The organism is Paenibacillus puerhi (assembly GCF_009846885.1).
In the GTDB taxonomy this organism is placed as follows: domain Bacteria; phylum Bacillota; class Bacilli; order Paenibacillales; family NBRC-103111; genus Paenibacillus_G; species Paenibacillus_G puerhi.
Map to the genome: position 1 here is coordinate 1 of NZ_WUWM01000003.1, position 57,671 is coordinate 57,671.

Sequence of the window (57,671 nt, forward strand, 5' to 3'; positions counted from 1 at the left end):
TTCGGTTAACGTCCGGCCTTCTAAATGCAAACGGATAGCCAGATACCTTTCGTACATGCGAGTGCTATTTGTTTCTTTCATGGCTACTGCCAGCTTTTCAATTTCTTGTTCATGTGTCATTCTGATCCCCGCCTTTTCGGTCCTTTGATATCTTTTACCCGATTTGTGCGGCTCTCAATTTTATGAGTTCAATCTATATAATGCATGTTTCACTCGGTGTTATCCAGATAATTCTTAGGGTTTCACGCGGGGGTTGTGGGCATGATGAGGGCAAAAAAATGTGTCGGACCCAAAGAGTATTTTCTCGGCGATATTGGTGCAGAAAAGGAACCCATTTAACCTTGTTGATCTTGAACAAGTAAAGCGTGATTTCTATCGAGGAGCGCTGAGCAAGTCTGACTTTTAGAAAATTGTTATGTTGGCGGGACTGGGGAAAATCGTTTTGCATTATTCGAATGACACATGCACATCAGGTGTCCACAGCATTAGTCCCTCCGGGAAATCATCCTGGAGGGACTTTCACTATCTCGGGTAATCCACCTTCATGACATCCAAAAACGGTACCTTAACAACATCACCGTACCTATGCGACACATGAACCATTCGAGTCCTTGCATCTAATTCGGATATCCGCCCACGGACGGGATCAGCCCCCCATATCGTAAGCTCGACTTCCGACTCCTCCTGCTTAGCTTCGACGAGTTGGTTGCCCAATTCCTCCAGTTCAAACTCATCCCTCGTCGGCCGCTTCAATCCGTACTTCTTCCCCGGCTTCGGGACTCCCCCTTCTGCTTGCATCGCCATCCTACATCACTCCTCTGATTAGTCAGTCCAGTATCGGTGTCCCTCTGACTTCTGCAACGCGCCGTGTTCACATGGTCGAATAACCCTAACCTTACCGCCACTCAGCTCTACGTATCCCTGCTTGATCAATCCTATGGTCGCGACGCGCACCTGCCCCTGTATCCGTCCGGAGAGTCGGCAGAGCAGGCCGATCTCAGGTACGCACCAGGCCGTGCCATAGAGGCTGTGCATGATCCTCAGCAGCTTGCGCTCACTATCCGACAGCATGGCTCACTGGCTGCAACGCAAGGATGCTATCGAGCTTAAACACCCGTGGCGCTTTACGCTGCAGGCAATACCCTTTGACGACTCCGGCGCCGACATCGCGGACCTCAATACACCGCTGAGTGATTCGGCCATTGCGCCCGAGATAGATGATTTCGACGACTTGACCCACATACTTCTGCATGTCGTTCGCCTCCAGACAGAACATTTGTTCTTATTATATACGAACACTTGTTTTTATTTCAACAAAAAAAAGAGCAGTTTGGAAATGAACTGTGACTTTATTAGTGGACAGTTTAAAGAAAGCGACTTATCACAATGTCGGCCTTATACAGAAGCGTTCCCTCTTGGATAATGGCCACTTTCTTTGGCTTGATCAATTTGAATAACATGTGTATTCATCCTCCATTACATTAAGTTGACGATTTTTTGAACGCAAAAAAACCGCCGAAGGTGGACATCTACTAGAAGACAGACTTCTTCTAGGACATAGATCCAACCCATAGGGCGGTTAACTCATCAACAAGGTAAAGATTAGTAATATGTAAAGTATATCATGCACGTAAATATGCGCATACTCTTTAAGTGTAGAAAGGAGGATCTCCGTATTGGAATCCGTTTCCTTTATGGCTTACCCTTTCGCGGCGGCGCTGCCTTGACTGCACTAGCCGTCCACGAACACCCAGCCGCCCATCCGCACCAGCATGGGCCGCCGGGGTCACCGGGTGTGGGTCCGCTGTCGCCGTGCCTGTTATCCTTTCAGGTCTCGCTCCACGAGATCAGCGCTTCCGCGCATCGCTGATTCGGAAGCGCCTTCACCTTCTCGGCAACCCGCCCGCGCCCTCCGAGTAGTCAGGATCCAGCCGACCAACTGGACCCCGCCCAGCTGCGAGGCGCGAGAGGCACCGGAGCCACGTGCGACTGGCACGCCAGGTGACCCTCGGCCACGTAGGCGACCTTCTTCACGGGCGCGACGTCCGCTCACTGCCATTCCTCGTGAATGGTGACGCCGACGAGCTGGACGGCCTCCCCGCCCTGCGTCCTGTCCAGCGACCCTATTCGGACCTGATGCCCATCCGCCGGATACTCCGATGCGTACCACCCGGTCACTCGTCTCGCTTCGCCCCAGGCGCTGGTCTGCAAAAACACCAACGCGCCGGGTGAGATGTTGCGTGCGTCCTCGCCGCCGATTGTGTTCGGCAGGCGACCTCAGGGGCCAGCTCGGGGCAAAACCCAAGGGTGAAGTGATCTAACAAATCGACAAAAGATTGTCAACGGTTCGTAGAGAATCATTGTGCTGCCAGTTGAAGAAATAGACAATCGGGTTTGTAGAGAGAATCTAGATCGCTGCATGTGGCAGAGTTATGAAATGTGAATTTGATACATGGAAATTAAAGCGAGGATCGATACTAAGGAAGTATGAAATAGAAGGTTCCAGGGTCAGGAAAACGACCGAAAAAAGGTGGGGTCGAAGCGGGATACGGAGAAGTCTGAGCATGCGGAACGTCGCCTACCCGTGGCGCCGCGTAAGCGTGCTAACACGTATATTCCTAGGACGTGTATCTGGCGCGACTAGTATGAACCTAAGCAGCGTTGGTTAAGGCGTGTCGCGGCAATTCGAATCTACATTACTTTGCTGCAGATGCAAACAAGATAATAACCTACATCGTGCAAATAGGAGTGATAAGCGGGTACTTTGGGGGGGGATCTCCAATCTCTCAAACATCAGCTCTTTGGATTGGCCAGGCTGCCTGCACACAGCACCTTCTGGATATTACGGACTCGCGGCTCGCGATAGATAGACGGAGTTCTACTTCCGCAGGTACTGGATCTGAAACAGCTTTCTCAGCATATCCAGGCAATACCGATCATCCTGAGAGTCGAAACCGGATATCGCCTATGGAATTAGCTACTGAAATAATGAAGCTCCTTCACGGCATTGGACTGATTGACCTGCTGATAGAACTCATTCTTCATCCGTAGATACCGGAAGAAGACATGCAGAAATTCACTCAGCTTCTGAGTACCGCCGCTCTCTGTCAGTCTGGACGATCGCGGAGGTACTAGATGCGGTCTACTCGGCGCTTATACTACTTCTTTGGATCGTTAGAAAAGAGGACTTTTCCAGTTTTATCTTTCCCTTGAATAATAATAGGGTTATTAAGTTGGAACGTAGTGGTGTAAAAAATTCGATTACCATTATAATCAAGATATTTTATTTCTTCTGAAGGAAGGTCATTTATTGTGATTGTGCTTATCTCATTTGAATGATTTCTCCCTATCAACACTCTATAGCTATCTTTTTTTTCGGCCATTTGCCACTCAATAGGCTTATCCGTGAAATCTAATTTTTGAAAAACCATGACGTACTCAACTTTATTACCTATTAAAATAAAAAAATTTACATTTTGGGATGAGTCAGTAGCCAAAACAATTTTGATATTACCTTCTGTTTTATTCACCACTGAATCCTTGATTAGTTCTCGTGTAGCTGCTTCCTGAATGACTTCAAATTCAGATTTTTTTAAGAAAAATACGCTTAGCCCACCAATAAGAAGTATTAGAATGAGGATGGTTATCAGAAACTTTTTGTTAATTTGCTCCACATCCTTTCGTACTTGAATAGAACAACCCTACTAGTTTAGATAATAATGAAAAAATTAGGGGTCGTCACCCCTAATTTTATTTATGTTAAAATTGATGAGTATATGTTCCACCAAGACTCCCATTTTTCTGAACCGATACTATATTGATATCCAAAAGAATACGGACCAAAAGATATGCCGTTTATATCTGTGCTATTCCAAGTATGAGCCGTGTCAGCTTTAAAAGTGATGATCGAACCTTTTGAAGGAGTTCCGTCTGTAAACGCAAAATACATCCATCCAAATCTTCTATGGGAGTTATATGTTTTTTCTCCAAAAGCTCCATAGTAGATGGAGTCGCGTCATTTCCAACCATATCCTCTTGGACCTGATCCACCTTGTTAAGAAGACCAATTGATCGATTCATTCATGTTATTTTTAACCTGATAGAGGAAGAGCACGCGGGATCGCCTCCAGGCGCGCCGCCGGGCCGGGCGCGTGTACGGCGTGCTCGGGACGGTGGACGTCGCCGAGCTTACCGAGATCGATCGGGTATGCCCGGACCTGGCCGCGTACCAGGCGATGCTCGGGGAGGTGGCCCGATGACCGGGGTCGTGATCGTCGCTCTCATGGCGCTGCTTGTCAGGGCGGCGGGTCTGGGGGTACGGGATCAGCGCGTGGCGCGGACCCGGAAGGCCCAACTTGCCGAAGCTGCTGAACATTAGGATTGCCTTGCAATTGCCGTATCTCTTGCGCTGAAAACTTTATTCTCGAATTGTTCATAATATTTAACCCCACAGTCGTCGTTTTTCTGATTAAAACACAAATGACCCGTAAGCGGGTCACTTTTTTCGAAGTGTCCATCTTACGGGTCACAGTTCAGAAATATCCCTGCTGCTTTTTTGGTTACTATTTATGGTGGATTGGACAGAAAGATAATTTCATTTAGAATTAATAGCCACTTCAGCAATGAGATCCCTTCCACTATTTTTGACGCTTCCGACTGATTGAGAAACGGGGTATTTGATCATCTTCTCCGCCGGATACGGTCTTAATAGCGTCTGAAGGCAATCTGTATCTTTCTCAGAAGATAACCAGACGGCCACTTCCTCCGTATCAAGAATAACCGGCATACGATCATGAACATCTGCCACCAACTCATTAGGAGTTGTTGTAATGATCGTGCAGGACTGTAGCTGTTCGCCTGTTGGGCTCGCCCACTCATCCCATAGCCCAGCGAATCCGTATAGCCCTTTATTTTTTAATTGGAATCGATAAGGTTGTTTATCCTTCCCAATCTTCATCCATTCATAAAAACCATCGGCTGGGATAATCGTCCTTTTCCTGGAGACGAGGTTCCGAAAGGATGGCTTCTCTAAAAGGGTCTCGGCGCGGGCATTGATCATTTTATAGCCAATTTTTATATCCTTGGCCCAATATGGAACGAGCCCCCAGTGGAATCCCTTGAGTATTCGCTTGCCATTATGCTCAACTATCCCTGCTATTCGATGGCTTGGGGCAACGTTGTAGTTCTCACTATACTCATAGGCCAATTCATCGATCCCAAACATGTCCATGATTTCTGCAATGTCTGCTGCTAATGTATAACGACCGCACATGTTTTGCACCTCCATGATAAAAGTCTACTATAATAAGGATTCGTTGAGGAAAAGCTCAATTCCACTATATCACACGCCCGCTGTGAGCTGTATACGCAAACGAATACATAACTTAGGAGGATATTGGATAATGTATCATCACTCCTCCAGCGTTTGATATAGATGCGGAAAGGCCCGTCGGCAAGCAGATTTTGGGACATCCATCTAAATATTCCGCGTAACTACGCCCTTTTTTGCCCTCTTAATTTGTTTAGCAAACAAATTAAGTTTTCGTGTCCTTTTGCTGCAAACATGTTATGATGAGTACACCAGAAGAACCCAGGACAAGGAGCAAGCATGAAAATTACCGGCGATCATCAACTAATCAAAAAGATAAACAAGTACATCGTGCTCGACACGATCAAGCGGCACTTCCCGCTCTCCCGCGCCGATATCTCGGCCCGCACCGGGCTGAACAAGGCGACCGTATCCGCTCTGGTGAACGAGCTGATCGAGAGCAGCTTCGCCTCGGAGACGGGACTCGGCGAATCCAGCGGCGGCCGGAAGCCGATGATGCTGCTTTTCAACGAGCGGGCCGGCTTCGCCATTGGCGTCGATCTCGGAGTGAACTATATCTTGGCGGTGCTCACGGATCTGAGCGGCACTGTCGTGAAGAAAAGAAGAGTCGACATCGCCGAAACAGGGGCCGATGCGCTGACTGACAAGCTGAAGAAGACGATTCGCAAGCTAATCAGCCAGGTCCCCTCCTCTCCTTACGGCGTTATCGGCATAGGCGTGGGCGTACCTGGGCTTGTCGACGATCAGGGCAGCGTACTGTCCGCCCCCAACCTCGGCTGGACTGACGTCCCGCTGCAGTCGATGCTCGCAGAGGAATTCGGCGTGGACGTCGTGATTGACAACGAAGCGAACGCGGGCGCGCTTGGCGAGAAGGAGTTCGGCGCGGGCCGACATGCGGCCAATCTGCTGTACATCAGCGCGGGCATCGGGATCGGCGCGGGGATCATCCTCCATGACCAGCTGTACCGCGGCGTCTCCGGCTTCTCCGGCGAAGTCGGCCATATGGCGCTTGCCCAGGATGGCCCGCTCTGCGGCTGCGGCAACCGCGGCTGCTGGGAGACCTTCGCCTCGGAGAAGGCGCTGCTGCACAATGCTCGGACCGCCATAGAGGCAGGCAGACCGGCCGCTATGCAAGCCGGATTGAGGGATACTGCCTCCGAAGCCGATGAGGCCGATGAAGCCATGAAGGGAATCCGCCCTTCTGCTGCAGCCTCCAGCCGTTCGGTTACCGAAGAAGCCGCTGTTAGTCTAGAGTCGCTGCTGCGGCAGGCACAGCGAGGAGACCCGGAGGCGCAGCGTCTGTTCACGGAGACAGGACGCTGGCTTGGCACCGGAATCGCCAATCTAGTGAACGTCTTTAATCCGGAGCTGATTATTATCGGCAACAGGATGTCCCTGGCCACCGACTGGATCAAGGAAGCGGTTCACGAGACGCTGGATTCGCGCAGCCTGGCCTTCCATCGCAGCCGCACGTCCGTGGCCTACTCCCAGCTCGGCCAGTCTTCCTCCGCGCTCGGCGCCGCATCTATGGCCATCCAGCGCTTCTTCTCTTCGATGAAAGCAACCTGGGAGTAAGCGTCCCGCATAGGATACGCGCCCCCGACAAGCGTTTAGAAACACAACAAGATGGCCGGTTCCGGAAGCGTGATGCTTCCTGAACCGGCCATCTTGTTTATCAACCCCGCAAGGAGCCTAAAGCTTCGAATCGGCAGCCAATGGCTCCGGTGTCTCGCATTCGCTCTCCAGCTCAACATGCCGGCCTTCGGCCGAGGCTTCATGAAAGCCATGCATCGCGTCAAGCACGTGGTAGGCGAGCGCGCCGCTTGCCCGGTGCGGTCTGCCCTCCAGAATAGCGGAGGCCATATCGGCCACGCCGATCCCTCGGCTGTTGACGGCGTAGCCGTGGGTGAGAGGAACCTCGGTCCATTCGTTAGTGCCCGCCGGACGAAGATAGACCGGACCTCCGAATGTATTCGGATCGGGTACGCGAAGGGAGCCTGCGCTTCCATATATCTCAATATTCGGCAGATTCGTACCGGCCATGATGTCGAAGCTGGTGACGAGCGTGGCGATCGGCCCGCCCGCAAAGTCCATCACGCCCGCCACATGCGTGGGCGTCTTCACGTCGATCACCGTACCGGCTTTCGGCTTGCTGCTCACGGTCCGCTGAGGGAAGGTAATGCGTGCAGAGCCGGTGACCCTGCGGATCGGACCCAGCAGCGCTACGAGTGCCGTCAAGTAATACGGTCCCATATCGAACAAAGGGCCTCCGCCCGGCTCATAATAAAATTGCGGGTCCGGATGCCAATGCTCATGCCCGCGGGACATCATGAAGCCTGTGGCGGCAATCGGCGTTCCGATGGCGCCTTCGTCGATCAGCCGGCGGCATGTCTGAATCCCGCCCCCGAGGAAGGTATCGGGCGCGCTGCCCACACGCAGCCCCTTGCGCTCCGCCAGCTCCACGATGCGGCGTCCGTCTTCTCTGGTTACGGCAAGCGGCTTCTCTACATACACATGCTTGCCGGCTTCCAGCGCCTGCAGGCAGACGGTTGCATGTACCGCCGGGATCGTCAGGTTGATCACAATTTCGATCTCGGGATCGGCGAGCAGCCCTTCCACCGTCAGCGCCCGTATGCCGTACTCCTGGGCTTTGGCCTCCGCCCGCGTCAGGTCGATATCCGCGCACGCCACAACCTCATAGCTTTCAAACAAACTGCCGTTCTTCAAATAAATCCCGCTAATATTTCCGCAGCCGATAATACCGGCCTTGATCCTTCGGGTACTCATATCCAGGTTCTCCTCCTCGAAGTCAAATGACGCTGTCGCCCATACCGGTATATCCGCCTTGGCCGGCAGCCTGCTGCCCATCGGCTTGCTCTTGAGCAAGTCGCTTGCCCTCCGCCGCCCACACCAAGCCTCTGCGCATGATTTCCTTGGCCTCAGGGATCTCCAGCACGTCGGCATGATGCCCGAGCGAGCAATAATAGACGCGCCCTACGCCCCAGCGCTTCGTCCAGACAACAGGCATATCGACAGGCTTATTCAGGCTGTGAGGGCCTGGCGCCAGTGGAAACCGGGTCGTAGCCAGCACTTCTACCGCCGGATCGACATGCAGATAATACTGCTCGCTAGAAACTTGGAAATTTCCAATTCCCTTCAGTAGGGAACCTTCGTCATCCTTGATTTCAACCTCATAGTTGACTCCGTCATTGCCCGGATGAGCTACCCAGTTGCCGCCCGTCATAAACTGCCAATCGACGTTCGTGCGGAAGGAATCGCACATCCCTCCATGGCAGCCTGCGAGGCCAACGCCCGCCTGGACAGCCTCGGACACGTTGCGTACCAGCTCGCCCTTGATCTCGCCCATCGTCCATACCGGAACGATCAAGTCGAGCGCACGCAGCTTGTCTGCATCGGCAAACGCCTCCAGCGTATCCGAGATCTCGACTTCGAAGTCTTCCTCTTTAAGCAGGCCGCCCAATAGCTGAGCCACAAGCTCCGGCTCGTGACCGCTCCAGCCGCCCCATACGATCAACGCTTTTTTCATGTTCATTTCCTCCGTTCGTATATGCAGCGGGGAATGCACGGAAGCCCATGCGTCCCCCGAAGTCCTATCCCTTGGCTGATCTTCCGTCAGGCGCTCCTACCATCGCCGCAGCGGACCTACAGTTCGTCGACGCTTACCCAGCGGCGTTCCTGAATGGACAGCTCCACCGCCTCCAGCACCTGCTGGCATTTCACTCCATCCTTAAAGTTCGGCACCGGCTGCCGATCCTCCTCCAGCGCATTCATCAGCTCCAGCACCTCATGAATGAACGTATGTTCATACCCGATCGTATGGCCGGGCGGCCACCAGGCTTCACTGTAAGCATGGGCCGGATCGGTTGCCAGCACGCGCCGGAAGCCCTGAACATCGTCCGCATCGTCGGTGAAGTAGACCTGAAGCTCATTCATCCGTTCGAAATCAAACTTCACGCTGCCCTTGCTGCCATTGATCTCGAATGAATTCGTGCAGCGGTGGCCCGGCGCGAAGCGCGTCGCCTCGAAGCTGCCCAGCGCCCCGAAGGCGAATCTGGCCAGAAACAGCGTCGCATCGTCAACCGTCACCGCGCCGCGCGGAGCATCCTTGCTTCCTTTGGCGCTCAGCCCCTCCATCGATTCCGGAAGCGGCCGTTCCTTAACGAACGTTTCGCTCATGCCGATCACTTCGGTCAGATCCCCTACGAGGAAGTGGGCCAGATCGATCAGATGCGCGCCCAGATCTCCGTGCGAACCCGAGCCGGCTACTTCCTTCTGAAGCCTCCATACGAGCGGAAAGTCAGGGTCGACGATCCAGTCTTGGAGAAACCAGGCGCGGAAATGGTAAATTTGACCGAGACGCCCTTCCTCCACCAGCTTCTTCGCAAGCTGCACCGCCGGTGCAAACCGATAATTGAAGCCGATCATATGCTTGACGCCCGCCTCTTCAGCGGCCTGCAGCATCTCCCGGCTGTCCGCCAGCGTTAAGGCAAGCGGTTTCTCGCAGAACAGATGCTTCCCTGCCTTCGCCGCGGCCAGAGCTATTTCCTTGTGCGCGTCGCTTGGCGCATTGATATCGATCAGGTCGATATCGTCCCTCTCCAGCAATTCCCTCCAGTCCGTCACATAACCGTCCCAGCCGAACTGCTTGGCGGCAAGAGCGACATTTCGCTCGTCCCGTCCACAGATGGCAGTCATCGCAGGCTTAGTCGCTTGCGGGAAAAACATCGGCAGATCGCGATAAGCATGACTATGCGCTTTTCCCATAAACTTGTAGCCGACCATACCAACCGAGATGCGTTTTTCATTCATAGAGCCATTCCTCCCGGAAAATAATCTCAGATCAAATTGCACGTTGTACAGGTAGAGCAGCATTTTATGTACGCGCGTTCATTTTCTCACCGAAGGGAGGTATTGTCAATGGTTTTTTATTAGCTTACGGCCAAAGCCCGCAAGCTCCTCCTCGGGACTTGCGGGCTGGCGTGGGCATCGGTTAGGAACTCCAGCTTCGGTCAGCCCGGGCCGAATCTGCCAAGGGCAAATGGCGACAGATCCGACTTCGGGTCGATGCCCGTCAACAGATCGGCGGCAATTTCTCCTACCGTGCTTGCAAACTTGAAGCCATGGCCGGAGAAGCCGCCTGCAATGACGATGTTCGCATGCTTGGGATGCCGGTCGAGGATAAAATGCTCATCCGGTGTGATCTCGTATTTGCAAACGGCACCGCGCAGCAGCCGTCCGGCTGCTTGGGGGAAGAACGTCGCAAGACCTTCCCTCAGCTCCGCCTCATCCGCTGCATCATGCCCGAACGGCTCGAACGGCTGTCCCGGCGACCACTCCTGTCCGCCGTCGTGACGACCGATCTTGACCCCTGAGCCGTTCTCGCTCGGAAAGCCATAGTAGCCGCTTCCCTTGCCATCGGTTACCGTAAAGCCCGGGAAATGCGAACCGGCGTATAGCGCATCCGGAGCCTCGAACCAAGCGACCGCTTTGCGTACCGGGCGAATAGGCAATGGCGGCAAGCCCGTCAGCGCGCCGAACCAAGCACCCACGCTTAACACCGCCTGCCCTGCGGTAAATGTACCGGCGCTCGTCCGCCCCGTCACGGCGCCAGCCGCATCGGCGCCAATGCCGGTAACCACAGTATGGGGCAGCAGTACAGCCCCCAAGGCCAGTGCCTGCCTGCGGTAGGCGCGGAGGCAGGCCTCGCTGAGCAGGTAACCGGCATCGCGCTCATACAAGCCGGCATAGCCTGGCGGTACGGCAATCCCCGGCCAGCGGGCCCTAATCTCAGCGGCGGACAGCGACTCGGCGTAGAGCCCGTACCGCTGGGCACGCTCCCTTTTCTCCGCAAGCATCGGAAGCGCCTCGGGGCCAAGGTTAAGCACCCCTGAACGGACAAGCAGCCGCTCGCCGCTTACCTCCTCCAGCTCCGTCCACAGCAGGTCGGATCTTAGCGCCATCTCCGTATACGCGGAGTTGCCGGGATAAGCATGGCGGATCAGCCTTGTCTCGCCATGATGGCTTCCTCCCGTATGCGGCGGATCGAACCGGTCGATCAGCAGCACGCGAAGATTTCTTTGGGACAAATAGTAGCCCGCACTCATCCCCATGGAGCCGGCTCCGACGATAATCACATCATAGGTTGTTCGGATGGCGATCCCCCACTTTCTAATCATGTTTTGTTCTATATTTAGCGATAAATCATCCTAAGCAGCGGCCACACCAACCCGCACGCGCTCGTCGTGTGCGGTCGGTTGCTTTCCGTTCGACAGCGCACTCGTGGCGCTGTCCGCAGTCGATCTCCGGATGTCCGTTGATCTCCTTCGATGATCGCCGATAGACCGGGATTAAGCCCGACAAGGCAGGGAAGCAAATAAGGCTGCCGGCAAGCAGGGTTCCCCCTGCGAGCAAGCAGCCGTCTTGCCTTTATCCGACAGCAGCGCCGGTCAGCTTACGACCGCGCTCCAAGGCCAGATGGGCCGTACGCGCAAACAATGCCGCCGCAGGCACGAGCGCCTCCTCGTTCAACGTGAATTTCGGATGATGCCATTCCTCCGTGCCTTCCGTACCCATCCAGATAAAGCACCCGGGAATCTTCTCCTGATAGTGGGCGAAGTCTTCCCCACCGGCCGACGGCAACGCATCCGTCACCGTCAAGCCGATGGACTCGGCCGCTTCCCGGACGATCCCTACCGCCTCCTCGTCATTGTGTACGCTAGGAATACCTGCGAACCAGCTCAGCTCGATCCGGGCCCCGTATCCGCCCGCGATGCCGGAGGCTATCCGCTCCAGCAGCTTCGGGATCTGCGCGCGCACCTCGGGGCGGAACGTCCGCACGGTGCCGTCCAGCACGGCCTCGTCGGGGATCACGTTCCAACTCGTGCCCGCATGGAAGCTGCACACGCTTAGCACGGCCGAGTCGAACGGGCTGATGCTGCGGCTTATCGCCGTCTGCAGCCCGCCGACGATGGCGCTGGCGGCGACGATCGGATCGATCGCTGCATCCGGGATCGCGGCATGCCCGCCTTTGCCGGACACCTTGATCCTGAAGCCGTCGACGCTGGCCATGAGCGCGCCCGGCTTGAGCCCGATCGTGCCTACCGGCAGGTCGGGCTTGTTGTGCATGCCGAAGATGGCTTGCACGCCGTCGAGCGCCCCCGCATCCAGCATCGCCTTCGCGCCGATGCCCTTTTCCTCGCCCGGCTGGAAGAGCAGCCGCACCCTTCCCTGCAGCAGATGCCTGTAACGCTGCAGTAAAATCGCGGAGCCGAGTATGGCCGAGGTGTGGAAATCATGTCCGCAGGCATGCATCTTCCCCTCGAGCTCGGAAGCGAAAGGCAATCCGGTTTCTTCCATTATAGGCAGAGCGTCGATATCCGCCCGCAGCGCAACCGTCGGCCCGGGGCCTGCCCCCTCGATCTCGGCCAGCACGCCTACCCGCAGCGCCAGCGGCAGCACCTTGATCCCTTCCTCCGCAAGCGCCTCGCGGATTTTGCGGGTCGTTTCCACCTCCTGCATCGACAGCTCAGGGAAGCGGTGCAGCTCGCGGCGGAACTCCACCAGCCGGGCCCGAAGCCCTTCCGCTTCTTCCAGCAAAGCTTCAGTAGTCATAGCATGGCTCTCCTTTAGGTTATAGCCTGTTTAATGCGGTCGATCTGCGCCAGATGGACGTGGACATGATCGACAAAGGCTTGTAGAAGCCCGGCTAACGTGAACGTTTTCCCCTTCGCATTCACACCGGTGCGGCTAAAATACTCGGCGGGAATACGTCGCAGCAGCAGCGTATTATAGACCAGCAGAGCCTCGTAGACGGCAAAGAGATCGGCCGCTTCGCTCTCATTCGCCCGGGTGCGGCTCACCCACGGGTCCTGGTCGAACGGCGGAAGCTTGGCCTCCTCCTCGGAAATGATCTGCCGGATTCGAAAACTGGTCACGATCTGATGATCGGTCAGGTGGGACAGTACCTCCGTGGCACTCCATTTATCAGGAGCGGGCTTGCGCTTCAACTGCTCCGCACTCCAGCCTTGAACGGCATGCTTCAGCAGCTGCAAGGTCCCTTCGTAAGGCTGTAAATCGATCGTTTGTGGACTTTGGCTCATCTTTAAGCCTCCTCAATCTCATCGTTTTATCGTCTTCAGTCCGCCAGGCAGCCTAGATCACATAGCTCCAATCCGGCGTAATCCGCTTCAGAAACTGCCGGGTGCGCTCTTCCTTGGGACGGGTGAACAGCTCCTCCGGCTCTCCCTGCTCCACGATCACGCCGCCGTCCATGAACACGACCTGGCTGGCGACTTCGCGGGCAAACGCCATTTCGTGCGTCACGATAATCATGGTCACTCCCTCGCGCGCAATGCTGCGGATGACCGTCAGCACCTCGCCCACCAGCTCGGGATCCAGCGCCGAGGTGGGCTCATCGAGCAGAATAACCTCCGGATTCAGCACGAGCGCCCGCGCGATGCCGACCCGCTGCTGCTGTCCGCCGGACAGCTGGCTCGGATAGGCGTCGAGCTTGGCCGACAGCCCAACTTTGTCGAGTACGGCGATGCTCCTTGCCTTGGCTTCTTCCTTAGGCACCTTCTGGGCGACGAGCAGACCTTCCATCACATTCTCCAGTACCGTCTTGTGTCGAAATAAATTATACTGCTGGAACACCATCGCCGTCTTGCGGCGCAGCTTCAAAATGTCGCGTTTGCCCGGATGCCTGCAGTCGACGGCAAAGTCCCCGATGGACACCACCCCATCCCCCGGCTTTTCCAGGAAATTGACGCAGCGGAGCAGTGTTGTTTTGCCCGACCCGCTTGGGCCGAGGATGGCGACGACATCCCCTTTTTCGACGGTAAGGTCGATGCCCTTCAGCACCTCCTGCTTGCCGAACGATAGGCGAATATTGGTCAGCTTGATCATAGCGAGCGGATGCCTCCTTGCTTATAGGGGATAGTGGCACGCGGCCCAATGTCCTTGGCCGATCTCGTGCCAGGCCGGCTGCTCCTCCCGGCATCGGGGCCCGGCAGCCGGGCAGCGGGTATGAAACCGGCAGCCTGAAGGCGGATTCGCCGGGGACGGAATCTCGCCCGGCAGGGAGATGCGCGCTCGCCGCCGTTCGGGATCAGACTGCGGGATCGAAGCGATCAAGGCCCTTGTATAAGGATGGGCCGGACGGCGGAATAGCTCCTCGCTTGGAGCGATCTCCACCAGCTTGCCCAGGTACATCACCCCGATGCGGTCCGAAATATGGCGCACAATATTCAGCCCGTGCGCGATGAACAAATAAGTCAGACCGAGCCGCTGCTGCAGGTCCTGGAGCAGATTGACGATCTGCGCCTGTACGGACACGTCGAGCGCAGAGACCGCCTCGTCGGCCAGAATAAATCGGGGCCGCAGTGCGATCGCGCGAGCGATCCCGATACGCTGACGCTGACCGCCGGAGAATTCATGCGGATAGCGCCCATACAGCGCGGGGTCCAGGCCGACGTCGGCCAGCAGCTCCTCTACGCGCAGACGCTTCTCCCGGGCCGTCAGCTTCTCATGCACGTCCAGCGGCTCTCCGATAATATCGCCTATCCTCCAGCGCGGATTGAGCGAGCCATACGGGTCCTGAAAGATGATCTGCATATCCCTCCGGGCATCACGCAGCATCTTTCCGTTCCTGGCGGACAGCTCCTGCCCGCGGAAAAACACCTGCCCTGCCGTAGCGGGCTCCAGCTGCAGCAGAACACGGCCAAGCGTGGACTTGCCGCTGCCCGACTCGCCGACCAAGCCGAATGTCTCCCCTTCCTCGATGAAGAAGGATACGTCGTCAACGGCCCGTATCGCCTTCCGCGCTTGCGCTAGCGCAAGCGGCCCTCCCTTCACCGGGTAATATTTGCTTAAGCCTCTAACCTCGAATAAAGGGAGACGGCCTGCCCTCGCTTCCGTCCGCTGCACGAGAGCAGATTCGACCGATCCCGCTTCTCGATCAGCCGAACCCGGTAACCCGGCGTCGATGCCCTTCTGTTCTGCCCTCTTCTCCTTGGCGGCAGCGTCCGCCTCTCCGGCCGTGCCCGCATGCCAGCAGGCCACCTGCCTGCCTTCTATCTCCTCCAGCTCCGGTACGCTGCTGGCGCATATCGGAGTCGCAGACGGACAGCGCGGATGAAACCGGCATCCCGTAGGCAGAGAGGACAGGCTCGGTATAGCCCCTTGGATCGAATACAGCCTGGAGTCCCGCCGGGTATCCAGCGTCGTCACGGACTGCAGCAGTCCTTGGGTATACGGATGCAGCGGACGGCGGAACAGCTCCCGCGCCGGCGCCTGCTCCACGATCCGGCCGGCATACATGACCACGATGCGATCGGCGATCTCGGCAGCAACGCCAAGGTCATGCGTGATAAGCAGAATCGACATGCCATATTCCTCCTTCAGTTCCTGAAGCAGTTGGAGGATTTGAGCCTGTATCGTTACGTCGAGCGCCGTCGTCGGCTCATCGGCAATCAGCAGCTCGGGCCCGCATGCAAGCGCCATGGCGATCATGGCCCGCTGCAGCATCCCTCCCGACAGCTCGCCGGGATACTGCTTCATCCGCAGCTCCGGCTCGGGGATGCCGACTCGGCGCAGCAAGCTGACCGCGTGAGCGGACGCGTCCGACCTACCGATGCGAATATGCCTGACGATGACATCGACGATCTGGCTGCCTATCGTAAAAACCGGATCGAACGCGGCCATCGGCTCCTGGAAGACCATCGACATTTTTTTGCCTCGCAGCTTGCTGACCTTCTCCTGAGAAAGCGAAGTCAGCTCCTCGCCGCCGAGCCGGATCGCCCCTCCGGAAATGACGCCGTTCTCGTAGTCGATCAGTCGCATAATCGCCTTGGAGGTGATCGTCTTGCCGCTGCCGGACTCTCCCACCAGGCAGACTGTCTCTCCTGGGTGGAGCTGCAGCGACAAATCGGATATTGCGGTCAGCGTTCCTCGGTCTGTTTTGAAATCAACGGTCAAATGCTCGATGTCGAGCAGCGGCTTTGCCATAAGCTAGCACCTCCGGTTGTATACAGCAGCCTGGGGCTCGATGCGGAGCTCGGATCTTACGACTATTCTCCTTACCATCGGCTTCGTTTCGGATCAAGCGCATCCCTCAGCCGGTCTCCGACCAAGTTGATAGCCAGCACCAGCACGGTGATGGCTAATCCCGGAAACGTTGCGATCCACCAGGCCACCGTAATATAGCCTCGCCCTTGCGACAGCAGCGTCCCCCAATCGGGAACCTCCTTCAAAACCCCCAGCCCGAGAAAGCTCAGCGAGCTGGCGACCAGGATGGACGAGGCGATCCCGATCGTCGCCATGACCAGCAGCGGCGATAGCGAATTGGGCAGCACATGCCGCACATAGATACGCAGATGGCTCGCACCGATCGAGCGGGCCGCCGTTACATACGGCCGCCCCTTGACCGCAAGCACCTGGCCCCGCATGACGCGGGCATACCGCGGGATGGCCGCGATACTGACAGCCAATACGATATTGAACAGACTGGGTCCCAATGCCGCTGCTATGGCAAGCGCCAGCAGCAGGCTCGGGATCGTCATCAGGACATCGACAATCCGCATCGTCACTTTGTCCGTGACGCCGCCCGCATAGGCTGACAAGCTGCCGGCGATGCCGCCTGCCAGGCCGCCGAGGATGACCGAGGTCAGCCCGATAAGCAGCGAATCCCGGCTGCCGTGAATAACTAGGCTGAGCACATCCCGGCCGAAGTAATCGGTTCCGAGCCAATGTCCTGCGCTGGGCGGACGCAATATTTCATCCGTGCGCATATCCGTAGGCGCATAGGGAGCGATCCAGGATGGAACTGCCGCGCAGGCCGCGATCAAGGCCACGATCAGCAGCGCGGCATAGAAGAAGCCGTCCGAGACTGGAAGCCGCCGCACTCCCAGCCTGAGCGGAAGCAAGGAGTAGAGCCTTCTCCGGCCCCACCCCTGCTCCGCAGCGACCGTATTTTTCATTGGGTTTCCTCCTCCAAGCCTTCCGAAGGAAAGCTACTTCGTAAGCATAGGCTCCAAGCTTTCCGCAGGAAAGCTGCTTCGTCAGCATAAGCTCCAAGCTTTCCGAAGGAAAGCTGCTTCATCAGCACGATCTACCACTCGCCCCAGGCCGGCTCCGTCAGACCGAGCGTCTAACCCGCGGATCGATCGCCGAATACGAGATATCGACCAGCAGGTTGATTCCTACATAGACGATGGCGGTGAATAGCACAACGCCCTGCACGACAGGGATGTCCTTGGACATAATGCCCGTTGCCAGCAGTCGTCCGATGCCCTGCCTGGAGAACACGGTTTCGACGACCACAGCCCCGGCCATCAGCTCGCCGATCTGGATGCCGATCATCGTGATCGCGGGAATGAGCGCGTTGCGCAGCGCGTGTCGATACATGACCGTTCGCTCCGGCAGCCCTTTGGAACGCAGCGTAACTATAAACGGTTCGTTCATAACCTCCAGCATACTGTTGCGCACCATCCTGACGATGTATCCGGCCCCCACTGTCCCCAGCGCCAAGGCCGGGAGCACAAGCGTGCGCCAGCCCTCCGAGCCCACCGAAGGGAGTGCGCGGAGCTGAACCGAGAAGATGAGGATGAGCAGAATACCCGACCAGAAGGTCGGCATCGAGATGCCGAACAGACTGACCAGTCTGGCCGCCACATCCAGAACGCCGCCCCGATGGATCGCGGACAGGACGCCCAGCACGATCCCGATCACCACGGCGATAGCCGTGCTGGCCAGCGTTAGGATCGCCGTGGAGGGGAACTGGGAGAGAATTTTCGGCAGGACGGGGTCGTCGCTAACTAGAGATTTGCCCAAATCCCCGCGCAGCATATCCAGCATATACCGTCCGAACTGTACGCCAAGCGGTTGATCTAGTCCCAGCTGATGACGGAGATTGGCAATCGCCTCGGGCGAGGCCGGAGTACCCGCCAGCATAAGCAGCACCGGATCGCCGGGCAGCAGGTATAGGATAAAAAAGACGAGCACCAGTGCGCCGACAAGCGCAACCGCCGAGGAAAGCAATCTTTGAACCAGGACGCCGGTCATGCCGATCCGCTCCTTCGTGTCTTATTTCGCCAGGCTTACGTCATAGAAGAGCGGATAACCGAGCGAGTCGAACTTCAAGCCTTGAACCGCCTTACCGGCAGCAACCGTGTAGGGGAATACATAGACGGGGAACCCGTAGGCATTTTCGACCACGTAGGCCTGCACCTTCTTGTAAATATCCGCCCGCTTGGCAGGGTCCTGCTCGCGTAGCCCCTCCTCCAGCCATTGATCGAGCTGCTTGTCGGACTTGCGCGTGTGGTTATGGCCCCATTTCTCCGGCGTCGGGATCGCGTTCGTATGGAAGAAGCTGCGCAGAATATCAGGATCGCCCGAAACGTTGCTCACGCCGTACAGATCGTTCGCCCCCTTCACCATCACCGCCGTCGTCGTATCGGCCAAAATCTCGACATGGACCTGGATGCCGACCTGCTTCAGCTGCTGCTGGATCATCGCTGCGATATCGTTGCGCTTCTCGCGGTTGGGCGAGCCGTCGATATACTGCAGCGTCAGCTTCTTGCCGTCCTTCGCACGGATGCCGTCCGCCCCCCGCGCCCAGCCAAGCTCATCAAGCAGCTGGTTCGCCTTCGCCGTATCCGGCTTGATTGCATTCTCCAGCGACGCGTTGTAGCCGAGCATCGCGGGGCTGAGCGGCGACCAGGCTCGCTGATAGGTGCCCAGATACAGCGTCTTCACGATCGCATCCAGATCGATCGCATACTGGACGGCCTTGCGTGCGTTAAGCTCATTCCAAGGCTCGTGCGACTGATTCAGCATCAGGGTAAACGGGATACCGGTCGCCTCGGCCTGGAGCAGCTTGATAGCGGGGTCTCCTTTGAGAGAAACGAGGTTTTGCGGCGGAACCGTCTCGACGGCCGATACCTGACCGCTCTGCACGCTGCCGATCCTTGTCGCTTCCTCCGGGATGATCTTGAACACCAGCTTATCCAGATAAGCCGGTCCTTTGTTGTCGGCTATGAGCGGGCCCCATTTGTAATCGGGGTTGCGCTCCAGCGTGATAGCCGAGTTCTCGACCCAGCTGACGAATTTGAACGCGCCGGTGCCGACCGGATTTTTGACCAGCTGATCCTTGTGCTTCTCGGCTGCCGCAGGCGAGACGATCCCGAGGAATGCCTGCCCAAGGCTGCTCAGGAATGCTGCATACGGCGACTTCAGATTCACCTTGACCGTATATTCGTCCACGATCTCCGACGACTCGTAAGGTCCGAGCAGCGTGACCGCAAACTTGGACTTGGTCGCCGGGTTGACGATCCGGTCAAAATTATACTTGACCGCTGCGGCATTGAACGGCGTGCCGTCGTGAAACAATACGTCATTGCGCAGCTTGAAGGTATAGCTTTTTCCATCGGGAGATACAGTCCATTCCGTTGCGAGCCACGGCTTGATCGACTTATCCGGCAGCTGGACGACCAGACTGTCGTAAATGGAACGCATGACGCGGTAATCGACCGCAGCCGGTACCACGTTCGGATCGAGCCCGCTGGGCGAGCCTGCCAGCGCATAACTAAATTCGCCGCCCTGGACAGGCGCTCCGGCAGCGGACGGTGAGTCCGCGCCGGTCGCCGCCGGCGGTTTGGCCTCCCCTCCACAGCCGGCGAGGAAGATAACCAAAGCCATGGTCAAAGCGGATAAAGGAACAAGCCGTCTATTCATAGAAATTCTCTCCATTCATGTAATCGTATCGCCCCGCTGTTCCGATTGCGGCTTATGACACCGGGCTGACATGGCCTTGCACGGTTTCCTGCTCCGGCCGTCCGTCTCCCGGGTCTAGACTGGCGGCCACCTCGACTTCCACGCTTTGCGCCGCAGCTGACGCCGCTTGAGCCTGTTCGCGAGCCAACGTATACCGATTGGCCGGCTTGGTCAGTCCCAGATTGCCCCTCAGCGTATCGTGCTCATATTCGGAACGGAACAAGCCCCGCTCCTGCAGGATCGGCACGACCAGCTCGACGAAATCGTCCAATCCGCGGGGAACGCTCGAATGAATGATGAAGCCGTCGGCTGCCCCCTCCTCGAACCACTGCTGCACCTGATCGGCGACCTCCTCGGCCGAGCCGATGAAGCTGTCTCGCGGAGCGGCTGTCCGAAGCGCTACCTGCCGCAGGGTCAGCCCCTCTTCCTTCGCCTTCCGCTTGATCTTGTCAGTGCTGCTGCGGAAGCTGTTCGATCCGATATCCCCCAGCTCGGGAAACGGCTCATCCAGCGGGTAAACGGAAAAATCATGATGATCGAAGAACCGGCCCAAGTACTTGAGCGCCGTCTCAGGGCTGATCAGATCGGTAATTTCCCGGTATTTGCGCTCCGCCTCCTCCCGGGTGCGTCCGACAATCGGATCGATGCCGGGGAAGATCAGCACATCGCTTGCAGCCCGGCCGTACTGAACAGCGCGCTGCTTCACGTCCCGGTAGAAGCTCTTGGCTTCCTCAATCGTCTCGTGGCCCGTGAACACGGCATCCGCCGTCTTCGCTGCCAGCGTCCGCCCGCTGTCCGAGGAGCCCGCCTGAAAGACGACAGGGTGACCTTGGCGGGACCGCGCGATGTTGAGCGGCCCCTGCACGGAGAAATACTCTCCCTTATGATCCAGCCTGTGCAGCTTAGCCGGATCGAAGAACACGCCTGATTCCTTGTCGCGCGGGAAAGCGTCATCTTCCCACGAATCCCACAGTCCTTTGGCCACTTCCAAATATTCTTCGGCGATCCGGTAGCGCTGATCATGCGAAGGATGCTCTCGCTTGCCGAAATTCAGCGCCGAGCCCTCAAGCGGCGAAGTGACCACATTCCACCCGGCCCGCCCTCCGCTGATATGATCCAGCGAAGCGAACTGCCTGGCGACGGTAAACGGTTCGCTATAGGAAGTGGACAAGGTTCCTACAAGCCCGATCCGGGTTGTCACTGCGGCAAGCGCCGACAGAATCGTGACGGGCTCGAACCGATTGAGGAAATGCGGAATCGACTTTTCATTTATAAACAGGCCGTCGGCAATGAAGACGAGATCGAATCTGCCTTCCTCGGCTTTCTGCGCCTGCTGCTTGTAATAGCCGATATTGATGCTCGCATCGGACAAAATATCGGGGTGCCGCCAAGCCGACATACTGCTGCCGACTCCGTGAATGATAGCGCCCAGCTTCAGCTTTCTGGATTGAGTCATAGGGATCCGCCTCTCTCTTGTCTTTGATAAGTTCCTTCGGAACGCTCCGGTCCGCCCGGCGGACGGTTATACCGTCTGTTCGGCGAACGCCTCCTGCAACAGCTCAAAGACCCGCAGACGGTCCTCGAACCTCGGTACCGGCGCCGTCACAATCAGTTCCTCCAGCCCGTAGCTTTCGGCCAGCCCGATCAGCTTGGCGCGGACGGTCGCCTTCGAACCATGTACGATCCTGGCTTCCTTCACTTCGATCGTAAACTTCTCCTCCGTCTGCCGTCCGAACTCCTCCGCGTGCTCCAAAGTCTTCACCGTAATGGTCCGTCCGCTTTCCAGATGAATCTTGACACTTTTCACATCCGCCGCCAGCGCGCGAGCCGCTTCATCGGTTTCGGCTACGATCACCGAGACAGCCAGTATCGCTTGAGGCGCCGGAAGGCCCTCCGCCGTCTGCCTGAACTGATCGCGGTACGTGCCCAGCGCCTGATCGGCTGCCTCCTCGTCGCCATTGATAAACTGGGCGAACACATAAGGTATGCCGAGCTCTGCAGCCAATCCGGCGCTGGAGCTGCTCGCGCCCAGCAGATACAAGGGGGCCGGGGCCTCCGTCAGAGGCGTCGCACGCACTCCGTGCAGCGGGTGCTCCTCCGGAAGGGAGCCCGCTAGATGCTGCTGCAGCTCGGTCAGCTTCTCCGCCAGCGTACGCGGGGCTTCGCCCGGCTTCGACTGCTGCAGCGCACGGGTCGAACGGGGCAGCCCGCCCGGGGCGCGGCCGATGCCAAGATCGACGCGTCCCGGAGCGAGCGCGGACAGCACATTAAAATTTTCAGCCACTTTATAAGGACTGTAATGCTGCAGCATCACCCCGCCGGAGCCAATACGGATGTGCTCGGTTTTTGCCAGCAGATGAGCGATCAGCACCTCGGGGGAAGAGCCTGCAACCTCAAGCGTATCGTGATGCTCCGACACCCAAAAACGGTAGTACCCGAGCTGCTCGGCCCTTTGAGCGAGCTCTAGCGTATGACGAAAGGCAGCCGACGCCGTCTCGTGCTTGCCGATTACCGTTTGGTCCAGGATGCTAAGCTTTAGTCCCATGAACGCCACTCCTTTATCGGATATTAATTTTAATTTTTCCTATGTGTTTTGTCGGTTTTAAAACATGCTTTTACTCTATCACCAGGATATTCGAGCTACAAGCTTGAATCAGGTTTTTCTATAAAGCGATTGAAGGTTTCTATCTAAGCATCGCTTGCCTTGGGCTTGAATATATCCCGCATTAGATATGGCCGGCTCGCAAGTCAACCTCGCGGCACAGCTCAAGAAACCGGTCTCGAGGGCCAGCGCTCTCACCCTTCAGCGTCACGATTTCCGTACGTAAAGACAGGCCTGATAAAGCGGGAAGGTCGATGGGAATCAGCCTGCCCTCCTGCATCTCCTGACGAGCGCACAGCTCCGGTAGAAAGCTGATCCCCATCCCCTTCAGCACCAGCTTCTTCGCTGTCTCCAGATTATCCATCTGCATCGCAATGCTCGGAGGCCGGTCGAGCGTCTCGAATAGCCGATGAATTTTCATCCAATCCAGCGAGCCGCACTGGAAGAACACGAGCGGCTGACGGCCGATCTCCTCTATCGTCAGCCCGCTTTGACCGGCAAACGGATGACCCGCATTAACGAACAGCCGGATGGGGTCCTCATACAGCCTGACCGCATCCACATCGGGATGCGAAATATTGCGTACCAGCCCGACATCGAGCTCCCTGGCCAGCAGCCTCTCCAGAATCGCCTCGCTGGAGGCGGTCTCCAGCTTGACGGACACCTCGCGGTATTTGCGGCTGAAGGCGGGCAGCAGCTCCGGGAGGATATACGTGGAGGCGGATACGGTGCAGCCCAGTCGCAGCTCATCGGAGGCTGCATTCATCTGCCTGAGCTGCTGCTTGCCCTTCTTATAAGACTGCAGAATCTGGCGGGCATACGGCAAAAACTGCTCTCCCTTCCCGGTTAGCCTGAAATGCCGGCCTTCCCGCTCGAACAGCTTGGCGTCCAGTTCCCGCTCCAGCGACTGGATGCGGGCCGATATCGACGGCTGCGAGACAAACAGCGCATCCGCCGCCTTGTGAAAGCTATTGAAATGGATGACGTATACGAAGGCCTCCATGTTCTCTATGTTCATCTGACTCCCCCTCCCCCTACATAAGCGATACAATGAAGAAAAGCTCCTGCCGGAGCCTTTTCGATGAAGGGACTAAAAAAAGAGACGCCCGGTCCTGTCTGCGAAGCTTTACGTCCGCATGCAAGCCGAAGCGTCTCCGGTTATTCCGGTCGACCTCGCGTTCCTCAGTTGGCCACTAGCGACTGCTGTTCATTCGCGCTCTTCCTGATCTCGCGGACCAAGTCCGCGGCAGCCAGCTCCAGACGATCCAGCAGTTCCTCCTCTAGAACGAAGCCGCCTCCCTCCAGCCGGGATACCTGAGCGTCCAGCGCATACACCCCGCCGCGGATATGCTGGCTGCCCAGCGCGGAGAGCACGGGCCTCAGCGCATAATCGATGGCGAGCAGATGGGCGATGGTGCCGCCAAGCGCAAGCGGAAGCACGATCTTGCCCGCCAAGCCTTTTTGGGGAATCAGGTCCAGGAAGGTTTTCAGCACCCCGGTATACGAAGCTTTATAGATCGGAGTAGCGACGATGACGGCATCCGCTTCAGCTACAATCCGGTTCGCTTCCACGATAGACGGACTGTCGAACCGGGTGTAGATCAGATCCTCGGGAGGGAGCAGCCTGACCTGAATCTCCTTGTAGTCCCAGCCCTCTCCCTCTATCCGTGCGCGTACCGCCTGGAGCAGTCCGTTTAGCCGGGACGTCTCCGTGGGGCTGCCTGAAATAACGGCTATCTTGGCCATGGCATCGTTCATCCTTTCCTCAACTCACCTGTATAATCCGATAATTCCACTCGGTTAAATGGAAGTATATAGGGAGCTGGGGAGAGATGTCAATACATCTCCTTGTTTTTGTCAAATTGACATCAATGCAGGGGCAGGCCCTTACCGTTCTGTCAGCCCATCAGCAGATCCAGCCATTCTTCCGTCGTCACCGGACCAAAATATACCTGAAGCTCTGACTGGCGCAGGACCTCGGCAATCGCTTGCGTTTCAAAGCGGACCCCGATCAGCTTGTCCATAAACTCGGAAGCATCGCGCTGTCCGAAGAAATCTCCATATACCGCCGCTTCGCGAATGATCCCCGATTCCACCAGCAGACGGATATCGAAGGTGCCTGCTGCCAGTCTTTTCGTATGCTGGACATTGAACGCGGGGGAAATGCCGTAATTCCATTCCCACGTCCGGTATCTCGTATCCGCCAGTTGACGGACGGCCTCCCAATCCGCATCTGTCAGCTCATACTGACTCACGGCTTCCCCAGCGAAAATGGATGCAAGCAGATGAGCCTTGAACTGCTCCAAGCTCAGCGGTTCCGCAAGGAATTCCTTAATATTGGCGACGCGACTGCGGACGGACTTCACGCCCTTCGACTTCATCTTCTCGGGATTCACGTTCAAAGCCGAGGCCACGTTCTCCATCTGCGAATCGAACAACAGCGTTCCGTGCGTGAACATGCGGCCACGGGTGGCGAACTGGGCATTGCCGGAAATTTTCCGTTCGCCGACCTGAATATCGTTGCGTCCGGTCAGCTCTGCGGCGACCCCTAGCTTATGCAGCGCTGCGATCACCGGCTCGGTAAATTTCCGGTAATTATGGAACGAAGCGCCGTCATCCCGTGTGATAAAGCTGAAGTTCAAGTTCCCGAGGTCGTGATACACGGCCCCGCCGCCGGACAAGCGGCGAACTACATGGATGCCGTTGCGCTCCACGTAGTCACGATTGATTTCCTCGGCGGTATTTTGATTTTTACCGATAATGATCGACGGTTCATTGACATAGAACAACAGATAGTCGTGCTCGGCCGGCAGGTGGCGGAGCGCATATTCTTCCAGCGCCAGATTGAGAGACGGATCATGGATATTGCGGTTGTCGATAAACAGCATGGCGTTATCTCCTCATCGAGAAATGGTAAAGCTTCTTTCACCAGTGTACCACGAAAACTCCCCGATTCCGAAAGCGGGGGATTATGCTATAATGATGAAAGCTTTCGAAGCTTGACTGATTTTATGAGGTGGAGGAAACCCAAAGATGACCATACGCAAAGCATTGACTATAGCCGGCTCCGATACAAGCGGAGGCGCAGGCATACAAGCAGACCTGAAGACCTTCCAGGAACGGGACGTATACGGCATGACCGCTCTGACCACCATCGTGACGATGGACCCGGACAACGGCTGGTCGCACGGCGTCCATCCCATCCCGCTTGCGACTGTTCAGGAGCAGCTTCATACGGTACTTGACGGAATAGGGATCGATGCGGTCAAAACCGGCATGCTCGGTTCCGTCGAGCTGATCGAGCTGGTGTCCGAGACGATCCGCAGCCGCAAGCTTCCGAACGTTGTCGTCGATCCGGTCATGATCTGCAAGGGCAACGACGAGGCGCTGCATCCCGAGACGGGAAGCGCTATGCGCGAGCTGCTGCTGCCCGTGACGGATATCGTGACGCCGAATTTGTTCGAAGCCGCCCAACTATCCGGCCGCCCTCCGATCGCTACGCTGGACGACATGAAGGAAGCCGCCAAGCTGATTCATGAGACTGGGGTTCGCTACGTGCTCATCAAGGGCGGCGCCAAGCTGGAATATCCGACCGCCGTGGACCTGCTCTACGATGGAAGCAGCTACGAGCTGTTCGAGGAAGACAGACTCACTACGGGATATACGCACGGGGCTGGCTGCACGTACTCCGCCGCGATCGCGGCCGAGCTAGCGAAAGGCGCAAGTATACGGGAAGCCGTCGGTACGGCCAAGGCATTCATTACCAAGGCGATTCAATACGGCTTTCCGATTAACCGGTTTGTCGGGCCGACCCTGCATTCCGCTTATCGGCATCATGCTTGATTGACCAATAACCCTCCCGGGCAGCCGGGAGGGTTTATTCGTTGGCAGGTCGATGCTACGTGAAGCGTCAGCCGCTGCTTGCAGGCGAAGGCACGCTCCCGCTCCTCCCACTGCGCTAACTAGCGAAGCGGGGCAAAGTCCTTGACCCGTTGGAGGACCGTCTCCACAGCCTCCAGCAGATCGGCGTCGAGTTTAACCTCTGCCGCCTTCACATTCTCCTTGATCTGGGACGGGCGGGTCGCTCCGATCAGGGCCGAGCTCACGCCCGGGTGACGCAGCACCCAGGCCAAGGCCAGCTGGGACAAGGTCATGCCTGCCTGCGCAGCCAAGTCTTCCAGCTCCTGGACGCTTTGCAGCACGTCGTCGCGGAGATAGCTGTTGATCACATGGTTCAGCTTAGCATTGCTAGCCCGGCTGTCCGGCGGAGGCTGCTGCCCCGGCTTGTATTTCCCTGTCAGCACACCCTGTGCAAGCGGCGAGAATACGATCTGGCCGATGCCTTCACGGTCGCCGAGCGGCAAAATCTCCTGCTCGATATACCGCTCGAACATATTATAGATCGGCTGATTGGAGATCAGCGGACGCAGCCCCAGCCTTCTGCCGGCGGCCGCCGCTTCCGCCAGCTGGACCGCGCTCCATTCGCTGACAGCCGCATACAGCACCTTGCCCTGGCTTACCAGATCGTCGAGTGCGCGCAGGGTTTCTTCCACCGGGGTCTCCGGGTCGAAACGATGACAGAAATATATATCGACATAATCGGTCCCCAGCCGCTTGAGGCTTGCTTCGCACTGCTCCATAATATGCTTTCTCGATAATCCTCGATCGTTCGGACCGTCCCCCATCGGGAAAAATACTTTCGTCGACAGCACATAGCTCGAACGGGAATATGGCTTTAAGGCGGCCCCGAGCGCGCGCTCGCCCTCTCCCCGGTTATAGGCATTGGCCGTATCGAAAAAGGTAATGCCCGATTCAAATGCCTCGGCTACGCAAGCCTGAGCCACCTCGATCTCGGCCGCCGTTCCATAAGTCAGCCAGCTGCCCAGCCCGATTTCGCTCACCTTAAGTCCGCTTGCCCCTACTCGTCTATAGTTCATTTCCTCGTCCTCCTCTTCCATGACCCTTACTTGCTGCTCCTTGCAGGATCTCCTGTCCATTCTACTTCCCTTCTTAGTCTATGGAAAGTAGTGAAATCATTTTGATCTTATTACGAATACTAGATATACTTACCTCAAGGTTACTTGATCACCTGCTGATGTACAGCTCCAAATCTACTGGAAAGGAAGATTGGTCATGACTGTTTCCGAATCCAACAATCGAATGTATTCTGATATTCCGAACCCTTACGTGCCACAAGAGCCTGTCCATATTGAATGCTCCATAGAAAAGGCGCTCGACGTTGTCGGCGGCAAGTGGTCCTTCCTGGTGCTGAAGGAACTGTTTAACGGCAAAAGACGGTTCGGCGAGCTGCAGCGGAAGCTTGCCACGATCAGCCCCAAATCCTTGTCCGATACCTTGCGGCATCTGGAGGTGCATGGCGTCCTCGAACGTACGGCCTTCGCTACCGTTCCGGTTACCGTTGAATATAAGCTTACGCCCAAGGGTGAAGACCTGCATCAGATTCTGAAAGAAATGAAACTGTGGGCAGCCAAATGGTATGAGCAGAAGCCCTCGGACGAGGAGTAAGACTCGATTATTCGATTTCAAACCAATCCAACAGGGGGCATCCGTCTCTCTTTAGCAAAGGGGCCAATTCCTATGACCGCACCAACCCGGGATATCGTGCAATACTTTATTGTCAACAGCGAGCTTGGCATGTCTTCAGGCAAGATGGCCGCCCAGGTCGCTCATGCGGCCACGACGATGACGCTGCACTGTCTGCTCAATGACAAGTCGTCGCACGCGACCTTTCAAGCCTGGCTGAACGCCGGACAGAAGAAAATCGTGCTGCGCGGCACCGAGGCCGACCTTCTCCGGCTCAGCAAGGTTGAGGGCTACCTGGCCATCCGCGACGCCGGCCATACGGAAATTCCAAGCGGTTCGCTGACGGTCGTCGTCCTCCCTCCTGCCGACAAGGAAGAGGTCCGCAGTGTGGTCGGCGGCTTTAAGCTGATGTAGGGCGAGGTGTATCATAAATAGTGGTAAAGCAGAAGAAGCTGCAAGGCTAAATCTGATTATTGGGAGTAAATATACACACTCTACTCATGTGGAGTGCCTAATATTGATGGTATGAAATGAGATGTGACAGTACTAAATTTCCCGTTGCTAATCCATATGCTGTGTATATACCTGCTTTCTTTGTGTGGGTCAAACTGTTTTTTATGGTTATAGCTAAATTAGGAAGGAGAAAACAAATGACCATAATTGACAAACTAGCAACCTCACTCAACCGCAGAGACGAAGGTCCTAATCAGGAACTGGCAACATATATTGCCAACCGGGATGATAGAATGGCCGTGAAGGAACTTGTTGACAACTTGTATAACAGAGACAAGAACATTCAAAGCGATTGCATTAAAGTTCTTTATGAAGTCGGAGAACTTAACCCGACTTTAATTGCTGAATATAGCAAAGAGTTCGTAGCATTGCTTGATCATGGGAACAATCGACTTGTATGGGGGGCAATGACAGCATTAGATACGATAACGCTTGAAAAGCCGGAAGCCATTTATTCAGCGCTTGCAAAAATTGTAGATATTGCTGGCAAAGGATCGGTAATCACCAGAGATCACGGTGTAAACATCCTGATTAAGCTTTGTTCAATCAAACATTATGCTGATCATGCATTCGCCTTACTCATCGAACAGCTTAAGAGCTGTCCGACAAATCAACTTCCCATGTATGCGGAGAATGCAATACCCATCGTTAACGATAAAAATAAAGAATTTTTCATAGAGACACTATTCTCACGGCTAGACGATATTGAAAAAGATACAAAACGAAAGCGAGTGGAGAAACTGATTAAGAATTCGCGAGCAATTTTTCGCTAGACCTTTTAGTTGGAGGGCATACTATGATAAAAAAGATAAGTTTAATAGTTTCCTTGTTTGTTACGTTGTTTACTGGCAGTGCTTATGCGTATGATGTCCAGCTAGGATCGTTTACAGATGAGGAGTTCGATTATGCGTACGACCCGATTTATACCTTATCCGCTTTAGGAATTATTGATGGATTTCCAGATGGAACCTATCGTCCGAACGTGGCTTTGTCCCGGGAAGCTTTTATTAAACTACTCGTTGTTGCTGCGAAAATAGAAACGAATCAGGTAACCGGAAGTAACCCTGCCGATGTAGGCAAGGATCGTTGGTCTGCCCCTTTTATTTCAATCGCTCATGAACGAAAATGGATTGACAGTTTACTAGATAGCGAGGGATTGTTCCACCCAGAGCAAACGATCACCCGCCAAGAAGTAGCCATGTTAATAGGGAAATTTCTGCTAGAGACTGAGGGGAAAGAGTTACGGCAAGGATGGTTATCGACAGATTGGAAGCAGGAGCGAAACTTGCGGGATTTCCAAGATCAAATGATGATCCGTGAGGATATGCAGCCCTATGTCTATTATGTTATACATCGCGAGATAATGGAGGGCGATTCAGGTGGTTTTAAGCCCGAAGAGCCTTTGATTCGCAAGCAGGCAGCAGCCGTGATCTACCGTTTAATTAATAAAAGAATTGAGGTACAAAAATTAGACTTTACCGGATACTATGCCATACAATCGTATGCAGCGATGAGCCAGATGAGCAAGCTCTCTGATGTAATCTTTGGCTGGTCCCACTTAGAATATACAACTGCGGGAACAGCAAAATTAAATACGGATACAACGGTTAACCGTATTCCGTTAGGCTTTGAAGAAGTGATCGCAGCCGCAGATACAGCTCAAATCGCTAAAGAACTGATGGTATTTTACGACGGCAGTAACTTGAAGGAATTTCTTAAAGATAAGCCAGCTCAAGAAACTTTTATCGCTTCCTTACTCTTAACCTTAAATGATCCTACATACCGTTTTACCGGGGTAAGCATTGATTTTGAAGGCTTGAAGGAAGCGGCAAGCGCTGAAGATTATGTTGGATTTCTTAAGGATTTGAAAGATCAGCTTGGCACCCATACCTTATCTGTTTCCGTTCCTCCAATATATTATTACAAGGGCTATGATCTTGAACAAATTGGTAAGCTAGCCGATACCGTCATTCTCATGGCATATGATTTCACTCATAATGAAAGCAAACTGCCTTCGGCCCCATTGCCGTTGGTTCATGATGTCGTCCGAACCGCTCTTGCCTTTATTCCAAAAGAAAAGCTGGTGCTGGGGATTTCGAAACAGGCTAACCAGTGGATTAGTACGGATGGTATAACGGCGCCCCCTTTAAGTCCAGCGATTGCCGAAGTGGAGAAACGATTAGCCATGCCAGATGTTACTCAAACATGGACGTTGCCCTACTTTTTGAAACAAGTGACATTTGAGGATGCTCGCGGGAGCCATGTGATCTACTATGAGGACACACAAAGCATAGCCAAAAAGCTCTGGCTCGCCAAGTTCTATGATCTTAAGGGAGTTTCTTTATGGTTCATGGGCAGTTATACTGAGGCAGATTGGGAGCTTGTTGGTCAGCAGACAGCGAAGCGAAGCAAAGTGAACTAGTGAAGGAGCACCCGTTTTTGAGGGACGCAGAATACGCCGGAAAGAAATATATGTAGGCCGGAAATGGGAAGTGCTGTGTGTCGCTATAAGTAAGTAGTAATCAAGAGCCGCATTTACCATATTGACTAGGGTTCAAGTGCAGGATATGCTTGAGCCCTTATAATTTTATGGAAACTCTCCCCTGTGTCAGCCTGGTCAGGATGTTTTGGCGTTGAGCCCCATTGCTTTTTTAAAAGCGATATGTTATATTCAACGCAAATGATTAAACATTTAAACATTTCAATTTATGGTGGTGGTGGTGGATTGAAGGAACAAGAGCGAAGCGTACTATTGGAAAAGAAGCAGGCACTTCTTCATGAGATTCGTCAGTCTACAGATATTTTTAAAGCACTTGCTGATCCCGTAAGGCAAGATATCCTAATGATGTTTATGATAGCTAAACGAATGAACGTCGCACAAGTTGTGGAGCAATCGCATTTATCCAGACCGGCAATCTCTCATCATCTAAAAATACTTAAACAAGCAGGCATCCTAGACTCCTTGAAGGAGAAGACGGAAGTTTACTACAGCTTAACCCTCGAGAACTCGGTTATAGACCAGCTTAAAGCAATCATTCGTGCTGCCGAAAACATAACAAATGACCCTGCTAAAGCGTTTGAAGAACATGAATGGCTTTCTCACAAAAAGTGAAGAAAGTCTTTTTTGCACAAAATGTTCAAATGTTTAATCATTTAAACGATTAATGGAGGTTACACAAATGAACTTTTCGAAGAAAACAGCTTTGGTAACAGGCGCATCATCTGGAATAGGGAAGGTTTTCGCAACCGAACTTGCCAAAAAAGGATGTAACTTAATATTGGTTGCCCGATCGGAGGATAAACTCGAACAAATTGCAAAAGAACTTCAAAAAACGTACTTAATCCATGCGGTACCTCTTTCGGTTGATCTATCTTCAATTAACGCTGCGGAGAAAGTGGCCAAGGAAGTTGAAATCCTCGGGTTAACAGTTGATATACTTATTAATAATGCTGGGTTTGGGACTATGGGAGTTTTCAATCAAATCCCGTCAACCCGTGTTCATCAAGAGATTCAGCTCAATGTAATGTCCTTGACTGAATTAACTCATCTATTCATTGGTTCCATGATTGAAAGGAACGAAGGCATTATTATTAATGTTGCTTCCATGACAGCGTTTCAGCCGGCACCGTACATGGCTGTATATGGTGCCACGAAAGCTTATGTTCTCTCTTTCACGGAAGCCTTATGGGCCGAATATAGAGATAGCGGTGTTCAAATCGTTGCGTTATGCCCAGGAGAAACGCAGAGTTCATTTCATACTGCATCCGGTACGGAAAGCTTGAAAGGTAAGCGCATGGAGCCGATTGATGTCGTGAACGCGGCATTTAAGGGTGTAAAAAAAGATCGTAGCCACATAATAGTTGGACGGAATAATTATATTATGGCTCAATTGCCGCGTTTACTGCCTCGGGGTATGGTCGTAAAATTCGCTAAAGGTGTATTTCAAGCAGCTTTGTCAAACAAGTAACTTGGAGTTTATTTTCTGCAAGCGTACCGAACCGATCATTAACGGCAGAGTATCTTTAACCCCTCTATGGGCGTTCCTACAGGGGGCATCTTCGGCACACGAGCCATGTAGAGTGTCTAATATTGATGGTGTGTAATGACTGAGATGTGACAGTATACGCTCAAAAGTATAGTTTATGGGTTTCAAGAGGCTGACGGCAGTCCACTCGGTGGGTTCGGCGTCAGCCTCTTAACTGTTGGAGGTATGCGAGTAAGGAATCAGCCCGCCACATGTTCCATCGTCGATGTGGGGCTTCTGGTAGCCCTGTAGAATAAGTTAGCAGGCAAGGGGAAATCAAGATTATTAACAGCTTCAAGGTATAGAGTTAAGTTAACTGTGCTTACTCAACACATGTGGAGGCGATTGTGTTGATGTCGAAATTAACCCTCGGAATGTGTTTATCAGAACATATCGAGGGTAATTTTTTGGGCAAAATAGTGGATTGGGTAGAGTTTACAGATTAGATAATCCTAAGGCTGTCAAGCCTCCGGTCATTTTGTACTCCGTATCAATCCCAAACAAAGTATAACATATTGCAATTTATACATGTGAAAAAGAATAATATAAAATACTTTATGCAATATATAATTTACTTTTTGGAATGTGTGACATATAATAAAAGCGTTATAAGAAAGGAGGGCTTTCTTGAAAAATAAAAAAATGAAAATGGCTCGAATTGAAAACGATATGAGTCAAGAGGATTTAGCTGACATTGTCGGTGTAACACGGCAAACGATTGGCTTGATAGAATCTGGAAATTATAATCCGACATTAAAACTTTGTATTGAAATCTGTAAAGCTCTTAACAAAACACTTAATGACTTATTCTGGGAGGATTAAATGAAAAATAAGAAAATCAAAGATGAACGAATTATGCAGTTAAAAAACAAAATTCAAAGCGAAGCCTATATGGTAGTAATATTCTTGGCAGGTATTTCTTGCTTTATTAAATCCCATGTGATGGATTTGGACTTTTCACAGTTCGCAGTTGAATTTGGAATTATTATTTTGTCAACAGCTTATATCGCAATAAGAAGCATGTTGATTGGACATGATCTTATGAATAATTCTAAAGGTGGAAAAGTATTAACAATAACGTCTATATTAGCGATAAGCCTTGCAATAAGTATTATAAATGGAGTAAGAAACTATTCTCTTTACAGTGATAAGTACTCTGGAGTTTTCGATGGGTTATTTATTTCAGTATTGGTAGTAACTTTTATTTCTGCAGTTGTTTTTATTTCCGTTGTATTTGCTCTTCTATATGGGTCCAACTTACTAGGACAAAGAAGAATTGAAAAGAAACTCAATGAAGTTGAAGATGACGATTGAAATCTACAATAGAAATGAAAGGAGTTCAAAAATGAGAACAAAAATGAAAACTATTGTTGCTATAGTAACCTTGAGTATTTCCCTACTTACAGGGTGTGAAAAGGGAGCTGCAAAACTGCATCCGGACTTATCAATTATACAAACAGATATCAGTACTCTTACTGTTTCTGAAAATGTGCAGGTTGTAGGGCTTGGAGAAGCAAGTCATGGTACAAAAGAATATCAACAGATGAAAACAGAAGTGTTCAAAGCTTTGGTAGTAAACAATGGGAGTCGAACATTTATTATTGAGGGGGATTTTGGAGGAGCATTAAAGGCAGATGCTTATATTCATGGGGCTGAGGGATCCGCCGAAGATGTGGTTAAGGAAATAGGCTTCAAGATCTATAACACGCAAGAAATGGCTGATTTAGTTGATTGGATGCGTTCCTATAATAAAAAGGCCCCCACGGGAAAAGACTTACACTTTTATGGAATGGACATACAACGATACGATAATAACAAAGAGAAGCTATTTTCTATTTTAGATTTAGCTGCACCTGAATTGAGTGAAAAATATAAAACTGCTTTTTTACAATTGACTGACGAGGAAAGATTGACTATAAATGCAGATGTTTTGAAAAGGTCCAAAGAAGATGCTTTAGGGTTGTTGAAAGAAATGGACACTTACGAAAAAGATATTGTTGCCATTGCTGGACAGACTGGTTTTGATTTTGCAAGAGAAAGTGCAAATACAATATATGCGTATAGTGATTTGCTATTAAGTAGTAATTCTGATTACAACTCTTTGCGAGATAAGTATATGTCAGAGAAAGTAAGTTGGTTTTTACAGCACGGAGACGGTAGTGTACTGTTTATTAATGGTCATAATGGTCATATCGGCAAAAAATCAGTTTCTGGCTATACTCCATTAGGCGAACATTTAAGTAATAATATAGGAGATAATTATTTCGCTATTGGAACTGATGCAGAGAATACAGAATTTCATTCACAAAACAGTAATGGAAGTTTTAGTGTGATGGAAGTTAAAAATCGAAATGAATTAAATAAACAACTTGATCATGTGGAGAATGAATTTTACTATATGGACTTTTTGAAAGCAGCCGATGAAGAAAATTGGAACAGAATTTTAGAGGGTAAGCAAACTATTACAACCTTGAACGTTGGAATTTCAAGTTGGCAAAAGATCCTGAAGTATTTTTATACAACAACCATTGTCCCTAGTGATACATATGATGGAATGATTGTTTTCAAAAAGGTTACTCCTTCAACACTTCTTAAAAATTAAAGGATTAAAATAAGTCGAGAATCGAAAATCGGATGAAAAGGAGGGATTGGAAATTCGGACAGCAATCAAAATTCGGCAGCCAATAACGATTGCGATTATTTTTCTTGTCGTGATAACGATGTCGATGTATGGATACTTTCGTCCGGAAGGAAGCATAATATACCCTTCTGTTCATGTAGATATAGAAGCTGATTTTTTATCGGAGGCATACTTTTCTGAACTCTCAGACCAGTATGATCAAATTCGCTCTGAGCATCGAAAAAGGTATATATTTGACACATCCAAAGCAATTGCATCACACGCGATCCTAACGCATATGATGCATGATTTGGTGGAAAATCAAGAGCTTCTGAATGGGCATAAGCAATTTGATCTGTTTTTTGAGACATTTGATCAACATGTCAAACAACTCCCTTATATCACGGAAGCGATTCATTATTTTCGTAATGAACTGAATCGATATGGAGGGGCGCCTAAACGATTAGAAGAAATGATTGAACTAGCGGCATGCGGCAAATGGCAGCTATTCAGCGCTAGATATCACCGGTATGAGGTAAGCGAATATGACGCTGCTTATAATGTAAAGTTAATATCATCGAATGGTCGCTTTGAAGTTGTCTACAATGCTGAGACGGGTCAGATGGTAAACGATCCGGTAAACATGGGCACCTATAATTATGCGCATGGCAGCAAAATTCCATGGAAATATTACCAGCATCATCAATTTGATAAAGTCCCCTGGATGAAATGGGGCAATACCAATCAGGTTTCATACGAGGAAATTACACAAAGACAGACAAGACATGGATCATTAGAGCAAAAAGATAGTTCAGATGCACTCCAAAAGCTAATTCAAAACAAAATGCGAGAATCACAGACGTGTCACAATTAGACGGATTTCGTTCCATAACTTCTACAACAAATGTTTTAATAGTAAATGACGCAACGATTGCAATTAGAATGCTTATTCCCCATTCTTAATTATTTTCATGAATTGAACTCTCCTCCCCATTACATCCTGCTAATTCGACCAGAAACTGCATACTAACTCGAATATGTATTCGCACATTAACGGAATGGTTCTTCTCTATCTCTGAAGAAATTTTACAAAATATGGTTATATTACTATTGATGATCATTTCGTCTTTTCTGTACGGTATCTGGGGATATATGGCATAAGACAGCAGGGAAACTCATTCTCAAAAATCCGCATTATACGGGAGATTTGGTTCAAGGTCGTTCTAAAGTCGACCAGGTGGATAAAATGTTCCATCAGGAGAAGGGATACAAAAAAAGAAATAATATCGATGAAGAGAATTGGCTCGTTAATAAAAATAGTATCACCTCTACTATAATTACAAAAATCCGGTGTTACTGGGGGCTTAAGTCGCCCCCTAAATATTTAACTATATTAAGCACTCGACACATGTGGAGTGCTGTGTGTCGCTCATAAGGAAGTAGCATGTTTGAGAGCCGCATTTACCAAATCCGGCGAAAGCCAGGGACGCAAATCTATAAGGACTAAATGCGGTTGATGACAGACTGGCTGTCGTAAAATGACGGTTACCGGGCCGTAAGCCCGGGAAGCTTTCAGCGTAGTTTTCCCCAGGTGCCGCCGTTCGTTTGCTATAAGCAGGGTAAGATTCATTCTTCGTTGACTTTTTGCGAATCGCCTACGCTTCGGCTCAAGTTTTCGTTAAACCGGTTGATCAGCGCCGAGCGGTGCCGTTGATTGTTCGTTAAGGCAAATACGTATCGCTCCACCCGATTGCCGGGAATCGGCCGCATCAGCAGCAGGCCGCGCTCCACTTCGGATTGTACCGCCATTCGGGAAACGAACGACACATGTTCGCCAAGGATGACCGCCCGCTTGATCCCTTCCAGGGAATCGAGCTCCAGATAAGAGGGGAGATGGACCCGGCTGCTTTGCAGCCATTTCTCGGTCATTCGGCGGGTGCTTGATTCTTTACCGTGCAGGACGAAGGGAGAGGAGGCGATCAGCTCTGGCGTCAAGTCATCTTCAGGGCTGGAGGCGAGAGGGTGGCTTGGAGCAAAAATAAGCACGAGATCGTCTTCGCAAATCGCTTCCATCTTCAGCTCCGGCGAAAGAAATGGCTCGGAGGAAATAACGCCCAGGTCGATTTCGTGACGCTCCAGCATTTCCTTCACGACTGGCGCGGTTTTGACGGACAATGAAATATGGATGCCCGGGTACTCTTTGGAGAAACGGTGCAGCACCGACGGCAAAATATACGTAGCTGGCACGTAGCTGGCTCCAATTAGCAGGCTTCCTTTCCGAAGCGAATCGAACTCCATGACGACGCGATGCGCTTCCGTGGCCAGCGCGCCGATTTTCACTGCGTAATGGTGAAGGGCGTACCCGGCATCGGTCAAAATGATCTTCCCCATTCGCGCTTCAAACAGCTTGACCCCGAAATCCCGCTCCAGGTTTTTCATATGAAAGGTTACGGTAGGTTGCTTTAGATCGAGCATTTCCGCAACCGTGGTGATCTTCTTGTATTTTTCCAGCAGTACCACAATCCGCAGCTTCAACAGATTTAGATTCATCATACGGCTCGCCCCCTTCAATACTCCTACATGTCTAATAGATTATATCTATAATGTTACCATTACTCATTTATATAGTTAATTTTTCGTTAACTTTGATTTAACACAGCCATGGAATCGGCCAAATAAACTCGTGCATGTATGGAGATCACAGCCCATCACAAGTATAGAAATAATCTATGACTATGAATGGATAATAGATAAAAATTTAATACAAGTTTTACACCCTGTTGATGCTCCGCAAATTGCCGACCGTTAAACTGAACTAGAATTCCTTACATGGAGGGTTGCTTGCAATGACGCTGCGACTTCATAGTATTAACAAATCGTTCGGCGCCGCTGTAGCGCTCGATGAGGTGAACTTGTCCTTTGCTCAAGGGCGTTTTACTACGCTGCTCGGACCATCAGGCTGCGGCAAGACAACGTTGTTGCGCATGATCGCCGGTTTGGAAACGCCGGACCGGGGCGATATCTGCTTCGGCGAGACGGTGTTGTTCGACAAGGCTCGTAAAATCAACCGGCCGGTACATCAGCGCAATTTCGGTATGGTTTTTCAAGATTTTGCTTTATGGCCGCATTTGACGGTGCTGGAAAATGTGGCCTTCGGCCTGAAGGCGAAGGGGGACACCACCGACTGGCGCAAGCGCTCGCTCGAAGCGATCGAGCTGGTTCGCCTGAACGGGCTGGAGAAGCGCTATCCGCACCAACTGTCCGGCGGACAGCAGCAGCGGGTCGCGCTGGCGCGCGCCGTAGCAATCCGGCCGCAGCTCGTTCTATTCGACGAGCCGATGAGCGCTCTCGACGCATTGCTGCGCGAAGAGATGCGCCTTGAGCTAATGAACCTCGTGCGTAGGATCGGCTTCACCGCTATCTACGTGACGCATGACCAGACCGAAGCGATGTCCATGTCGGACGAGATCGTCGTCATGCAGAACGGACGCATTTTGCAAAAGGATGTCCCGGAAGTGATTTATCGGACGCCGAAGCATGCCTTCACGGCGCGGTTTATCGGCAAGGCGAACTGGCTGGAGGCCGACAAGCGGCTCGTCCGGCCCGAGCATGTCGGATGGACGGCTCAGGGCGAGAACGATCTGACGGTGCAGGGAATCGTGCAGACCGTCAGCTATATCGGGGAACGTTACGAAATCATCGTCAAGGCGGACGGTATGCCCGGTTCCTGGATGGCCTATCATGCAGAGCGCCGAGCGATTGGCGAATCTGTACAACTGTTCGTGCCGCCCCGGCATATTCATACCCTGGAGTTGTAAAAAACGATGCACGTTCTACACACAAATGCGGCAAAGCCGCCAAAGAGAGGGAGAATTCCTACATGTTTAAAATGAAAAAATCGTTCAAAACCACGTTAATCGCTCTGATGTCTGTCCTTGTCGGCGCCAGCTTGAGCGCATGCGGCAGCAGCGCATCGAACCAGCCGGAAAGCTCAAAGACTCCGGCCGCATCCAGCCCTTCCCCGACTACCGCTGTCTCCCCAGAGCCGAAAAAGCTCGGCGGCAAGCTTGTTGTGTACAGCGCAGGCCCTGCCGGACTAGCCGAGAAAATCCAAAAAGGCTACGAGCAGAAAACCGGCGTGCAGGTGGAAATGTTTCAGGGCACGACAGGTAAAATTATGGCCCGTATGGAAGCGGAAAAAGCGAATCCGATCGTCGACGTCGTCGTGCTCGCATCCTTGCCGTCCGCTATCGGCATGACTAAGAGCGGCCTGACACAGCCGTACAAGGAAGCCAAAAACGCGGACAAGCTCATCCCGGCCTTCTCGGACAAAGACGGCAACTATTTCAGTTATAGCCTCTCTGCGCTGGGCATTGCCTATAACACCAAAACCGTAACTAACCCGCCGAAAACGTGGAGCGATCTGACCAGACCGGAATGGAAAGGCAAAATCAACATTCCCGATCCGGCGCAATCCGGCTCCGCGCTTGACTTCTTAAGCGGATATGCGAATAAGAACGGGGATGCCGGCTGGAACCTGTTCAAGCAAATTCAAGAGAACGACGCGATTATCGCAGGCGCCAATCAGGAAGCGCTCGATCCGGTCATCTCCGGCGCAAAAAACATCGTTATGGCCAGCGTGGACTACATGACCTATGCGTCCAAAGCGAAGGGAGAGCCGATCGATCTTGTCTACCCGACCGACGGTACGGTCATTTCCCCGCGCCCTGCAATGATCATGAAGTCGAGTAAAAACCAGGATAACGCCAAAGCCTTCATCGACTACTTGTTGTCCGACGAAGCGCAGAAGATGGTCACCGATGCTTTCCTGCTGTCCGGCCGCAGCGACATTCAGGTAGCCGGCCGTCCAAGCGCCAAGGACATCCCGACTTTGCAGGTGGATTATAACTGGATGAACGACAACCAGACAGACATCACGAAAAAGTTTATGCAATTGTTTAAAAAGTAAGTCAGAGATAGGATGAGCGTGCAATGAACTTCAAACGACCTGGGACGTTACTGGCGCCGCTGCTGTTGGCTGCGCTGGTCGTCCTTCCTCTTATATATGTATGTCTGACAAGCATATGGGTGAACGGCCGTCTGGATTTACTGGGGCCGATCCGCACTATCCTTCGTCAAAATTTGACCGGCGTGTTTACGAACTCGCTATTTCTCGGCATCTGCGTCGTGGTTATATGCACCTTGCTTGCTTTTCCGCTAGCTTGGATTATGGCAAAGACGCCGCTGCGGAAGCACCGGTGGCTGGATATTGTGCTGCTCATTCCATTCATGACGCCTCCGTACATCGGCTCGATGGGCTGGATTTTGTTCATGCAGCGGAACGGCTACCTCGAGCAGTTGTGGCCGTCGTCAACAGCGGCATGGATCAGCACGCATTTCTTCAGTTTGACCGGCATGGTTGCCATTATGAGCCTGCATTTGTTCCCTTTTCTGTACTTGATCCTGCGGGGAGCCATCGAGCAGCTCGGGAGCAGTAAAGAGGAAGCTGCGGCTGTTCACGGGGCCGGTTTTCTATACACGATGCGGCGCGTCATGCTGCCGCTTATTTTAGCCAGCTACGCGATGGGCGCACTTCTGGTCTTCGTAAAGACGCTGGCAGAGTTCGGAACGCCGGCCACCTTCGGCAGACGGATCGGTTACTCCGTCCTAACGACCGAGATTCAAGGCGCTATCTCCAGCTGGCCGATCGATTTCGGCAAAGCGACCTCTCTCTCCTCACTGCTGCTTATTGCCTGTCTGATACTATGGTATATCCAGTCTGTCATCGTCCGCCGTCATTCCTACAATCTGGTCAGCGGCAAGGGCAGCAGGGAGAGACTGTACGGTTACCATGTCTGGCAGCGGGCGATCGCTTGGGGTTACATTGCGATCTTGCTGGGTACGTCCATCGGCATTCCTTACTTCTCTATCGTATCCGCTTCGTTGATGAAGCTGCGAGGTGCCGGCCTCGCCTGGACGAATCTGACGCTTAGCCATTACGGCGAGCTGCTGACCTGGGGGTCGCCGAGTATGAAGGCGCTCCTGAACAGCCTCGGTCTGGCTTTGCTCGCAGCCTGCTTGGCGGCTGCGCTAGGCACGTGGCTCGCGCTGACGATAGGCCGCTCCAAGCGGCTGTCGCAGCGGGTGACGGATATGATGAGCTTGTTGCCGAACAATGTGCCGGATATCATCATGGTCGTCGGCCTCATCATGCTGTGGAACTCGACCTGGATGCCAATTAAGCTCTACAACACCTACGGGATGGTCGTGCTGACTTACGTCATTTTCTTTCTGCCGTATACCGTTCAGTATGTCAAGGCGCGCAACGGTCAGCTCGACGATTCGCTCCGCCACGCCGGCCAGGTGTTCGGCGGACGTCCCTGGTACGTGTTCCGGCGCATCGTGCTGCCGCTGCTGCTGCCAGGCGTCATTGCCGGCTGGATGATGACCTTCACCATTTCGCTGCGGGAGCTGGTCGCCTCGCTGCTGGTGCTGCCGCCTTCGATGCGAACGTCGGCCACCTACATCTTTGCGCAGTTTGAGCAAGGGCAAATCTCTCTCGGCATGGCCATGGCGGTGATCTCCGTCGGCCTAACGACCTTGCTGCTGCTGTTCGTTAACAGCATGAATTCAAACAGAAAGTGGAACTTGTCATGATGCAATTGAAAGTATGGGGGGGAGCAGGCGAGCACGGACGCTCCTGTTATATGCTGCAAAGTGGGGAGACGCGGGTTTTGCTGGATTGCGGCGTCAAGCGGACCGGTAGCGGCGAATATCCGCTCCTCGACCCGGCTGAAATTCCGCATATCGACGCGGTGTTCCTTTCGCATGCCCACGAAGATCATTCCATCGCTCTGCCGCTGTTGTACAAGCTTGGCTACCGCGGCAAAGTGTGGACAACCCGGATTACTGCCGAGCTGTTGCCCGCTTACTATGCTACGTGGGGCCACTACGTCGAACAGCAAGACGCCCGGCTGCCATACGACGAAACGGATATACGCAGCATCGCTTACGCTTATCTGGACGAAGCGGCCCCAGCCTTAGGCTGGATTGAGCTAGGCCCTGAGCTGCGCGTCTGCTGGGGCCGCAGCGGCCATATGCTCGGCTCGGTTTGGTTCCTGCTGGAGCTTTCGGGAAGGCGCTTCTTCTACTCGGGCGATTACACAGAGGAATCGCTGCTGCTGCGCACCGACGCGCTGCAGCGATTGCCCGGCGGCCCCGGCGAGCTGACGGGGGCTGTCATAGACGCAGCCTACGGCCTCGACGCCGAGCCGCAGTCGGCCAAGCTGGAGCGGATCTACGCCGCAGCCGACGGCGTCCTGACGGCAGGGGGACATCTCCTGCTGCCGGTTCCGCACAGCGGCCGCGGCCAGGAACTTCTGCTGCTGCTGCAACGACAATTCCCCGGCGTGCCGCTGCGGGTGGAAGAAGAGCTGCTCCACGGTCTGGAGCAGCTCCTCCGGCAGCCGGGCTGGCTGAAGCCCGGCGCGGAGGCAAGGATCGCGGCCGCGCTCGGCGGGCTGGAGGTCGTCCGCGATGCGGAGCAGCGAACGCGGTTCCTGCAGCCCGGCGCGCAGCCGGGCATCGTTCTCACCGGTGACGGCATGATGCAATCGCCGAAGGCGCAGTGGTACTACAGGCAGTTGCGCCGCAACCATCTGAACGGCATTATCCTGACCGGACATGCCTACAAACATACTCTCGCGGATCGGCTGCTCCGTATGGCGCCGCCGGATCGCGGCTGTCGCGTCGAGCGTATCGTGTACAAAATCCATCAGGGCTTGCCCGACGTCCGCCGAATGCTTCAGGCTGTGCCATGCCCGGTCGCGATTTTGGCGCATGCTCCGGAGGCCGACACGGAGGCGCTGCTGCGACAGCTCAAGGCGGAAGGGCATCGTGGCCTACTGTCCCTCCGGCCCGGAGATGCCGCTACGCTAGCCTAGCCCCATGAGGAGCTAAAGAAATAAAATGTTTGAGAGCGAACTTGCTGAAGTCATTCGTCAGTGACCAACACTCCATACATGTGGAGTGCTGTGTGTCGCTCGTAAGGAAGTAATATTTTCATAGCCGCATTTGCCTGCCTGTATATTGAAGCCCAAATGTATTTCGTATTCGGGCTTCTGTGTTTGTGGTGGCCAAGGCTTCATATCCTCCTCGCAGCTAAACGAATGCGCCGATCGTGTTTCTAAGCATTCGTGAGGAAGACGAGGTGAAAATTAGCGCATTATCCGATGGCGGCGACGATTTTGTGACAAAGCCATTCAGTCTCCTGTCCTATATGGCACAGAATGTTAACCGTATGATCAATGCCGATACGTTATTTCAGCTCATCTGGGGAACGGAGAGTCTGGAGGATACGAGAACGGTCGCTGTACACATCAGTAATTTACGTAAAAAATCGAGGCTGACCCTGTCAATCCTCAAATTTAATAAATAACGGTACAGGGATAAACCCCTTGTACCGTTATTTTCTCGTTTGGATCATTTTCTCGCTTAGGAGCTGCCGCTCGAATAGAGGAAGATGGGCAGGCCGAGCGAGTCGATGAACTTCTTACTATCACACAGATGTTAGCAAAAAAGGAAAGCCCCCGATGGAATCGGAGGCTGACTGGCGGGCTATTCCAGGATAGTGACGTCTTCTATAATAATTATCTTGGATAAGAACGTCACTATAATTCTCGTGCTGCCCGGTTTGAGCGCCGTAAGGAAGCCATTGGCATCGATTGTGGCTAAGTCCGGATCTTCAATTTCAATCGTCGCCCAAGCGGTCGCGTCTTCCCTCGATTCGTCGTCAAAGTCCGCGAAGACTAAGAGGTTAGTTGTCTCCCCTACTCTCAGCGGGTTTGAAGACAACCAGGCGTCGATGGACACCAATTGACGCGATGCCGTCGTCACCATCACCGGCACGTTCTTTGTTATGTGGCCATAGGTGACGACGATGTTCGTGGTTCCGTTTGCGACCGCTGTCACGACGCCCGTATTACTGACCGTCGCAACTCTTGTGTCGGTGCTCTCATATTGCGCCACTCCGGTTACGTTGAGCGATGTGTGGTCATTGAAGCCCGCCGTAATGACGAGCGCATATGTCGCACCAGTTACCGTCAACGTAACATTGGCCGGATTGGATGTCAGAAGCGTCAAGGTCGGGGCAGGCGGCGCGATCGTCACCGTCACCGGAACGTTCTTTGTTAAGCCGCCATAGGTGACGGCGATGTTCGTGGCTCCGTTTGCGACCGCTGTCACGACGCCCGTATTACTGACCGTCGCAACGCTCGGGTCGGTGCTCGCATATTGCGCCATTCCGGTTACGTTGAGCGATGTGTGGTCATTGAAGCCCGCCGTAATGACGAGCGCATATGTCGCACCAGTTACCGTCAACGTAACATTGGCCGGATTGGATGTCAGAAGCGTCAAGGTCGGGGCAGGCGGCGCGATCGTCACCGTCACTGGCACGTTCTTTGTTAAGCCGCCATAAGTGACGACGATGTTCGCGGTTCCGCTTGCGACCGCCGTCACGACGCCCGCATTACTGACCGTCGCGACGCTCGGGTCGGTGCTCGCATATTGCGCCACTCCGGTTACGTTGAGCGATGTGTGGTCATTGAAGCCCGCCGTAATGACGAGCGCATATGTCGCACCAGTTACCGTCAACGTAACATTGGCCGGATTGGATGTCAGAAGCGTCAAGGTCTGGGCAGGCGGCGCGATCGTCACCGTATATTGCACAGACGCTGTTGCCGGAGTTGTAGCCGAATCTGTCGCGCTGATCGTGAAGCTATACGTGCCGCTAGCGCTTGGAGTTCCAGAAATAACCCCTGTGTTTTCATCCAAATCCAGTCCCGCAGGCAGTTGTCCGCTGGTGACTGCATAAGTAATGGCTCCTGTCCCACCAGATGCTGCTACACTGCCGGTATAGGCTTGTCCCACAACCAACTGCGAAGTGGATGATATCGATTCAGGCAATTCGATAGGTATTGTAACCGTATATTCAAATGTCGCAACCGAGCTATTCTCCCAGCCAGGTTGAACGGCGATGGCTTTAATCGTTGTACGGCTCGTAATGATGATCGGTCCCGTATACGGCGTGCTGGACGTGGTCGGCGTGCTGCCATCTGTCGTATAGTAGATTGTTGCGCCAGCCGTTGCGCTAAGCGCTGCTTGCGTACCTGACACGACAGCTCCGCCAGCAGGGTTGGCTGTCGGTGTCGCGAGAATTGGCTGTGAAAAGCCGACATGAACAAGGAATGAAGTGGATACTGTGCCATTCTTCTTATCATCTGCTGTTACAGTTATGGTTGCTGTCCCTTGATTAAGAAGTGTAAGTTTAATCGTGTAAAAACCATTCTCTGAATACAACTCTGATTTAACGATATTTACATTATCCGAAACTACAGAATAAGATAATTCATCTCCATCAGGATCTGTAAAGTGATCGTCTATATCAATATATTCTATACTCCCTACAGTAAGTTCACGTTTAGCAAATTCGCTTACCACTTGAGGAGAACGATTTACTGGTGTATTTTCATTGTCATCATTGTCGTTACTGTCGTTACTGTCGTTACTCCCACCTCCACCTCCACCTCCACCTCCACCTCCTGAACTTGAACCACTGCTCGAAGGTGATGAAGGATTTGTTTTTCCGGTTTCAATTATTTGAATAGGTCCATTAGGAGTCGTATCCTTATTGTACTCTACACGGATTTTACTTTCTGAAGGTAGGTTTTCTACTTTAATAGTAACGCTTTTCTTATCTTCAGAAAGTGTTACATTCTCTATGGGAATAACTTTTCCATTCTCGTCTGTTAAAACTAAGTCTTCAGGCGATAACGCTTGAAGTTCTTTTGTAAAAGTTATTGTTAAGGTTTTGTCGTCAACCTGTGTAACAGTATCTATTTTCGGACTAATTTCATCTTGAACCTTTAAAAATTTTGACGCTACGAGTGCCACAGCTTGACGCTCTGCATTACCCTGGGGATTAAAACCTTCTCCAGTCCCACTAATCAACCCTAATTCAACAGCGGCAGCAACGGAGTCCTTAGCGTAATCAGCAATTTGTCCCGCATCAGAGAAAGATAAGTTAGCTGCCTTACCTGTCACATCTGTGCCTAATGCTCGTACAAAGAGAACAGCCATATCTTGGCGAGAAAGATTGGCTCCAGTTCCAAATGTTCCATCCCCATTACCCTCAATTAAACCTGCTTTGGCTGCAGCTTCTACATAACTAAAGGCATAGTGTGTGTTAGATACATCGGAAAACGTTGAGGTTGCTGGGGCACTAGTTACATCTAAGTTCAATGCTTTTGCCAAAATAATTGCAAAATCTTGTCTTTCAATTCTCCCCGTGGGATCGAATTTCCCATCACCTTTACCATTTATAATACCTGCTTCTGCTAACCCCAGGATAGCATCTTTTGCGTAAGAGCCGTTGATATCTGTTAAATCTGTTGCTGCAAGAGCACTCAACGAAAATGAAGACAAAGCTAACAAACCACTTAATAGTAAGTTATTTATTACTTTAAAGACTATTTTCTTTTTCAACCAAACCTCTCCTGTTCAAGTAAAAAGTGATAATAGGTAAAGCATATCCATTTGCAGGGTCGTCGGCACCGACGTCTTTGAATGAAGACGACTTTAAGTCCGTATCCACCTTCAAACCGAAAATCAACGCTACAACCTTAGCGAATTGCGCCCAGTTCATCTCATCCTTGAGACCGAAATTGCCCTCGTGCACACCGTCGAATACACCAGCGGATATCATCGCGTCGAACTTGGCTTTCGTTGCTTCATCCAGATCCTTCAAGTCCGTAAAGTCGGCTGAAGTCTTCGTTGCGTCTGCTGCAAAGCTGACGGGAAATGAAAGCACAGTAGTACCGCCATCAGCGATCCGACAATTTTTTCCTCATCGTTTGTCCCTCAGTGAAGTATGATATGATATCGATTTTCCCCCTTGTATTTTATCATGGTAGATTAGCCAATTAATGAAACTTAAAGAAAACTTTAAGTTCGCGCTCGAGATCAAGCAAGCCAAAGAAACAGATTACAAAGATAATTGGCTGGAAGAATGTTGATTCGATGCGATATTAAGCACTCCACACATGTGGAGTGTACAGTGTTACTAAAATGGAAGGGGCAGGAATAGTCCTACGCCCCTTGTTGTTCCAGCGTCCTTACGGATTGAGGGCGGGAAATGTTGTAATGTATGGCTTTGATTGATCCGTCGTCATTGACTTCGATTTTTTGAATGAGTCTTTGGAGTACCTGCTTCAAGACTTGCTCATCGTCAATGTCAAGTTTGGTGAAGCGGGATATTTGCTTTCTAAAGGCACGGAGTTGTTCTTCTGTGTCTTTTTTTGTTTCAAGTAGGCTTTCAATCTCTGCCTTCCTTTGGGAAAGCCTACCTTGTTCAAATTGGATATGCTCATTCTGTACTTTGAACTGTGCTATGTCGATAACCTTTTCTGTGTAGAGTTGCAAAAGGCTTTGAAACTCTCTGTTGAGCTTGTTCAGGCGTTTTGTGACGGTAGCTAGTTCTTTCAAGTATTTCGTATGCTGTTCATTAGCTTTTGTGTTTGCCGCCCCGTAGAGCCTTTCTAGCTTAATGTTGTCAGTAATCAGTTCCTTCAGTTCATCTTTGACAGCTTGCAATAAATTGTCGTATCCAATGATATGAGAGGAACAGTAAGACGTTGAGTGCTTCACATAACCAACGCATACATAAGCCCCGCCGCTCTTTTTTCTTCTGTCTTTGCGGAAGGTCATACCCTTACAGCAATCAGCACATACGGCTATGTGAGCAAATAAACTTTCACTACCGTTACTGTTGTTCCTGCCTTTTTTCTTCATCTTCTCCAATACGGCTAAGTGCTCGTCCATTGTGATAATGGCAGGATGTGCATTTTCATGGACTACTTGCTCGCTAGGATCTACACGTCTACGCTTCTTGGAGATGAAGTCTCTTGTCTCTTCACGATGATGTACAAGAGTGCCTGTGTAGACAATGTTTTTGAGAATGACGCTTACGGAACTTTGATTCCATAATGCCCCTGCTTTCCCGCCGCCTGATACTGTTCTAGGAGTTGGAATCTCCCTACTAATGAAGAAGTTACTGATTTTGTACATACCCCAATCCTGATACAGATAGAGGTCGAAAATTTCCCGAACAATAGGTGCATAATCCTCGTCAAGTACCTGCTTCTTACCGTCACGCTTGTAGCCAAATGCAGGTAGAGAAGCCTTGTAGACTCCCTGTCGTGCGCTAGCCTTCAGCCCTATTTTAATGCGGTCAGATAGTTTGCGCTTTCTTCTTCAGCAAGTACAGCCTTTAATTGAAATGTTAGTTTGCTTGTGCATGTTGATGTGTCATAGCTATCCTCAGGCAGAATTAAGCGAATATCCATTGACTCAATTTCATGCGCTGTCTGAAGATTTTCGATAGTGTTTCTATTCTAAAGCATTTTGATTTGATAGGGAGATAAGTATATTAGCTAACTTCATGTTAATACTAGAAACATCATGCTCCTTATTCTCGCCCTACCGATGTGGTAGGGGCTTCTTTGTAAAATTTTCAGGCGGGTATGACAAGCCTTAACTTCGACGTGGATGCAAAGACCTTTTCACCAGCTACTGGGTAGGGTCTTACTGATATAAAAAAGCCGTCTAAAAGGCGGCTTTTCTACTAATCAAAAATAAAACAATTCCTCAAATTTCTTGTCTAAAGCTATACATAAAATGAGGGCTAATTTAGCAGTCGGGCAAAACTGTCCTGTTTCAATTGAGCTGATTGTTTGGCGTGATACTCCCACCATTTCAGCTAATTGTCCCTGTGAAAGATTTTTTTCTGCCCTCGCTACTTTAAGGCGGTTATTTAATACTAATTCATCCTTCAAATAATTACCCTCCTATAAAAAACGCTATTGTACTAGCGATCACAGCAGTTATTCCCAATATGGAAGCAGCTAATAATTTCCCTGACTTTAATTGAGAATATTTATATATGCTTCTTCCGGCGACACATGCGGTGAAAAGTGCATAAAGGTCATAACTATAAACTCCGTGCATCAAATTCCATATTGCAAAAATAAGCGTCAAGGCAAGGACAAATATCAAACTTATATCGTTTGAATCCCCCTCGATTTTTTCTTCTCTTTCGTCAAGACCGGATTTTCTGCTCTTTTCTAAAATTTCTTCCTTTTTCATTTTAAAACCCCTTCCTTTGTGTTGAGAATAATATAGCAGCTTTTTCACTGGATATCAAGTATACTTGTCATAAATACATTAAAACTTGTCATAATGACGATATAAATTATCAATCTGACAAATGTACTTGTCTTGCTGAAATATCAACCTTACCGCTTTGTGCGAGGATGTGATACAAAGCCTATGCTAAATACTATTGAGTACGTTAAAAATGCCACAACCTCAAAAAGGGGATAGTCCCAAAATTTATACTTTCTTATATCTAAATAAAAGGGCGACTGTTGTCAGCCGCCCCTTCATTGAGTAAATGCTATCCCTGTCATTTGTTTTCAGTGTCTACACGTCACATGTGGAGTGTATAGTGTCAACACATCGAATTGGACTCATACTGGGACGCAAAAACCAATTGTTAATTATTAAACGAAGCCTTAGCGATGCTGCTGTTTGATTACGCGCAACATTTCCATCATTTTTCCTGCATGGAAAGCTTCGTGCACAACGACGAACCCGGCGCATTCGCCCAAACTGGCATAACCGAAGTATAGCGGGTCCAGGCGGTCGTCGAATCGCTTGGGCGCGATGGATCGGATTCGTTCTTGCTGCATTTTCAATAAAGAAATAAGTTCTTCAAGGGAAGGAGGTTGTTCAGTCCAGTCAGCCGGAGTTGTTCCCGATTCGAACCATTCCGAGAACGAAACGGGAAGAAACCCCGTATCTCGCTCCGGATACCGAAACAACATCCTCTCTGCCACGATAAGAATATGCCCCGTTTGCCAACGGATTGTATTGGGGAACGGCTTCACCTGAATGTCCGCCAGCTCCGCGGGGCAATCCGACACAACGTCGATGCACCAATCCCGAGCCGTTTGCAAGGAAAATTCGATCGTATGCTTCATAAATTACCTCCCCTCGCATCCTGTCGCGGCGCATGATAACTGAATTTTAGCATGACGATGCCTTCTGCATTTCTTCTGGGTTGCTCTTTTTCAATCTTTCTATATCACTCAAACCAAGCTAAAGGAAAGGAGAACAATGTTAGAACTGCCACCTACTTTAAGGCGCTAGAGAAAGAAGATATTTGACTAGAATTAAGGTAAGGCTACCTCTTTTTTTGATTGGCTTATGGAACGCATTATTGACCTACCCAGTACGGAATGAATTGCTTTTTTTGTTTGCGGCGGAGTTTACCCTTGTTTGCTCCGTACCACAGAGGGGCGGCAAGCCCCCCTTGTCTTGTTTATTTCCGAACCGCTTCGTACACAAATTTTTGCTTTCCGTTACTTGGTTCTTTTCCCCAAACAAAATCGGCAGACACAACTACATCAGAAAATCCGATATTTTCTAAAACTAGCTTGAACTCTTCCACACCATACCAACGTAATGCGAAACGTTGCAATTCGGTTTGAATAAGCTTTCCGTTCCGCCACTTCTCATACTTCAAGTAGGAAACTTTGTACTGGTTAAATAAATCAGCTTCTACAAGCTTATCTTCCATTGTGATCGTATCGCCATTCGGTAAATGGAAGGTTGATGTACCTCCAGACTTACCCATATCAAAATTGTTGTCAGGTAGGAAAAGATCAAGCATCAGATATCCACCGGGTTGAAGATGCTCATAAAGTCGCCTTAAGGCTTTTAGAGATTCTTGACGGTCTTCGATCAATAAAAAGGAACCACCCGGAATAATGATTGCCTCATATTTATTGGGCAGGGAAAGTTCCTGTAGATTTGATTCGTATAAATTGGCTTTAAGCCCCCGCTCTTCACAACGTTGACGGCAAGAAGCCAACATTTCAGGGGAATAGTCAACTCCATCAACAAGAAGCCCCGATTCTAGAAGTGGAATTATTACTCGTCCAGATCCGACCATTGCCTCGAGAATACGTCCCTTACAATGCTTTAGCTTATCTTGATAATATTCTAAATCACCGCAGAAAGATTGCCCAATTTTTTTGGTAAGGTCATAAACCTCAGTACAAAGTTCACCGTAATAACTAAACGACATAAGCATTTTCCCTCCGTGTGTTGTTGGTTATGGATAGGATTATATCTGCTGACTATCCCTTCCGTACCTTAAAAAACTGAATTTTTGAGTATTAATCACTAACATGATACTCACTCGCCTTCTATGTAAATTTAATCCAACTATAGGCTTCCGGGTATTTTCAGTCAATGGTACAATACAGAATAATTAAGCTTATGTCCTTCAGCACAAGGGAATTAGAACGCGAATACTGCCACATGTGATTCGGTTAATAATAAAAGATGAAAACCATCAAGCATAAAGCCGCTTATATCTCCTTCGATATTTATAGTTTGCTATTTGGATCAATACAGCTATAATTAAACAATCACAGTTATAGCTTTTAAGGAGACATCATGAAGAACCCACAAGGAATTACAGAGCAAGAAAAATTATTGCTGCTTAACAATAGCGCTTTCACTATACTTCCTCCAACAAATAGCTTATATACAGGCTACCTCCCCAGATCAATGAAGCAGAGAAGAAAGAAGTCTATGTTTCAAAGGTTCACCAAAAACAAATAAAACATGCCTATTTTACTAATATTCTGAAAGAAGCAAAGGACCTATGTTGTAGACTAAAATTAAATTAAAATTGCTACAATTGCACCATGCCCTACTTACCTTTATATCCTATACTTACAGCAGCAAACCAAAAGGAGTGAACTGATTTGCAGCGTAAAGTATTATGTTTTTTGTTAGCGGTGATCATGCCTCTTTTTGTCCTAATCTCGAATGCGAGTGCCGAGAACGGTACACCAGAAAACTCAAGAGCACTCTTTAATCTTGAAGAAACATGGGTTGAAGTGAGTACAGGAAAAGTCGTAAATGTAGTGGCAAAAAATGATGTTCCAGAGTTTCCCATTACATATTCCCCCGAAGCCTGGGGTCCGCGATATACAGCAATGGTGAGTTTGGATAATCATTACTTTAGAATACGTGATCTTTCTCATATCAGACCAACCAAGTATTCTTATGGTTATTTAGAGTTTTTTCATCATGAAAAATTGGATAATCGGTATGTGAATTATTTGTCTCAGATTCACTTGGGTCAAGACACTGAGGGTAATTGGGTCCTTTATGATGGTCTCCACTTTAGTATAGAAGCCCCTAGATACACCGATAATGGAATGTACAAAGTTTATACAAAAGTCACACTAAGTAAATTCGTTGAAATAAACTAAATCAATATCGGTCACCTTTCTGGTGGCCTTTAAAATAGCCTAAGGATTGTCAACAGTAAGCCTTACATAAGCAAAAGGAGAGTACAGTTGTCTGTGCTCTCCTTTTGCTTTTAATGGATGATTCTCAATTAGGTGCTAATTCGACCAATATACTTATGGGGGAGTTCGCTCCACCGTCTCCATCATCTGACACAACTGTAATCTCGTAACTTCCTTCCTGTTGGGGACTAAAAGTTTTTTCTAACAAGAAGTTATTTTCTTTACTGGTATGTCCTTCACTTACGATATTGCTCTTATTATTAGAGTAAATGATGAACCTCATTCCTCTCTTGTTTTTATCCGAGAAGATGTAGTGAATCTTTCTGTTATCTTTATTTGAGTAATTAAATTCATAATGAGCTTCACCTTTATATTTGCCGCTCTCCGTTAGTTGCTCATCTTTTTGTAAAAGAATGTTCGTTACAGGTGCTTCAAAAACTTCAGTGGGTTGTTGTTTTTTTGAAAAAAATTGAGAAAACATAAAGATAATCATTATTAATAAAATACCACTTACAATCATTACTTTTAATTTCATATTATTATTTGAATCCTCCAAAAAGATGTTATATAAACCAAATCTCACCTTACCATGGGTGGATATAAATGTAAAGAAATAGACTTTAGCAAGATGCCACATTGTGGGGTAAGAAAACGGCGTCTGAATCTACCGCTGTGAAAGGCATCGGTGACTCTGCTTCGTTACCCATCCCCCTCCTCTTGCTTAAAACTTGGGTTTGCACGTTAATGAACCATCCAAGGGTGGACGGTTTTTCTTACGTTCAAAAAAGGACCTCATCGTAATGTTTGTGTTCAATGCCTCGCAGATATTTGCAGGGTACATTTTCCTTCAATAGATGATATGATTTAGATAATCAACTTACTTATCGCGCATCCAGTAGATTGGGGTCGGTTTCAAAATGAGGAGTATTCTCCGATTCGGTTCTCGTACGATCTTGCTTCATGTAGCTGTTGCCGTTTTTATTGGTTTGGTCGCAAGCTTTACTATCGTCTCTGGACCGGACTCTCCTGAGATCCAAAGTGAAAAAGGCATTTTGGATTTATCGCAGGTTCATGTCAGTAAGAATCCGCTTAATTTAATTGGGGAGTGGGAGTTCTACTGGCAAGAGCTGCTGTCGCCTGAGGACATACAGAATCGCTTAGCAAGGGACAGAAATCATGACCGCTGGATCAGCATCCCGGGCTCCTGGCTAGGCTATCGGATAGATGGTCAGCAGCTGAAAGGTACAGGCTTTGCAACCTTTCGGGTGGTCATAGAGCTTAGCGAGCAGGATCGGAAGGAGCGGCTTGCTCTGCGGCTGCCTACCATCTTTCATGCGTATAAATTATGGGTTAATGGTGAGCAGCTGGCAGAAGTCGGTGTAGTTGGTCAGGACAAGAGCAGCGTGATCCCGCATCTGGCAACGAAGCTGGTGTTCTTCCAGCCCGAGAATGATAGGGTGGAGCTTGTTATGCAAGTGACCAACTACCATCATAAGCGAGGCGGCATCACCAAGGATATAGAGTTGGGCGGCAGCGATGTGTTAACGGTCAGGACAAATCTGAAAATCGCCGCTGAAATGTTCATCACCGCAAGCCTGCTGGTGATTGGCGTGTATCACCTAATGTTGTTCGTCCTGCGACGCAAAGACAGGGCTACATTGTATTTTGGTCTGTTCACCGCGTTGTCCGGTATCCGATCCTTGCTGGTCGGTGAGCTCTTGCTCACACAATGGTGGCCAGCTTTTCCATGGGGATTGCAGTTTAAGATCGAGTACCTGATTCTTTGCAGCATTGGTTATATCATGACGAGGTACTTTGATAGCATTTTTCCGAATTATGTATCGCGTTGGTTTCATCTGGGCACGCGGATCGTTACCGGCGCATTCTGTATCGTTGTTGTGGTGACCCCTGCACTTCTATATACAAAATTATTAGCGATGATCGGTGTGATGGTTTTTCTCCATATGATTTATCTGATGGTTGGGCTGGTCAAAGCAGCTGTGTGGCGTATGGAGGGAGCGCTAATCTTCCTGGTGGTGGCGGTGGTTGGTTTAGTTACTGTCGTCAACGATTTTTTATATTACAATGAATGGTCACGAATCGGAAATACATCTCCGCTTGGTCTGTTGGTGTTTACGATCGCACAGATGATTCTGCTTTCTTCAAGATTTACGAGGGCGGCATCGAACGAAGAGAGAATTGCACTTGAGCTGCAGGACGCTAACAACAAGCTGACTGAAATGAATATGAATTTGGAACGAACCGTGCAGGAACGCACACAGGCCTTATCCGCAGCTCATGATGATCTCCGCACTTCGTATGACCGGTTGCTTCACTCCGAGCAAGGGAGGAAGAAGCTCCTTGCCTATATTACGCATGATCTGCGTATGCCGCTATCCAGCATGCTTGGTTATGTAGAAGCTGTGCAGGACAGGGTCAAGCCGGAACGTAATGAACAGTACCTGAAGTATATCCGGGATAACACGATAAGGATTAACCGCATGATCGAGGAGTTGTCCTTCTTGTCGCAATTGGAGACGGGACAAGTCTCGTACCGAATGGAGCCGGTTCATGTGATTCACTTCTTGCGCGGTTTTTTTGAACAATATGAGCTGGTTGTGCGTGACGCGGGATTGGATTTCATGCTGGATATCGGAGATGCGGAAGATCAGCGACCTAACTTGCCGATTGTCGAGATGGATGCGCAAAGATTAGAGCAGGCTTTGTTTAATCTAGTGTCGAACGCGATGAAGTTCACCTCTAGGGGTGGGATGGTGCGTATTGCGCTAGCTGTGGACGAGGTGAATCATACCCGTTATGCGATAATTAGCGTACAAGACTCTGGCACGGGTATTCCCCCAGAGAAGCTCGAGCAAATCTTCGATCGCAATTACAGGTATGATCGACCGGGTGTGGAGAAGGACGTAGAGGGAAGCGGGCTCGGGCTGGCGATTTGTAGGGAAATCGTACAAGCGCATAAAGGGACGGTTCGAGCGGAGAGCGACGGCAAGACAGGATCGATATTCTATGTATCGCTTCCTTGTATTGTAGAAGAAGGAAGGTGATGGTGTGATGGATACGCACAAAATTATGATCGTCGATGATGATCCCCATATATGCGAGATTGTTCAGGCGTATTGCGAGCGGGAGGGCTTCATATCTTCTTACAGTCATAGCGGGACAGAAGCCATGAAGCTGCTTGCATCGTTCAAGCCGGATTTGATTGTACTGGATGTATTGCTGGCTAATGAAAACGGCATTGACTGGTGCAGGAACGCACGCGGCTACACGAATGCGCCGATCGTGTTTCTGAGCAGCCGTGAGGAAGACGAGGTAAAAATCAGCGCATTATCCTATGGCGGCGACGATTATGTGACCAAGCCGTTCAGTCCGGGAGTACTCATGGCCAAAATCAAGGCTCACCTTCGCAGGGTGTCGAATGGCAGAAGGGAACAACTGTTGGAGTTACCGGGTTTGACGCTGGATTTCTACGCCCAGTCCGTCATCATGGGCAGTGAAACCATCTTTTTATCGAAAAAAGAGTTCAGTCTACTGTCCTTTATGGCACAAAACGTTAATCGTGTCGTCAGTGTCGATGCATTGTTTCAGCTTATCTGGGGAATGGAGAGTCTGGAGGATACGAGAACTGTCGCTGTACACATCAGTAATTTACGCAAAAAAATCGAGGCCGACCCTGCCAATCCTGAGAGAATCATTACGATTCGGGGGGCCGGATACATGCTGGTTGCCAGAAGTGCGCTGCAAGCGCGAACATAGCGTTAAGGTTGGTAGTGTGACCACGACTGCCGCTGCCGGGCATAGGTTTGGGATGGGCTACGCTGGGTGGCAAAGCCAGCGCAAAGGGGCTTTTGCGAGCCTTTTCTGGTCACAGAACAATGCGGTACCTGGAGGGGGACTTTTGCTAGCGGAAAGCAAAAGCCCCTCCGCTGTTTTGGCGGAAGGGGCCCGTTCAAGCTCCTTCGGAATTTTGGGAAATTAACGGAGCAACTGTAGAACGCCTTGCGGCTGTTGGTTCGCTTGCGCCAGCATCGCTTGCGCAGCCTGGGAAAGGATGTTGTTTTTCGTAAATGCCATCATTTCCTTAGCCATATCGACGTCGCGGATACGCGACTCGGCAGCTGTCAGGTTCTCTGCGGAAGCTCCAAGGTTATTGATCGTATGCTCCAGACGGTTCTGGAAAGCACCCAGCTTGGAACGCTCGTTGGAGACAGCTTTGATCGCGTTGTCCAGTACTTCGACCGCAGCTGTCGCTTTCTCCGATGTTGTGACATCCAGACCGTATTCAGCCCCGGTATTGTTGGTTCCGTTCGTTACCGATTGAGTGGACGTGAACACAGCACCGGCCACTGAGCCTTGTGCAGCGCCAGAGCTTGTACCGGAAATACCAAGTGCCAGTGAACGCATATCTCCAATGTCTACGGTCAACGTTTGTCCGTTGTTTGCACCGATTTGCATTTTGAGGCCTTGATCTACAGCGTCGGCTCCAACTGTCGATTGAGCGCCTTCGGAAGCTGTCAGCTTCAATGTTTTCGCCAGCTCGTCCGCGCCAATCGTTACCGAACCGTTACTTCCTTGAGTTCCAGTGGAGATGACGAATTTGCCGTCTGCCAGACTTACCGTTGCTTCGGCAAGAGCAGGATCAGCCGCTCTGATCTGCGATTGCAGGTCGGATGCCAGACCGCCAGCAGTGTAGTTGCCTGCCGCCAGCGAAATATTGACGTTAATGCCGTCAATCGTCAGCGTGCCGGTATTGTTGGCATTCTGACCTTGCTGCAACGCTGCC

General features: G+C 51.3%; 55 protein-coding genes (1 of these 55 running past the window's edge). 23 read left to right on the top strand and 32 right to left on the bottom strand.

From position 1 onward, the window contains the following. Positions 1 to 522: 522 nt before the first annotated feature. On the bottom strand, positions 523 to 804 hold the full coding sequence (locus GSF01_RS03450; RefSeq protein WP_235941246.1) for a YolD-like family protein: 282 nt from the start codon (positions 802 to 804) through the stop codon (positions 523 to 525). Positions 805 to 1,033: 229 nt separating this feature from the next. On the opposite strand from GSF01_RS03450, the gene GSF01_RS03455 reads away from it, so the two are divergent. Then, on the top strand, positions 1,034 to 1,423 hold the full coding sequence (locus GSF01_RS03455; RefSeq protein ID WP_159881638.1) for a hypothetical protein: 390 nt from the start codon (positions 1,034 to 1,036) through the stop codon (positions 1,421 to 1,423). A 626-nt stretch (positions 1,424 to 2,049) separates the two neighbouring features. On the opposite strand, the gene GSF01_RS03460 is transcribed toward GSF01_RS03455, so the two are convergent. After that, the gene (locus tag GSF01_RS03460; RefSeq protein ID WP_159881639.1) at positions 2,050 to 2,211 is read right to left on the bottom strand and encodes a hypothetical protein; all 162 of its coding nucleotides are present in this window, start codon (positions 2,209 to 2,211) and stop codon (positions 2,050 to 2,052) included. A gap of 947 nt (positions 2,212 to 3,158) precedes the next feature. Next, entirely contained in the window at positions 3,159 to 3,674 is a 516-nt protein-coding gene (locus GSF01_RS03465; protein ID WP_159881640.1) for a hypothetical protein, read from the bottom strand. Between the two features lie 581 nt (positions 3,675 to 4,255). Between GSF01_RS03465 and GSF01_RS30025 the strand changes: the two genes are divergently transcribed. Continuing rightward, entirely contained in the window at positions 4,256 to 4,378 is a 123-nt protein-coding gene (locus tag GSF01_RS30025) for a hypothetical protein (RefSeq protein WP_268893677.1), read from the top strand. 216 nt (positions 4,379 to 4,594) lie between these two features. Here the strand turns inward: GSF01_RS30025 and GSF01_RS03470 are convergent, their stop codons facing one another. Next, positions 4,595 to 5,272 (bottom strand): SOS response-associated peptidase, encoded by a 678-nt coding sequence (locus GSF01_RS03470; RefSeq protein ID WP_159881641.1) that lies wholly within the window; start codon positions 5,270 to 5,272, stop codon positions 4,595 to 4,597. A gap of 336 nt (positions 5,273 to 5,608) precedes the next feature. On the opposite strand from GSF01_RS03470, the gene GSF01_RS03475 reads away from it, so the two are divergent. After that, positions 5,609 to 6,904, top strand: coding sequence for an ROK family transcriptional regulator (locus GSF01_RS03475; RefSeq protein WP_159881642.1), 1,296 nt, complete (start codon positions 5,609 to 5,611; stop codon positions 6,902 to 6,904). Between the two features lie 117 nt (positions 6,905 to 7,021). Here the strand turns inward: GSF01_RS03475 and GSF01_RS03480 are convergent, their stop codons facing one another. The 16 genes from GSF01_RS03480 to GSF01_RS03555 form a co-directional block, all read right to left on the bottom strand. Next, entirely contained in the window at positions 7,022 to 8,116 is a 1,095-nt protein-coding gene (locus tag GSF01_RS03480; protein WP_159881834.1) for a Gfo/Idh/MocA family protein, read from the bottom strand. A 22-nt stretch (positions 8,117 to 8,138) separates the two neighbouring features. Beyond that, positions 8,139 to 8,876 carry a ThuA domain-containing protein gene (locus GSF01_RS03485; protein WP_159881643.1) on the bottom strand — a complete coding sequence of 246 codons (738 nt, stop codon included), beginning with the start codon at positions 8,874 to 8,876 and terminating at the stop codon, positions 8,139 to 8,141. Between the two features lie 116 nt (positions 8,877 to 8,992). After that, positions 8,993 to 10,159, bottom strand: coding sequence for a Gfo/Idh/MocA family protein (locus GSF01_RS03490; protein ID WP_159881644.1), 1,167 nt, complete (start codon positions 10,157 to 10,159; stop codon positions 8,993 to 8,995). A 200-nt stretch (positions 10,160 to 10,359) separates the two neighbouring features. Then, entirely contained in the window at positions 10,360 to 11,526 is a 1,167-nt protein-coding gene (solA, locus tag GSF01_RS03495; protein WP_159881645.1) for an N-methyl-L-tryptophan oxidase, read from the bottom strand. 250 nt (positions 11,527 to 11,776) lie between these two features. Then, positions 11,777 to 12,961 (bottom strand): amidohydrolase, encoded by a 1,185-nt coding sequence (locus GSF01_RS03500; RefSeq protein WP_159881646.1) that lies wholly within the window; start codon positions 12,959 to 12,961, stop codon positions 11,777 to 11,779. Between the two features lie 14 nt (positions 12,962 to 12,975). Further along, entirely contained in the window at positions 12,976 to 13,449 is a 474-nt protein-coding gene (locus tag GSF01_RS03505) for a DinB family protein (RefSeq protein ID WP_159881647.1), read from the bottom strand. A gap of 52 nt (positions 13,450 to 13,501) precedes the next feature. Then, entirely contained in the window at positions 13,502 to 14,254 is a 753-nt protein-coding gene (locus GSF01_RS03510; protein WP_159881648.1) for an amino acid ABC transporter ATP-binding protein, read from the bottom strand. 21 nt (positions 14,255 to 14,275) lie between these two features. Beyond that, positions 14,276 to 16,354 (bottom strand): dipeptide ABC transporter ATP-binding protein, encoded by a 2,079-nt coding sequence (locus GSF01_RS03515; protein WP_159881649.1) that lies wholly within the window; start codon positions 16,352 to 16,354, stop codon positions 14,276 to 14,278. Between the two features lie 71 nt (positions 16,355 to 16,425). Beyond that, positions 16,426 to 17,325 (bottom strand): ABC transporter permease, encoded by a 900-nt coding sequence (locus tag GSF01_RS03520; protein WP_159881650.1) that lies wholly within the window; start codon positions 17,323 to 17,325, stop codon positions 16,426 to 16,428. Positions 17,326 to 17,482: 157 nt separating this feature from the next. Further along, positions 17,483 to 18,409 (bottom strand): ABC transporter permease, encoded by a 927-nt coding sequence (locus GSF01_RS03525; protein WP_159881651.1) that lies wholly within the window; start codon positions 18,407 to 18,409, stop codon positions 17,483 to 17,485. A gap of 21 nt (positions 18,410 to 18,430) precedes the next feature. Next, positions 18,431 to 20,080 carry an ABC transporter substrate-binding protein gene (locus GSF01_RS03530; protein ID WP_159881652.1) on the bottom strand — a complete coding sequence of 550 codons (1,650 nt, stop codon included), beginning with the start codon at positions 20,078 to 20,080 and terminating at the stop codon, positions 18,431 to 18,433. A 52-nt stretch (positions 20,081 to 20,132) separates the two neighbouring features. Beyond that, on the bottom strand, positions 20,133 to 21,575 hold the full coding sequence (locus GSF01_RS03535; RefSeq protein WP_159881653.1) for an LLM class flavin-dependent oxidoreductase: 1,443 nt from the start codon (positions 21,573 to 21,575) through the stop codon (positions 20,133 to 20,135). 66 nt (positions 21,576 to 21,641) lie between these two features. Then, positions 21,642 to 22,664 (bottom strand): LLM class flavin-dependent oxidoreductase, encoded by a 1,023-nt coding sequence (locus tag GSF01_RS03540; RefSeq protein WP_159881654.1) that lies wholly within the window; start codon positions 22,662 to 22,664, stop codon positions 21,642 to 21,644. Positions 22,665 to 22,845: 181 nt separating this feature from the next. After that, entirely contained in the window at positions 22,846 to 23,739 is an 894-nt protein-coding gene (locus tag GSF01_RS03545) for a LysR family transcriptional regulator (RefSeq protein ID WP_159881655.1), read from the bottom strand. Between the two features lie 164 nt (positions 23,740 to 23,903). Further along, on the bottom strand, positions 23,904 to 24,467 hold the full coding sequence (gene ssuE, locus GSF01_RS03550) for an NADPH-dependent FMN reductase (protein WP_159881656.1): 564 nt from the start codon (positions 24,465 to 24,467) through the stop codon (positions 23,904 to 23,906). A 152-nt stretch (positions 24,468 to 24,619) separates the two neighbouring features. Further along, a complete protein-coding gene (locus GSF01_RS03555; RefSeq protein ID WP_159881657.1) occupies positions 24,620 to 25,609 on the bottom strand; it encodes a lipoate--protein ligase in 990 nt (329 codons plus the stop codon). 145 nt (positions 25,610 to 25,754) lie between these two features. Here GSF01_RS03555 and pdxK point away from each other — a divergent pair, with 145 nt between their 5' ends. Then, positions 25,755 to 26,564: a pyridoxine/pyridoxal/pyridoxamine kinase gene (gene pdxK / locus GSF01_RS03560; RefSeq protein ID WP_159881658.1), complete on the top strand. Its 810-nt coding sequence runs from the start codon at positions 25,755 to 25,757 to the stop codon at positions 26,562 to 26,564. Between the two features lie 119 nt (positions 26,565 to 26,683). On the opposite strand, the gene GSF01_RS03565 is transcribed toward pdxK, so the two are convergent. Continuing rightward, positions 26,684 to 27,658 (bottom strand): aldo/keto reductase family protein, encoded by a 975-nt coding sequence (locus tag GSF01_RS03565; RefSeq protein WP_159881659.1) that lies wholly within the window; start codon positions 27,656 to 27,658, stop codon positions 26,684 to 26,686. Between the two features lie 223 nt (positions 27,659 to 27,881). Between GSF01_RS03565 and GSF01_RS03570 the strand changes: the two genes are divergently transcribed. The 11 genes from GSF01_RS03570 to GSF01_RS30300 all read left to right on the top strand — a co-directional run bounded on the left by GSF01_RS03570 (position 27,882) and on the right by GSF01_RS30300 (position 36,858). After that, positions 27,882 to 28,247, top strand: a complete 366-nt coding sequence (locus GSF01_RS03570) for a winged helix-turn-helix transcriptional regulator (protein WP_407945740.1) — start codon at positions 27,882 to 27,884, stop codon at positions 28,245 to 28,247. Positions 28,248 to 28,319: 72 nt separating this feature from the next. Next, positions 28,320 to 28,679, top strand: coding sequence for an aminoacyl-tRNA hydrolase (locus GSF01_RS03575; RefSeq protein WP_159881661.1), 360 nt, complete (start codon positions 28,320 to 28,322; stop codon positions 28,677 to 28,679). Between the two features lie 236 nt (positions 28,680 to 28,915). Continuing rightward, on the top strand, positions 28,916 to 29,551 hold the full coding sequence (locus tag GSF01_RS03580; protein ID WP_159881662.1) for a hypothetical protein: 636 nt from the start codon (positions 28,916 to 28,918) through the stop codon (positions 29,549 to 29,551). 23 nt (positions 29,552 to 29,574) lie between these two features. Continuing rightward, positions 29,575 to 31,200: a glycosyl hydrolase family 18 protein gene (locus tag GSF01_RS03585; protein WP_159881663.1), complete on the top strand. Its 1,626-nt coding sequence runs from the start codon at positions 29,575 to 29,577 to the stop codon at positions 31,198 to 31,200. Between the two features lie 183 nt (positions 31,201 to 31,383). Next, on the top strand, positions 31,384 to 31,890 hold the full coding sequence (locus GSF01_RS03590; protein WP_235941247.1) for an ArsR/SmtB family transcription factor: 507 nt from the start codon (positions 31,384 to 31,386) through the stop codon (positions 31,888 to 31,890). 67 nt (positions 31,891 to 31,957) lie between these two features. Further along, the gene (locus GSF01_RS03595) at positions 31,958 to 32,746 is read left to right on the top strand and encodes an SDR family NAD(P)-dependent oxidoreductase (RefSeq protein ID WP_159881664.1); all 789 of its coding nucleotides are present in this window, start codon (positions 31,958 to 31,960) and stop codon (positions 32,744 to 32,746) included. Between the two features lie 684 nt (positions 32,747 to 33,430). After that, positions 33,431 to 33,625 carry a helix-turn-helix transcriptional regulator gene (locus tag GSF01_RS03600; protein WP_159881665.1) on the top strand — a complete coding sequence of 65 codons (195 nt, stop codon included), beginning with the start codon at positions 33,431 to 33,433 and terminating at the stop codon, positions 33,623 to 33,625. Further along, on the top strand, positions 33,626 to 34,117 hold the full coding sequence (locus tag GSF01_RS03605; protein WP_159881666.1) for a DUF6773 family protein: 492 nt from the start codon (positions 33,626 to 33,628) through the stop codon (positions 34,115 to 34,117). A gap of 31 nt (positions 34,118 to 34,148) precedes the next feature. Further along, positions 34,149 to 35,405 (top strand): erythromycin esterase family protein, encoded by a 1,257-nt coding sequence (locus GSF01_RS03610; RefSeq protein WP_159881667.1) that lies wholly within the window; start codon positions 34,149 to 34,151, stop codon positions 35,403 to 35,405. Positions 35,406 to 35,451: 46 nt separating this feature from the next. After that, the gene (locus tag GSF01_RS03615) at positions 35,452 to 36,297 is read left to right on the top strand and encodes a hypothetical protein (protein WP_235941249.1); all 846 of its coding nucleotides are present in this window, start codon (positions 35,452 to 35,454) and stop codon (positions 36,295 to 36,297) included. Between the two features lie 276 nt (positions 36,298 to 36,573). Further along, the gene (locus GSF01_RS30300) at positions 36,574 to 36,858 is read left to right on the top strand and encodes a recombinase family protein (RefSeq protein ID WP_159881837.1); all 285 of its coding nucleotides are present in this window, start codon (positions 36,574 to 36,576) and stop codon (positions 36,856 to 36,858) included. 191 nt (positions 36,859 to 37,049) lie between these two features. Here the strand turns inward: GSF01_RS30300 and GSF01_RS03625 are convergent, their stop codons facing one another. Then, entirely contained in the window at positions 37,050 to 37,973 is a 924-nt protein-coding gene (locus GSF01_RS03625) for a LysR substrate-binding domain-containing protein (RefSeq protein ID WP_159881838.1), read from the bottom strand. 296 nt (positions 37,974 to 38,269) lie between these two features. Between GSF01_RS03625 and GSF01_RS03630 the strand changes: the two genes are divergently transcribed. The 5 genes from GSF01_RS03630 to GSF01_RS03650 all read left to right on the top strand — a co-directional run bounded on the left by GSF01_RS03630 (position 38,270) and on the right by GSF01_RS03650 (position 43,860). Beyond that, positions 38,270 to 39,241, top strand: coding sequence for an ABC transporter ATP-binding protein (locus GSF01_RS03630; protein WP_159881668.1), 972 nt, complete (start codon positions 38,270 to 38,272; stop codon positions 39,239 to 39,241). 62 nt (positions 39,242 to 39,303) lie between these two features. Further along, entirely contained in the window at positions 39,304 to 40,392 is a 1,089-nt protein-coding gene (locus tag GSF01_RS03635) for an ABC transporter substrate-binding protein (RefSeq protein ID WP_159881669.1), read from the top strand. 23 nt (positions 40,393 to 40,415) lie between these two features. Beyond that, complete coding sequence (locus tag GSF01_RS03640; protein ID WP_159881670.1) at positions 40,416 to 42,080, top strand: ABC transporter permease; 1,665 nt, start codon at positions 40,416 to 40,418, stop codon at positions 42,078 to 42,080. Next, positions 42,077 to 43,366, top strand: coding sequence for an MBL fold metallo-hydrolase (locus GSF01_RS03645; protein ID WP_159881671.1), 1,290 nt, complete (start codon positions 42,077 to 42,079; stop codon positions 43,364 to 43,366). The genes GSF01_RS03640 and GSF01_RS03645 overlap by 4 nt, the downstream gene beginning before the upstream one ends. A 266-nt stretch (positions 43,367 to 43,632) precedes the next feature. Beyond that, positions 43,633 to 43,860 (top strand): helix-turn-helix domain-containing protein, encoded by a 228-nt coding sequence (locus GSF01_RS03650; protein ID WP_235941251.1) that lies wholly within the window; start codon positions 43,633 to 43,635, stop codon positions 43,858 to 43,860. Between the two features lie 179 nt (positions 43,861 to 44,039). Here GSF01_RS03650 and GSF01_RS03655 read toward each other — a convergent pair whose 3' ends face one another. The 8 genes from GSF01_RS03655 to GSF01_RS03685 form a co-directional block, all read right to left on the bottom strand. Then, a complete protein-coding gene (locus tag GSF01_RS03655; protein WP_159881672.1) occupies positions 44,040 to 46,964 on the bottom strand; it encodes an S-layer homology domain-containing protein in 2,925 nt (974 codons plus the stop codon). Next, the gene (locus GSF01_RS03660) at positions 46,942 to 47,289 is read right to left on the bottom strand and encodes a hypothetical protein (RefSeq protein WP_201305311.1); all 348 of its coding nucleotides are present in this window, start codon (positions 47,287 to 47,289) and stop codon (positions 46,942 to 46,944) included. Before GSF01_RS03660 ends, GSF01_RS03655 begins: the two co-directional genes overlap by 23 nt. Positions 47,290 to 47,567: 278 nt before the next feature. After that, complete coding sequence (locus GSF01_RS03665; RefSeq protein WP_235941253.1) at positions 47,568 to 48,545, bottom strand: recombinase family protein; 978 nt, start codon at positions 48,543 to 48,545, stop codon at positions 47,568 to 47,570. A gap of 149 nt (positions 48,546 to 48,694) precedes the next feature. Beyond that, positions 48,695 to 48,823 (bottom strand): recombinase family protein, encoded by a 129-nt coding sequence (locus GSF01_RS29525; RefSeq protein ID WP_235941254.1) that lies wholly within the window; start codon positions 48,821 to 48,823, stop codon positions 48,695 to 48,697. Between the two features lie 282 nt (positions 48,824 to 49,105). Next, a complete protein-coding gene (locus tag GSF01_RS03670) occupies positions 49,106 to 49,312 on the bottom strand; it encodes a helix-turn-helix transcriptional regulator (protein WP_159881673.1) in 207 nt (68 codons plus the stop codon). Between the two features lie 4 nt (positions 49,313 to 49,316). Then, positions 49,317 to 49,622, bottom strand: coding sequence for a DUF6442 family protein (locus GSF01_RS03675; RefSeq protein ID WP_159881674.1), 306 nt, complete (start codon positions 49,620 to 49,622; stop codon positions 49,317 to 49,319). Positions 49,623 to 50,050: 428 nt separating this feature from the next. After that, the gene (locus GSF01_RS03680; protein WP_159881675.1) at positions 50,051 to 50,518 is read right to left on the bottom strand and encodes a DinB family protein; all 468 of its coding nucleotides are present in this window, start codon (positions 50,516 to 50,518) and stop codon (positions 50,051 to 50,053) included. Positions 50,519 to 50,859: 341 nt separating this feature from the next. Beyond that, positions 50,860 to 51,627: a class I SAM-dependent methyltransferase gene (locus GSF01_RS03685; protein WP_159881676.1), complete on the bottom strand. Its 768-nt coding sequence runs from the start codon at positions 51,625 to 51,627 to the stop codon at positions 50,860 to 50,862. Between the two features lie 688 nt (positions 51,628 to 52,315). Between GSF01_RS03685 and GSF01_RS03690 the strand changes: the two genes are divergently transcribed. Then, positions 52,316 to 52,828, top strand: coding sequence for a hypothetical protein (locus GSF01_RS03690; RefSeq protein WP_159881677.1), 513 nt, complete (start codon positions 52,316 to 52,318; stop codon positions 52,826 to 52,828). 124 nt (positions 52,829 to 52,952) lie between these two features. On the opposite strand, the gene GSF01_RS03695 is transcribed toward GSF01_RS03690, so the two are convergent. Next, complete coding sequence (locus GSF01_RS03695) at positions 52,953 to 53,402, bottom strand: hypothetical protein (protein ID WP_159881678.1); 450 nt, start codon at positions 53,400 to 53,402, stop codon at positions 52,953 to 52,955. Between the two features lie 382 nt (positions 53,403 to 53,784). Between GSF01_RS03695 and GSF01_RS03700 the strand changes: the two genes are divergently transcribed. Further along, entirely contained in the window at positions 53,785 to 55,932 is a 2,148-nt protein-coding gene (locus GSF01_RS03700) for a sensor histidine kinase (RefSeq protein WP_159881679.1), read from the top strand. Positions 55,933 to 55,939: 7 nt separating this feature from the next. Then, positions 55,940 to 56,644, top strand: coding sequence for a response regulator transcription factor (locus GSF01_RS03705; RefSeq protein ID WP_159881839.1), 705 nt, complete (start codon positions 55,940 to 55,942; stop codon positions 56,642 to 56,644). Positions 56,645 to 56,863: 219 nt separating this feature from the next. Here the strand turns inward: GSF01_RS03705 and GSF01_RS30305 are convergent, their stop codons facing one another. Further along, a protein-coding gene (locus GSF01_RS30305; protein WP_407945739.1) for a flagellin N-terminal helical domain-containing protein crosses the window boundary here: on the bottom strand, positions 56,864 to 57,671 show its 3' portion. Its footprint extends 1,919 nt past the window's final position; 808 of the gene's 2,727 nt are visible here — the last part of the coding sequence; its start codon lies beyond the right edge, outside the window; its stop codon occupies positions 56,864 to 56,866.

Excerpts from the sequence above, each read along its gene's own strand:
- GSF01_RS03490 (WP_159881644.1), bottom strand. The coding sequence starts at position 10,159 with ATGAATGAAAAACGCATCTCGGTTGGTATGGTCGGCTACAAGTTTATG.
- GSF01_RS03625 (WP_159881838.1), bottom strand. The coding sequence starts at position 37,973 with ATGAATCTAAATCTGTTGAAGCTGCGGATTGTGGTACTGCTGGAAAAA.
- GSF01_RS03630 (WP_159881668.1), top strand. The coding sequence starts at position 38,270 with ATGACGCTGCGACTTCATAGTATTAACAAATCGTTCGGCGCCGCTGTA.
- GSF01_RS03635 (WP_159881669.1), top strand. The coding sequence starts at position 39,304 with ATGTTTAAAATGAAAAAATCGTTCAAAACCACGTTAATCGCTCTGATG.
- GSF01_RS03540 (WP_159881654.1), bottom strand. The coding sequence starts at position 22,664 with ATGGGACTAAAGCTTAGCATCCTGGACCAAACGGTAATCGGCAAGCAC.
- GSF01_RS03705 (WP_159881839.1), top strand. The coding sequence starts at position 55,940 with ATGGATACGCACAAAATTATGATCGTCGATGATGATCCCCATATATGC.
- GSF01_RS03475 (WP_159881642.1), top strand. The coding sequence starts at position 5,609 with ATGAAAATTACCGGCGATCATCAACTAATCAAAAAGATAAACAAGTAC.
- GSF01_RS03640 (WP_159881670.1), top strand. The coding sequence starts at position 40,416 with ATGAACTTCAAACGACCTGGGACGTTACTGGCGCCGCTGCTGTTGGCT.
- GSF01_RS03675 (WP_159881674.1), bottom strand. The coding sequence starts at position 49,622 with ATGAAAAAGGAAGAAATTTTAGAAAAGAGCAGAAAATCCGGTCTTGAC.
- GSF01_RS03525 (WP_159881651.1), bottom strand. The coding sequence starts at position 18,409 with ATGACCGGCGTCCTGGTTCAAAGATTGCTTTCCTCGGCGGTTGCGCTT.
- GSF01_RS03470 (WP_159881641.1), bottom strand. The coding sequence starts at position 5,272 with ATGTGCGGTCGTTATACATTAGCAGCAGACATTGCAGAAATCATGGAC.
- GSF01_RS03555 (WP_159881657.1), bottom strand. The coding sequence starts at position 25,609 with ATGCTGTTTATCGACAACCGCAATATCCATGATCCGTCTCTCAATCTG.
- GSF01_RS29525 (WP_235941254.1), bottom strand. The coding sequence starts at position 48,823 with ATGGATATTCGCTTAATTCTGCCTGAGGATAGCTATGACACATCAACA.
- GSF01_RS03585 (WP_159881663.1), top strand. The coding sequence starts at position 29,575 with ATGATAAAAAAGATAAGTTTAATAGTTTCCTTGTTTGTTACGTTGTTT.
- GSF01_RS03535 (WP_159881653.1), bottom strand. The coding sequence starts at position 21,575 with ATGACTCAATCCAGAAAGCTGAAGCTGGGCGCTATCATTCACGGAGTC.
- GSF01_RS03565 (WP_159881659.1), bottom strand. The coding sequence starts at position 27,658 with ATGAACTATAGACGAGTAGGGGCAAGCGGACTTAAGGTGAGCGAAATC.
- GSF01_RS03685 (WP_159881676.1), bottom strand. The coding sequence starts at position 51,627 with ATGTCGTTTAGTTATTACGGTGAACTTTGTACTGAGGTTTATGACCTT.
- solA (WP_159881645.1), bottom strand. The coding sequence starts at position 11,526 with ATGATTAGAAAGTGGGGGATCGCCATCCGAACAACCTATGATGTGATT.
- GSF01_RS03480 (WP_159881834.1), bottom strand. The coding sequence starts at position 8,116 with ATGAGTACCCGAAGGATCAAGGCCGGTATTATCGGCTGCGGAAATATT.
- GSF01_RS03500 (WP_159881646.1), bottom strand. The coding sequence starts at position 12,961 with ATGACTACTGAAGCTTTGCTGGAAGAAGCGGAAGGGCTTCGGGCCCGG.
- GSF01_RS03545 (WP_159881655.1), bottom strand. The coding sequence starts at position 23,739 with ATGAACATAGAGAACATGGAGGCCTTCGTATACGTCATCCATTTCAAT.
- GSF01_RS03595 (WP_159881664.1), top strand. The coding sequence starts at position 31,958 with ATGAACTTTTCGAAGAAAACAGCTTTGGTAACAGGCGCATCATCTGGA.
- GSF01_RS03570 (WP_407945740.1), top strand. The coding sequence starts at position 27,882 with ATGTATTCTGATATTCCGAACCCTTACGTGCCACAAGAGCCTGTCCAT.
- GSF01_RS03665 (WP_235941253.1), bottom strand. The coding sequence starts at position 48,545 with ATGTACAAAATCAGTAACTTCTTCATTAGTAGGGAGATTCCAACTCCT.
- GSF01_RS03610 (WP_159881667.1), top strand. The coding sequence starts at position 34,149 with ATGAGAACAAAAATGAAAACTATTGTTGCTATAGTAACCTTGAGTATT.
- GSF01_RS03605 (WP_159881666.1), top strand. The coding sequence starts at position 33,626 with ATGAAAAATAAGAAAATCAAAGATGAACGAATTATGCAGTTAAAAAAC.
- GSF01_RS03515 (WP_159881649.1), bottom strand. The coding sequence starts at position 16,354 with ATGGCAAAGCCGCTGCTCGACATCGAGCATTTGACCGTTGATTTCAAA.
- GSF01_RS03680 (WP_159881675.1), bottom strand. The coding sequence starts at position 50,518 with ATGAAGCATACGATCGAATTTTCCTTGCAAACGGCTCGGGATTGGTGC.
- GSF01_RS03485 (WP_159881643.1), bottom strand. The coding sequence starts at position 8,876 with ATGAAAAAAGCGTTGATCGTATGGGGCGGCTGGAGCGGTCACGAGCCG.
- GSF01_RS03645 (WP_159881671.1), top strand. The coding sequence starts at position 42,077 with ATGATGCAATTGAAAGTATGGGGGGGAGCAGGCGAGCACGGACGCTCC.
- GSF01_RS03455 (WP_159881638.1), top strand. The coding sequence starts at position 1,034 with ATGATCCTCAGCAGCTTGCGCTCACTATCCGACAGCATGGCTCACTGG.
- ssuE (WP_159881656.1), bottom strand. The coding sequence starts at position 24,467 with ATGGCCAAGATAGCCGTTATTTCAGGCAGCCCCACGGAGACGTCCCGG.
- GSF01_RS03530 (WP_159881652.1), bottom strand. The coding sequence starts at position 20,080 with ATGAATAGACGGCTTGTTCCTTTATCCGCTTTGACCATGGCTTTGGTT.
- GSF01_RS03695 (WP_159881678.1), bottom strand. The coding sequence starts at position 53,402 with ATGAAATTAAAAGTAATGATTGTAAGTGGTATTTTATTAATAATGATT.
- GSF01_RS03510 (WP_159881648.1), bottom strand. The coding sequence starts at position 14,254 with ATGATCAAGCTGACCAATATTCGCCTATCGTTCGGCAAGCAGGAGGTG.
- GSF01_RS03520 (WP_159881650.1), bottom strand. The coding sequence starts at position 17,325 with ATGAAAAATACGGTCGCTGCGGAGCAGGGGTGGGGCCGGAGAAGGCTC.
- GSF01_RS30025 (WP_268893677.1), top strand. The coding sequence starts at position 4,256 with ATGACCGGGGTCGTGATCGTCGCTCTCATGGCGCTGCTTGTCAGGGCG.
- GSF01_RS03580 (WP_159881662.1), top strand. The coding sequence starts at position 28,916 with ATGACCATAATTGACAAACTAGCAACCTCACTCAACCGCAGAGACGAA.
- GSF01_RS03575 (WP_159881661.1), top strand. The coding sequence starts at position 28,320 with ATGACCGCACCAACCCGGGATATCGTGCAATACTTTATTGTCAACAGC.
- pdxK (WP_159881658.1), top strand. The coding sequence starts at position 25,755 with ATGACCATACGCAAAGCATTGACTATAGCCGGCTCCGATACAAGCGGA.
- GSF01_RS03700 (WP_159881679.1), top strand. The coding sequence starts at position 53,785 with ATGAGGAGTATTCTCCGATTCGGTTCTCGTACGATCTTGCTTCATGTA.
- GSF01_RS03505 (WP_159881647.1), bottom strand. The coding sequence starts at position 13,449 with ATGAGCCAAAGTCCACAAACGATCGATTTACAGCCTTACGAAGGGACC.
- GSF01_RS03450 (WP_235941246.1), bottom strand. The coding sequence starts at position 804 with ATGGCGATGCAAGCAGAAGGGGGAGTCCCGAAGCCGGGGAAGAAGTAC.